Consider the following 57,671-nt stretch of genomic DNA (forward strand, 5'->3'; position numbering starts at 1 on the left):
TCGATTGTCAAGGATTTTATATGATCGAACTGACTTTTTTTCGCCCTCGTTCGGTTTCCCGAACAAGCAACTATATTAGTATACCAAACCTTTTCTTTCTTGTCAATTCTTAGCTACATCTTTTTTGTGTTTTTTTGCAATCTTTTATTTTTTGGTAGGTTGTGGTGTTAGTTTTGGGGATAAAAAAAGAATAACATTGTTATTCTTCAGGTTTAGTTTCTGTGGGTTCATCAAACTCTACACGCAGTTTGACAATTCGTTTGCCATTCGTTTCAAGACTGATTAGGGTAAAATGATCATCAAAATTGTCAATTCTAAGACTTTGCTTTTCGCCACGATTAGGGATACTTCCAGTAGTAGAGACGAAATATCCTGCAATTGTATCTACATCTGCGTTTTCAAGGTGAGTGCTAAATTCTTCGTTAAAGTCGTTGATTGTCATTTTTCCTTGAACAATATACATCCGTTCATTGAGTTGATAGACTTCTTTTTCTGCAATATCTGATTCATCTTCGATCTCTCCAACGATTTCCTCCAACATATCTTCGAGCGTCACGATACCAACAACTCCTCCATATTCATCAAGAAGAATCGCCATTTGATTATGTGTCCTTCGCAGTTCGAGGATCAAATCATCTACTTTTATTGTTTCAGGAACAAAAAGTGCTTCTTGGAGCATTTCTTTGATATTGATGTCATCAAAGCCATTTGAAAAACCATATTTTAATAATTTTTTTGTATGAAGTACACCTAAAACATGATCTTTATCATCTTCATATACGGGCACTCTGGAATACGCTTCGTTTAATATTTTTTCTATGTTTTCTTTAGAATCATCGTTAATATCAATCATGAACGCATCTGTCCGCGGCACCATAATCTCGCGCGCTAACAAGCCATCAAGGCTGAAAATCCCAGCTAACATGCCACGTTCTTCAGCATCGAGCGCTGTTTCGTCAGTACTGACAAGATACTCAAAATCATCTCGCGTCATGTTTTCGTCACTGGCATCAAATTTTACGGGCAAGATTTTAACCAAGCCATTAATCGAAATGGTTAATAGCCAGATGAACGGGCGAAGGATGATTCCAACGGCTTGTAGCGGGCGGACAAATTTGAGCGCTACTTGTTCTTTAAGGGTTTGTGCAATGCGTTTTGGGAGAAGTTCACCAAAAACGATCGTAAAGAATGTCAAAATTAGTAAAATGGCAAATTTAGCGATGCTGTATGCTGCGGGTGTTGTCCCGATCATGGGCTGAAGTGCCGCGGTCAAACTGTCGGCTAAGCTTGCTCCTGCAAAGATATTTAAGAAAGTAATTCCAACTTGAATGGTTGAGAGAAACCGCGTCGGGTCATCAATCACTTTCAGTAAGTTCAGATACTGCGCATCTCCTTCACTTGCGCGCTGTTCAACACGGGAGTGATTCAATGAGACGAGTGCCATTTCACTTGCTGAAAAAAAGGCATTGAGGGCGGTAAGAAAAATTAATAATACAATCTGCAAGAGGATTTCAAAACTCTCGGGATCCGGGTTTGGCATTTTTGCTCCTAGTTTTTTACTTTTTTGAAGGTCGATATTTTTTTGGAAAGACGTTCAATAGTGTCTATTATAACATATTTCCGTCAATTATTTTACTTTTTTTCTGTTTTTGGTGGTTGCGATAGAGTCCGTTGATGAATTTGACGATTTCTTTCACTAATGAATACGTGGGTACTGCAATAATCATTCCTAAAATTCCATAAAGACTTCCTGAAATAAGCATAAGTACCATTACAGTGACTGGATGGACTTTGATGGCACTCCCAATAATTTTTGGATAGACCACATTTCCATCAATTTGTTGCAAAATCAAAACGTAAGCTGTTGCAATGACCGCAGTCCAAGGGCGATCAAACACAACGGTAAAAATCATCGGCAAAACGCCAATATAAGGTCCTGCATAAGGAATGAGATTTGTGAATCCTGCAAATAAAGCAAACAAGAAGGCATAAGGAATTCCTAAAATCGTATATCCAATGAAGACGACAACAAAAACAAGAAGTGCATCCAATGCAACACCACTGATGTACCGTGAAATGGTGTTGTTCATCGTTTCAAGTAGATCAAAAATATTTAATTTATCTTCAATCAAAACATGAGATTTTAAAAATGGAATAATTTTTTGTCCGTCTTTAATCATATAATAAAGTAAAATAGGAACTAATATCATGACCGTAGCAATGCTTGAAATCACACCTACAATACCACCAATGCTAATGGTGATATTATTAAGTAAACTGTGAAGCACATCGACATAAGAAATATTGATCTTGTTGAGTAAGCCATTGATGTCGATTTGTTTTGCCAGCTGACTAAATCGTGGGCTTTTTGCGAGAGATTCCACCCAATCTCTGACGTGTGGATAAAGATTTCCAGTTGCATTAATCAAATCTGTCAATTGATTAATGATATTTGGAATGATGGTTGCAAAAATCAAATACATGCCACCAAGTAAAACAAGAATGACAAGAAGTGCACTAATACTCCGTTTGACTTTAAATTTCTTTTCTAAATATTCAACCACAGGATTGAAAATGTAATAAAGAAACCCTGCGATGATAAATGGAATAAAAAGGAGGGCAAGAATCACGCGGATCGGCTGAAAAATAAAGCCAATTTTGGTAAGTAAAAAGATGAGGAGCGCAACGGCTAAAATTTCGATGGTCCAAAAAAATAATTTACTGGTTTTAAACATAATTTCCTTTTTCTTTTTGTTCTGGAATGTTTTGTCAGTACTGACAAAAATTAATTTTTGTGTTAATCTTTATTATAATAAATAAAAGCTCATTTCGCAAACGGGTGGGCTGCGTTTTAAATGAATCATCTCAAAAGAGGAAATTATGGGAATAAAAATCACACGTGATACGCTATCAGAGGCTTATTTTGATGCGCTAAAAATTCGAAATGCTGTTTTTGTAAAAGAACAAGGAGTGCCTTATGCGTTGGAAGTTGGAAATGCGATTCAAGAGGCTTTGGCAATTCATTTTATTTTTTATAAGCATCACGAAGCACTAGGTACTGTGCGGCTTTTGCCTGATGATGCGCACAACAGTGCAACGATTCAAAGAATGGCTGTCATTAAATCTGCACGAAATCAGCATATTGCAACGGCACTCATGGAGGAACTCCTTAATTTTGCGGCGCAACAGCACTTTGAAACACTTGTATTGCATGCGCAACTCACTGCACATGAATTTTATGAGCGTTTTGATTTTCGTGATGAAGGTGAAAGCTTTGAAGAGGCTGGAATAGCACACATTACGATGACGCGCACGCTATAAATTTCTGTCAGTACTGACAGAAATCGAAATAACGGATTTCATCGGCTGTCAGTACTGACAAAAAGCAAGCTAAGCTTGCTTTTTTAATCTTTCACTTACTTTTTCTTTCAAAACTGGTAGCACTTCTGGTTCAAACCAAGGATTTTTGGCCAACCAAATATTATTTCTAGGAGAAGGATGAACAAGGGGAAAATAGAGCGGAAGATAGTGCTGAAAATTTTTGACGACAGCTGTTGATTTTTGTGAAGTATCTAAGTGAAGATAATATTTCTGTGCATACTGTCCAATGAGCACAATCAGGTCTAACTGAGGCATTTTCTCAAATAACATTGGATGCCATTTTTGCGCAAATCCCTTTCTTGGAGGTAAGTCGCCTGATTTTCCCTTTCCTGGAAAGTAGAAATCCATGGGGACAATCGCAATTCTGTCAGAGTGATAAAACGTTTCACGATCAATTCCCATCCATGCTCTAAGGCGATCGCCAGAAGAATCATCCCAGTATTGATGCTTTTCTTGCGCGATTCTTCCTGGTGCTTGTCCGATCAAGCAAATTCTTGCGTTTTCATGCACAAAGTACAGCGGATCAATCCCTTGTGCGGTGAAGGTTTTATTTTGTTCATCTGCTTTGATGGCTTGAAAAATCTGCTCAAATGTTGTCATTTAATTTCGCTTTCAAATACTGTCCTGTGTAACTTTCAGGGATTTTTGAGACTGCTTCTGGTGTTCCTTGAGCAAGAATTGTCCCACCGCCAACCCCACCTTCTGGTCCCAAATCAATGAGATAATCAGCGGACTTAATCACGTCGAGATTATGTTCAATCACAACGATTGTATTGCCCTGATCAACCAAACGATCAAGAACCTTTAGTAGCGTCGCAATATCTTCTGAGTGCAATCCCGTCGTAGGTTCATCAAGAATATAAAAAGATTTTCCTGTGCTTCTTTTTTGTAGCTCAGAGGCCAATTTCATTCGCTGAGCTTCGCCGCCAGATAATGTCGTTGCGGGCTGCCCAAGTGTCACATAACCCAATCCAACATCAACAATGGTTTGCAATTTCCGCTCAATTTTTGGAATATGGCGGAAAAACTCAAGCGCATCTGAAACACGCATATCCAAAATTTCTGAAATGGATTTTCCTTTATAATGCACTTCAAGTGTTTCAGAGTTGTAACGTCTTCCATGACAAATTTCGCACGGGACATAGACGTCTGGCAAAAAGTGCATTTCAATTTTGATGATTCCATCGCCAGAACACGCTTCACACCGTCCGCCTTTGACATTAAAACTAAAACGTCCTTTTTTATATCCTCTTATCTTGGCTTCGTTAGTTTCAGCAAAAAGTCCACGAATATCATCAAAAACAGAGGTGTAGGTTGCAGGATTTGAACGCGGTGTCCGTCCAATCGGACTTTGATCAATATCAATCAATCGTTCAATTTCTTTGTAACCACTGATGGATTTGTGTTTTCCTGGCTTGTCTGAATTCCGATTCAACTTTTGTGCTAAGGACTTCTTCAAAATCGCGTTCACCAATGTTGATTTTCCTGATCCAGAAACCCCTGTCACAGCAGTCATAATTCCAAGCGGAAACTCGACATCCAAATTTTTCAAATTATTTTCAGAAGCACCAGTGATTTTGACCATTCGTTTTTGATCAATGGGACGTCGGTTTTTTGGTACAGGAATTTTGCGCTTACCAGACAGGTATTGTCCCGTTAAAGACTTTTTGTTTTTCATGACTTGAGTTGGTGTGCCAGATGCAATAATTTCTCCACCCAAATCTCCCGCACCTGGGCCAACATCAATTAACCAATCTGCCGCTTTCATCGTATCTTCATCATGCTCAACGACAATCAATGTATTTCCCAAATCACGCATTTTTTGTAAACTTTCAATCAACCGATCATTGTCTCTTTGATGCAGACCAATCGATGGCTCATCCAAAATGTACAGTACGCCAGATAAATTTGAGCCAATTTGAGTCGCCAATCGAATCCGTTGAGATTCCCCACCAGACAAGGTTCCTGAAGCTCTTGACAAGGTTAAATAATCCAAACCGACATTTTTTAAAAACGTCAATCGATCCTTGATTTCTTTGACAATCGGTTTTGCAATCATTTCACTTTGCTCAGAAAGTGTCAGTGCTGACAAAAATGAAAGCCCATCTCCGATCGCAAGATTAGAAATTTCACCAATATGTTTTCCATTAACTTTAACCGAAAGTGCTTGATCATTCAGCCGGTAACCATGACAAGTGGTACACGTCAGCTCTGTCATATAAGCTCGAAGTGCCTCGCGTGTATAATCACTGCTGGTTTCATGAAAACGTCGCTCAATATTATTTATCACACCTTGAAACGCCATGTTTTTATCCGAAACATTTCCAAAATCACCAACATAGTAAAAATGAAATTGACGATCGCCTGAACCATAAAGAATGATTTGTTTTTCGTCATCAGAAAGTTCCTCCCAAGGAGTATCCATATCAATCCCAAAGTCGTCACACATGCACTTAAGCATCGTAGGATAATAATTACTAGAAATCGGATTCCAAGCGGAAATCGCCCCTTGTGACAATGTTTTCGTTTCGTCAGGAACGACCAAATCCACATCAACTTCTTGCTTCAGTCCTAAACCATCACAATCTGGACAGGATCCAAATGGTGCATTAAACGAAAATAATCGTGGTTCTAACTCTGGAACTGTAAATCCACATACTGGACACGCATAAAATTCACTAAATAAAAGCGGTTTTCCATCCATTTTGTCAATCACAACATAGCCTTCTGACTGATGCAGCGCAGCTTCTACAGAATCAAATAAACGTGATCGTATTCCCTCTTTGACAACAATACGGTCAATGACAATCTCAATCGTGTGTTTTTTATTCTTATCCAGCACAGGCGCTTCTGTCACATCAAAAACTTCGCCATCCACCCGAACACGAACATATCCTTCTTTTTGGATTCGCTCAAAAACCTTCTGATGCTGCCCTTTTTTAGCACGAACAATCGGAGCCAACACTTGTAATTTCGTCCGTTCTGGTAATTCCAAAACTTGATTCACGATTTCTTCTGGAGATTGAGCTGAAATTTTACCGTGACCGTTGATACAAAAAGGTTCGCCAACACGTGCAAAAAGTAACCTCAAATAATCATTAATTTCTGTCACTGTCCCGACCGTTGAACGCGGATTTTTACTGGTCGTTTTTTGATCAATCGAAATTGCAGGAGAAAGTCCATCAATACTATCAACATCCGGTTTGTCCATATTCCCCAAAAATTGACGCGCATAAGCAGAAAGGGACTCGACATAGCGGCGTTGCCCCTCAGCATATAACGTCTCAAACGCAAGCGACGACTTTCCAGAACCAGAAACCCCTGTAACAACAACTAATTTGTCACGTGGAATCGTCACGTCAATATTCTTTAAATTGTGCTCCCGCGCACCGTGAATGATTATCTTATCTTGTGGCATTTTTGTCTTTCCTTTTTGTCAGTACTGACAATATCGTTTTTTTCTTTATTTTCAAACTTATATATGCTCTATTATATACTTTTTATCGATTTTTTCAATTTTTTATTGTTATTATTTAATATATTTCTAAAAAAAGAAAGTTGCTCATTTTTTTCTCCTAAAATGAGATTCGATTTCATCTTCGAGCGCAAGTAAATCTTCTTTGACCTGATCGCCCATCTCATGATTTGAGCGCTCAATCTCTTGGACCGTTTTTCTCGCAAGCGTCCGTGCATCCGTCATAATCGCCCGAAAATCAGCTGTCTCATCTTTCATGCGCTCATCATAAGTGGTATGAATTTCCTTTGAAAAATCATTAATATCCTGAATTAACGTCTCATGATTCTCTCGAATCCTTGCTTTTGCACGTTTAAAATATGACTTTCGTTCATCAATAATGAGATTGAGAATCATCATTTGATACGTCAAATCTGCTGTATAGCGATCACGTGAAAGTGTGTTTTCATTGATGCGGACAACTCTTCGTTGACTGCCCGAATCCGTCGCATCTTCAAAATGAATCTGCTCAAGTCGATCCATATTCAGCTGAATCGTGACACGCATGAGAATCTGCGACATGTGCAAATAATCATAAAACCATTTGATAAAATCCTCTTCTTGTTTATCAAGTCGAGCAATGGCGAGAGTATTTTCGTGACGGGCCTTACCTGCCAAATATTCCGCAAACGCGATGATAGCAGTGACAATAATAGCAATGGATGAAAGAATCGTAAGTGAAGTAATCATGCTTTCTATTATATCAAGGAAGTGCAAAAGTGTCCAAAATCGAGTCTTCTCAAAATTCCAACAGGATTTTTAACCCCTAAAACGGTATAATAAGAACAGAGAAAGTAGAAAGGGACGTTATGTCAAAAGATTATTATACTTACGTGCTACGCTGCGCGGATGGAACACTTTATTGTGGCTTTACTGATAACGTCGAAAAAAGACTGGCGACACATAACGCTGCCAAGGGTGCAAAGTACACCAAAACCAGGCTCCCTGTCACGCTCGTTTCCACTGTTAAATTTTCTGATAAATCCTCTGCGACCAAATGCGAATGGTGGTTCAAGCATAAATTAACGCGTCAAAAAAAACTACAATTGATCCAAGACGACATGATCCGAGAAACCTTTGAAAAATTCCAAGCGCGCAAAACAAAATAAATTCTTGCTTTTATCTGACAAATTCGATATAATGTAAGAGTTGTGGCGGCGTAGTGAAGTGGTAACACATGGCTCTGCAAAAGCTTAATCGTCGGTTCAAATCCGACCGTCGCCTTATTTAATATTTATATAACAATAAACATCGCTCAACAGAGCGGTTTTTATTTTTTTTTAAGATTAAAAAAATGATCCAATTTATCTGTTTTCATTCAAGTTTAAATCAGATAAAAAAACACCCAAATAACATACAAATTTGTTTTTAAGACTCCTTGAGACCTACATTTCACAATCGAGCGCTGCTCCAATCTTTTGTCACATTTTTCAAACAAAAAAGTGAGGAATCCCTCACTTTTTTATAGTTCTTCTCCATTGGATTGGATGACTTTTTGATACCACTCGAAACTCTCTTTCTTCCGGCGTTCTAGCGTCCCCTTCCCCTCATTATCCTTATCCACATAAATCATGCCATAGCGCTTTTTCATTTCTCCAGTTCCCGCAGACACGAGATCAATAAATCCCCACGGCGTATAGCCCATGAGATTGACACCGTCATATTCAACTGCGTCCTCCATTGCTTGGATATGAGCACGTAAGTACTCAATCCGATACGGATCATGAATACTGCCGTCTGCTTTTACCTCATCAATTGCACCAAAGCCATTTTCCACAATGAAAAGTGGGAGATAATCATAGCGTTCACTGAACCAATTCAACGCCCAGCGTAATCCCAAAGGATCAATTTGCCAGCCCCATTCACTTGCCTTTACAAAATCATTTTTGACGAGATCACGATCCTCCACATAGTCAAAAGTCGGAGCACCCAGCTCATCAGCCGCGTACTCTGGCAAAATTGTTCCATGACCCGGCATAATAGAAACCGTCCCGTCAGAGCTGACAGAAGCTTTTTGATCCTGAATCGCAAAGCTCATATAATAAGAAAAGCCAACATAATCCACTTTTCCTTCTGTCAGAGCTGACAGATCCTCTTGCGTGATATCCAAATTGAATTTTTTCCTATCAAAATACGTCGTCAAATACGCGGGATAATGTCCTCTCACGTGCACATCAGAGAACCAGTAGCGCCGCTGCATCGCAACCGTGCTTGCCATCATATCCTCAGGCTTACACGTCGCAGGATAAATCGAACACATCGCAATCATCGCACCAATCTGAAAATCAGGATTGATAGCATGACCGATTTTGACCGTCAAAGCACTCGCAACAAGCTCATAATGCGCCGCTTGATACATCAATTTCTCGCGCTCAAAAGCTGTCGCACCCTCAGGAAATTTCAGCCCAGAGTTTGTAAAAGGAGCAAAATCACGCAGATAATTCGCCTGATTATTGATTTCGTTAAAAGTCATCCAGTATTTGACCTTATCCTTATAGCGCGTCATGACCGTCTCAGCAAATCTGACAAAAAAATCAATCAGCTTACGATTGCCAAAGCCGCCGTATTCTGTCACCAAATGATAAGGCAGCTCAAAATGAGACAAGGTAATCACTGGCTCAATGCCGTATTTCAAGCATTCGTCAAATAAATCATCATAAAATTGAAGTCCCTCTTCATTCGGTTCTAACTCATCCCCCTTCGGAAAAATCCGCGTCCAAGCAATGGAAGTTCGAAAGCACTTTAATCCAAGCTCCGCAAATAATTTCACATCTGACTTATAGCGATGATAAAAATCAATCGCCTCATGGTTAGGATAATTTAAACCTGCAATGACCCCATCCGTAATTTGACGTTCCACGCCATTGGCACCTGCCGTCATCACATCAGCAACAGATGGCCCCTTTTTACCCGCGTTCCATCCACCTTCTAATTGATGCGCAGCGACTGCGCCACCCCACAAAAAATCTTTTCTTAATGTCATCTTAATTATCCTCTTCTAATGGATTAAAATCGTGATTAATCACGTTTTCTAACGTAAATTGTCCGTCTGCATAATGAAATTGTAAAATACAGCAGTTTTTGAGTCCCCGAGAAAGCTGGTTTCCTGTCGCTCGTGTAAAGCAAGTCAGCGCTCCACCATGAGAAACAGCGAGCACCTTACTTCTTTCAGAGCAGACCGCCATCAGCTCTGACAGCGTCTCAAACAAACGCTCCTCAACCTCCGACTGACTTTCACCGCCCGCATACTTGAAAAAATCACCATAAGGAGGCTTAGGATTCAAAAACTCAGGTTGCGCTTCAAAACGGCCAAAATTCCATTCTTTAAGCCCCTTGAGCCGTTGATAAGAAAGCCCTGGCACGACACGTTCGAGCGTATCACTCGCACGCTCTTGCGTTGAGGAATAGGCCGCATCAAAGCGGATCCCCTGCTTTAGAAAATACTCCCCTGCAATCCGCGCTTGTGCTTGCCCACGCTTAGTCAATGGCGAGTCGCTCCACCCTTGAATCAGATGGAGTTGATTAAATAGTGTCTCGCCATGCCGCATGAGATAAAGTGTTTTACTCATTTCTTTCTCTTTTCCCAAGTTGTTGCTGATGAGCGATGCTCAGCCACCCAGTTTTTCCATGGATTGTTTTGTGCTGCTATCTCTGTCTCCCAAGACAAAACTTCCTCTATCTGACTCAGCTCATCAATAGAAAAGTCTAGCTTATCAAGCGCTGCAACATTCTCTACAATCTGCGCTGGTCTTGATGCCCCGATCAGAGCAATCGTAACAGGTGAAACCCGCCTTGATGGGTCATCACGCAACACCCAAGAAAGCACCAGTTGAGGCAGACTCTGCCCACGTTTTTGAGCAATATCATTCAGAGCAGCTATTTGCTTTAATTTCACCGCGGTCAAAACACTCGCATCCATAGATGCCCCAGGTTTTTTAATCCGTGAATCCTCTGGAATCCCCTTCAAATATTTTGTCGAAAGCAGACCTTGAGCAAGTGGTGCAAAGACAATCGAGCCAATCCCGTTATCTGTCAACACTTCTTGCAGACCGTTTTCAATCCAACGATCAAACATCGAATAATTCGGCTGATGAATGAGGAGCTTAAAGCCTAGCTCTTTTGCAATGCCGACAGCCTTTTGTGTTTGCGCAGGATTATAGCTAGAAATTCCCACATAGAGTGCACGGCCACTGTCAAGTGCCGTTTTCAGCGCCCCCATCGTCTCCTCCATTGGCGTCGCAGGATCTGGCCTATGCGAATAGAAAATATCCACATACTTTATACCAAGCCTAGAAAGTGACTGATCAAGACTTGACAACAAATATTTTCTGCTGCCCCATGAACCATAAGGACCATCCCACATTTTATAACCTGCTTTTGTTGAGATAATCAGCTCATCACGCAGATTATTAGAAAAATCTTCCGATAAAATCCGTCCAAAATTAGACTCCGCGCTACCCGGTTTTGGACCATAATTATTCGCCAAATCAAAATGCGTAATGCCTAAATCAATGGCCGTATGAATCATCGCACGCGCATTTTCAAAATCATCGACCGAGCCAAAATTGTGCCAAAGTCCTAGCGAAATCGCAGGCAGCAACAAGCCTGACTTTCCGACTCTGTGATAAATCATTTTATCATAACGTTGTGCATTAGGTGTATAAGTCATTTTTTCTCCCTATTCAGTTGATTACCTTCAACTGTTTTTCAAATTTCTTCTCAGAATAAACCTCCAAATCACCCAAAGGTGCTTTGACCAGATATTCCCCAAGCTGACCAAATCCTGGAATCCGCGCTTGGTTGACCACGAGATAAATATCATAAGCATAAGCATTCGCAAAACTTGTTGGTGTCGCATAAAATAAAATCCATGAAAACGCCTGTTCTGTAGCGCTTGCAGACTCACTTTGTAGTCCATTTTCTCTCAATTTTCGCTTTTCAAGCGCCGTCATGACGAGTTTTCCTGACCAGGCCAGTTGCTTTTTTTCAAATGCATCAATCACCCAAGCTTCCTCATCTGTCGGCTTATCTGTCCCGATTTTCCAAACATCAACAACACAATCTCCCAATTTTGCTTTCATTTCATTCTTCCTTTCTAATCTAAAAAAATGACGATAAAATCCCAATGCCACCAATCACAAAGAAGATACCGAAGATCTTCAATCCTTGACCAAACCAAAGTCCACGAAATCCATCCAAATAGACGGATGGAATGCGTTTTTTTCGTGTAATTTTCCCATCTCTTAGCATCAAAATTCCAATAGCAAGCATCACTAACCCTAAAAACATACCTAGCAATTGACTTAAAATTTCATTCATCCGTTTTAACAATCCTATATTCTTTTGCAAATTTTTTAGGTGAAACGACCTTCAAATCACTCGGTCCGTTTTGGACCAAATAATCTCCGACGCGTGCTTGCCCACCAAACATCAAACTAAAGCGAAGTTGCTCAGGATGTCTGGGATGCCACATCATTGTTCCATTATCAAAATAATGCTGTACCCACTCTTCATACGCTTCATCCTCTGTGTGCGTGACACACCACGCATCGACCGTCTGTTGCCCTATGATTGCTTTCATCATGCTCTCCTTCCCAAAAAGACAAGCCCTTGGACTTGTCTTTATTTTAAGCTTTTTCAGCTTTTTCAGCTTGAATTTCAGCCTCTTGTTCTGCTTCTTCTTTTAGCAAGATATTATCGTATGCTTTTGAAAATGGCCAGTAAACGACAATCGCAATGACAAAGATCACGGCTTGCCAAAGTGCAGCTTGCCAACCTCCCGCAAGGAAGCCAGAAATAATACCTGGTGTCGTCCATGGAACAATCGCCCCTGTAAATGGAGGAATGATATGCAACATGATCACTAAATAAGTCAAAACACCTGAAATTAAAGGCATAAAGATAAATGGAACAGCAAGAATTGGATTCAAAACAACAGGCAATCCAAACAGGACAGGCTCATTGATATTGAAAATCATAGGTCCCACTTCCATCTTTCCTAACGTTTGCATCTGTACAGATTTCGCACCGACGAGGAGGAAGATGACAAGACCAATCGTCAATCCAGAACCCGTAACAGTCAGATATTGATCCATGAAAGCTTGCGTAACAATGTGTGTTGTGTGTCCGTCAACCGTTTGTCCAAGACGAAATGCCATATGATGAACGGTATCATAATGATAGACATATTGATTGTCTGCTGCATTTGCTTGAAGCAATGGTCCCATGATTCCTCCAATAATAGCGGCACCATGAACTCCAAACCACCAGATAAATACTGGCAAGAAAGCAATAACAAATACGCCAACAGGACCATCCGTCACGTGTTGCAATGGTGTTTGAATCACTTTATAAACCCACTCTACAAATGTGGTCTGCAGTCCTTTGACAAAGAAAGCATTGACCAAACCTGCAAGCGTGATAATCACTGCTGCTGGAATCAAGGCAGTAAAGGACGCTGATACATTTGATGGGACTTGTTCAGGCATTTTAATCGTAATATTACGACGTAGAAATCCAGTGTAAAGAAACCCAACCAAAAGGCCAACAATAATCGAAAGAACCATTCCTTGACCGCCAAGCCACGTCCGATTGATAACACCAGTAACTTGATAAGCCGTTGAAGTCTTCGTTGGATCTGTGATTGAGACAACTGACTTAATCGTATCAGGTTGAAGCAAGATGTGACAGATAATCCCTGTCAGCCCTGCTGAAACACCTTCAAAACCTGCATCTCTAACATAAGAATATGAAATTCCAAATACTGCAAGAAGGGCCATAATGCCAAAAGACGCGTTGTTGATTTGTCCCATGAGCGGGCCCCATCCTGAATTATTAATCGCAGTAGCGAGTGCTGGGATAGGAAGGTTGGCCAAAATCAAGAAAACCGAGCCGATGATAATAAATGGAATAGGATAAATCATCCCATTCTTGATTGCACTAATGGCACGTGTATTCAAGAATTTCATCATCGGAGGCATAACTTTGTTTTGAATAAAATCATTCATTTTAATAAATGCTCCTTATATAATATTTAATACAATATTCGTCACAACACTCCATTTGATTTCTTATTCATCGTGATGTCTGCGCAAAGATAAGGAACTTTAGTGATCGGTTAAAGTGTGTTCTCAAGTGTGTGGCATAATCTATTACAAGACTATTTTATATTAAATAGCTCTCATTTTCAAGCGCTTACACATATTTTGGATTACAATTTTTGATTTTGGTACAGTTCCATTTTAGGTACGAAATGTACCAAAATATCAAAATATTCAAATAATTATTTTTAAAAAAAGATATTTTTCTATCGTTCATTCTTTCATTTTCCGATAAACCAGCTCTGAGAGTTGCTCAATTAAAAAAACAGCAGGCAGTTGACTCGAAAGGTCAAAATGAAGATCCACACGTCTTTCTTCTACAATATAAGGCAAAACAATATCGCTTAAATCAGCAATCGTAGATTTTGATCTTCCCGTTATTGAAGCAATCGTAATGTCTTTATTGGTTCGCAATTGAGTTAAAACCTCGATAATTTCATTTGTTTCACCAGAGATAGAAAGTGCAATGACAAACGTATCTACTGTATTTCTTAATTTTGAAGCAATCGGATAGGTCACATCACTAAACGAAAAACTATTAATTCCAATGCCTGCAAAGCGTCTTGAAGCATAATCACAAATTAAACCACTTGCTCCAATTCCTGTAAAAATCAAATGATCAGATTCTACAATTTGTCTAGCCATGTCTTCCAAAATATCTGAGAGATTATCTGGATAATCTTTTAAAGAAAATTGATAAAAATTCGTTTCATTATATGCGTTGATTTCATTTTTCTTGAGATAGGTTTTAAATTCATTAAAAGAATTATATCCCATTTTATGAATCAATCGCATCACAGATGATGATCCCGCATGAGCTTGTGTTGCAATTTCTCTCACATGCATGTACGGGATTTTATCTGTATTATTTTTTAAATAATTATAGATGACGCGTTCTGTGTACGTTAGATTTTGAAAATCAATATTGCCAAAAAATCCCATGATTCACTCCTTTCATTCTTTTTTTAATTATAGCAAAAAAAGTTTCCGATGAAAGAAAAGAGCTGCAAAGCAACTCACTCTTTTTAAAATTATTTATTTTCAAGTGCTTGCAGTCGTTTTTCTTGACCCACCACTTCTCCAGCGAGATCTTTAAACGTGATTGCATTCATGAGGTGATCTTGAGCATGGACCATATAGAGGTTCCAGCCTATTTTTTCACCTTGTGCCAAGCGTGTTAAAAGGTCTGTTTGAACATCATGAGCATTGCGCAACTCGTCGCTCGCTTGTGCTAAAGATTGTTCAGCAGCTTCAAAATCACCTGATTTTGCTTGTTGAATCGCTTGAAAAGCAAGTCCTTTAGCATTTCCACCACTCATGATAATTCCCATGACAACTTCCATGTACTCATCACTTGTCGGATTTTCGTATTTATCACTCATTTCTTTCTCCTTTGATTTGTTTCATTTTCTGAAACAAATTTTTTATTTTTTGACATAACAAAGGAGCTTCACGCTCCTTATTATGATTCATTCAATTATTCACCCATCAATGCTTGTGCAGCAACGAGGACTTTATCTCCACGCATCATGCCATAATCTTGCATTTTGATCACGTCCATGGGAACTCCAGCGGCAGCAGCTTTTTTAGAAACTTCACCTTTCATGAAAGCCACTTGTGGGCCTAACAACAGAACATCGGGTTTAGCTGAACCTACTCCAGCAAGCATATTGTCAATATCAGCTGTTGATTTTGCAAAGATTTCATAATCTTTTCCTTTTTCAGCAGCAGCTTTTTGCATTTTTGAAACTAATAATGATGTTGACATTCCAGCAGCACATGCAAGTGCGATAACTTTTTGAGCCATATAGCAAATCCTCTTTCATTTTATCGGAAAATAATTCATATCCTCTTTTTTATAACTCTATTATATCGCTTTCACTATGTAAATGCAAGCGTCATCATCGTTATTTTTACGGTCTCTTTTCTTCCCTATAAGCGTGTACGAGCCTTTTATTATAAGCTTTTTTCTCTTCTTTCATTTTTCAAAAGAAACTTGTTTCTAAGATAAAAAACAAAAATCATGTGGTTTTTCACACATGATTGTATTCATTTTTATTTTTTATTCAAATTATAAAAAGTTTCCAACTTCCATGGTTTTATTATGCCGCGTCAAAAAATCTCTCACGCGTGGATTTTTTGGTGTGTAAAAAACATCTTGTGGTGTTCCTTCTTCAATAATTTTTCCTTTTTCAAGAAAGAGAACTTTACTTGCAACATTATAGACAAAATCCATTTCATGACTGACGATGACCATCGTTTGACCTTGCTTTGCAAGATTTAAAATGGTTTCTTGAACTTCAAAAACAAGCTCAGGATCAAGTGCACTTGTAGGTTCATCAAGCAATAGAAGTTTTGGATTCATCGCAACTGCACGCGCGATGCCAACCCGTTGTTTTTGCCCTCCGGATAAGAATTTTGGATAATAATCCATTCGTTCGGCAAGTCCAACTCCTTTAAGTGTCTCCTCAGCAATTTTTTTTGCTTCTTCTTTATTCATTTTCTTGACTTGAGTTAAGCCTTCCATGACATTTTCAAGCGCTGTTTTTCGTTCAAAAAGATTAAATTGTTGAAAAACCATCGCTGTTTTTCTTCGAAGCTCTAGAATTTCTTTTTTCGTTATTTTTGAGAGATCAACTTTGAAATCATCAATTTCAATAATGCCAGAATCTGCTTCTTCAAGATAATCAATTGATCGTAAAAAAGTCGATTTACCTGCTCCAGATGCCCCAATGAGCGCAACGACATCTCCCTCATTGATTTCAAGATTCAAACCATCTAAAACTTTTACGCCAGAAAATTCCTTGGTTAGATTTGATATTTTGATCATTATAATCCTCCTCTATCCAATGGATTACTGTTTCTTGAGATTCTGATGGTCGTTCGTATTTTCCGATTGCCTTCTGACATATCAATTTCGAGACTCTTTTCAATCCAACGGATCAAAAGTTCAAGAATAATACACATTGGCCAATAAAGTAAAGCAAGTGCACAGTAGGTTTCAAACTGTCTAAAATTTGACCCTCCGATGATTTGAGCTTGAGCGGTCATTTCAACAACGCCTGCTACAAAGGCTAAAGACGTTGTTTTCAAAAGGCCAATCAAGGCATTTCCAAGTGGAGCTGTGGCTACTGTCAACGCTTCTTTAAAGGTCACGCGCATGAAAACTTGAACATTCGTCATTCCAAGTGCTTTTGCTGCTTCAATTTGCCCACGATCTACGGATTGGATCGAACTTCGAATGGTTTCAGATCCGTATGCTGCTTCATTAAGAGAAAATGTAATGATGACAAATAGCATTGCAGGAATACTATTCACATTATAATTTGTCCCATAATTCATATTAATGGCTTTTAAAATCAAAGGAATTCCTGTATAAGTCAAAAAGAGTTGAACGATAATCGGTGTTCCTCGAATAAAACTAACAAAAAGTGCACGCAATTGATCTAAAATAGGAATTTTGTTCAATTTAATTAAAGCTAAAACGAGTCCTAAAATCAAGCCAATCAGCATCGCAATAAAAGTGATAATAATAGAATTTGGAATTTGTTTTGCAATCGGGCCAAAAGCAGATAGAAAAGCTTTCCAACTAAAGATTTTTGTAAAGAAAATATTCCAAAACTCACTAAAACTGTATTGTCCCTGAATCACTAAAAAGGGAATACTTGGCAAAAGGAGGATTATAATGAGCAAAATCACACCCAAAAGAATTTTTTTATTTCGTGTCATTTCTTATTTTCCATCCCTTTCAATCGAATTCAAAAAATGTATGCGTTCGTTCATCTCACCCTCCACCTTAATCGTACTCAATCTTTCTTATCTTTTCAATTAAAAAGACTTGCATCTGGGACAAAATTCCCGCCAAGATATTTTTTAGAAAGTTGCTTTAATGTTCCGTCTGCTTGAAGTTTTTTGAGCTGTGCATCCACATCTTTTTTGAGCTGTTGTCCTGTTTTATCCTGTCCAAAGATAAAATATTCGTAACCATCATGGGCTGGATCTCCAGTCGTATCATTAATGCTTTGAACTTTTAGATCATCAAATCCTTGTTCTTTAATGGCTTGTGTCAGGGAAATTTTATCATAAAGCATAAAATCAATTTTTCCAGATTCAATTTGGTTTAATCGTGTATTGATAGACGTTTGATCTGAAGCAAAGTTAATCATGATTTTTTGATTAGGATGAGCTTGATTCCAACTTTCAATTTCTTTAGAATAATTTGATGCTGGATTTCCAATCGTTGATTTTCCAGCCAATGAGGCTAAATCTGTATAATGTCCTTTTTTCACAGCGACTGCATCGTTAGATTTTGAGATTGGACTTGAAAAATTAAAAGATTGTGCACGTTCTTTGGTCCATCCAAAATCATTTGCTCCCATTTGATAACGTCCACTTGTGATGCCTGGTGTGATGCCTGAGAAATCAACCGTTTGGAATTTTACATTGTATTGCGGAAGCTTTGCAAATACAGCTTTGGCGACCTCAATGTCATAACCCGTCAAATTACCTTGTCCATCTGCATATTCAAAGGGTTTGGTTGATCCGTCTGATGCAACAACAATGGTGGTTTTATTTTTTTGATGCGATGACGTGTGATTCGCATTTTTTGAACCGCATGCTGCAAGTGTTGTCAATGCGACAATACTGAGTGCAACAAGTGATATTTTTTTTATTTTCATTCCAATACTCCCTATTTTTTAAATTACTCATTATTTTATCATGTTCCTTTTGACTTCGTCATAACTTTTTTTTATCATGGTTCTGAAATGATTTTATGGCGAAAATTTACGTTAGAAAAGGGCCGGATTTTGATCTTCAAAAAAAACATTCCTTTTGAGAATGATCTTTTTTATGAATCTTGAACTACAAAATCAATGGCTTTATGAGATAAAATTTCTAAAATCGCAAGGACTGGAAGTTGGGTGGTCAAATTGCCAAGAGGATATTGTTTGGACCACTCCATCACGAGATTATAAGAAATTTGGAGATCGGCCAATTTGGCAACGGTGGTGTCCTCGTTATTTGTGATCGAAATGATTTTTGCCCCTTCTGCTTTAAATTCAAGTTCCTTATTGACGACTTGGTCCGTTTCTCCTGAGACGGATAAAATGACTGCGACCACCTCTCCAAGTCCTTTGACCTGAATGGCTTGAAAAGGATCAGAAATCACAAAACTCCGAATGCCTGTATTCACAAAATATTTTGTTGCGTAATCGCTCAGTGATCCTGACGTTCCAAGACCTAAAAAAACAGTATAATCTGCTTTAGCAATCATTTTTGCTGCTTGATTGAGTTTGTTTTGGTACTGCTGTGTGTTCATTCGGCGCAAAAACATGTCAAACTCTAACATATTGTCATAGTGTTGTTCTTCAGGCGTTTTTTCTCGAAATTGACCTTTAATGTAAAATTTCAAATCTGCCCATCCTTCAAACCCAAGTTTCGTACACAAACGAACAATTGTTGAGGTGGAGACGTGGACTTGACTGGCTAAATCTCGAATCGTCATTTCCTGTATTTTTTCAGGTGATTTAATGATGAAATCAAAAACAAGGGATTCAAGAGTGTTGAGTTTGCTTACTTCTTCTGGTTGAAACATCATTTTCCTTTCAATAAGTGTTGCCATAAACCGCTTTGTTTAGCGTCCAAATATGAGGGCGCGTCCCATGCCAATCGTTTCGCGAACATAAAAATAGCTCAGTGTGATAAGACTTCTTTGTGGCGTTTTTGCGGCGTATCCTGTCAGTTTTAATCCTTGTGCTTTAGCAAGAGTAAGACTTCGGGCTAAATGAAAATCACTCGTGATTAATAGTGTTTTTTTACTGCAAAAAATTTTTGAATTTCTAAGATTAGTGTAAGTGTTTATAGCGTGGTCTTCTTTGATTATTCTGTCAGTACTGACAGAATGTTTTTCTAAGTATTTTTCCATGCCGTAAGCTTCAGAAACGGGTTCATTTTTTCCTTTTCCACCAGAAAGAACAATTTTTGCATGAGGATTGAATTGAGCTACTTTGAGTGCTGCATCCAATCTGCTTTTGGTAACTGGTGTAGGAAGTGGATTTTTTGAACTGCCTGTAATCTCTGAGCCTAGAACTAATATCGTCTGATATCCGCTCAACCGTGTCGGACGATCATTGACTTTTGAACATACAAGACCCAAACAAAACAAAAAATAGAGAAAGATGCAGCCCGTTAAAAATACAAGCGCTTTTAAACCCCTGTGATTAAAACGTCTGTTTTTTACTTTCACGTTTTTTGCGGTTGTTTTTATTTCGTGCAGCACGACGTTTTTGTTTATTTTCTTCTTCAACGGCCCATTTGATTGCACGTTTATAGCCTGGTTTTACGTGTTTGCGTTTTTTAGCTTTGGCCAGTGCTCCTCTAGTTGTTGTTGATAATTCATCTTGTTTTTTGGTTCGATTTTCACGACGATCGCGATCGTAAGAAGCTACGATTTCACCATTTTTGATGGCTTTAGGCTCAAAGGTGACATTCATTTTCTCAATTTCTCGAATGGCAGCATCATCTGATGGTGCATACAGTGTAATTGCTGTCCCAATCAAACCATTTCGTCCAGAACGTCCAACACGATGAACAAAGAATGTCAAATCTTTAGGAATTTCGTCATTGATAATATGAGAAACTCCTTCAATATCAATTCCTCTGGCAGCAATATCAGTGGCCACAACATATTGATAATCCAGATTTTTGATGCTATTCATGATTCGTTTACGCTCACGTGGAGGAATGTCCCCATGAATTTTGGCAATTTTTAATCCATTACTTGATAAAAACTGGTGAATTTCATCAACCCGATCTTTTGTATTCGCAAAAATCATACACATGTATGGATTGATGATTTTTGTGATTTTTAAAAGCAACTCGTTTCTTGAAACACCTTTTGTTGAAAGTAACCAATTTTCAATCGTGTCAGCAATGACAGCATGATTTGCAATTTTTTCCATCAGTGGATGATGCAAATATTTTTTCAAAAATGGTTGTAATTTCTGTGGAATTGTCGCAGAGAAAACAAGCATTTGAACGTGTTTGCCAAAGCTTGATGCAATCCGATCGACATCTGTCAAAAATCCCATATCCAGTGTCATATCTGCTTCATCCACTACAAAAGTGTGTGCGGTATGCACCAATAGTGCGTTTGATCCGATTAAATCATGGATTCGACCTGGTGTTCCGATGACCAAATGTGGCTGATTTTGCTCTAATTTCTTGATTTGACGTGCTTTATCTGTCCCTCCAACATAATTTGAAATGCGCAAAGCAGGATTGAATTTTGTGAATTCTTGTGCGGCATGATAAATTTGTGTGGCAAGTTCGCGCGACGGGGCAGTAATAACCGCTTGAACCTCTGCTTTTTCCGGATCAATTGATTGCAAGATGGGTAGAAGAAAGGTGTGCGTTTTTCCTGATCCTGTTTTTGATTCTCCTATCAAATCACGTCCTGAAAGAACAATCGGAATTAATTTTTCCTGAACTTCTGTTGGCTGTGTAAAGCCAATCGCTTCTAACGTGTCGTTGATATAAGATTTAAATTTAAAGTCTGTGAATTTCATGATTTTCTTTCTGTTTTTTAACTTTTTTCATTTTCTTTGACGCAGCTTTTCCACAAAAGGCGGACTCATCCAGGATAAAAAAGAGGAGGACCACTGGGTAAACGAAATAAAAAAGAAGGAATTTTTTGGTTCTGTGCAAACAGGTTCAAAAATTTCAGCGTTCTTGACACTTTTTATTTGCGCGCACTCTATTATATCAAGATGTAAGTGCAAATCGCTTAAAAAGGGACAAGAAAGAAGGAATTTTTTGGTTCTGTGCAAACAGGTTCAAAAATTTCAGCTTTCTTGACACTTTTTATTTGCGCGCACTCTATTATATCAAAAAAAAGCGAGATTATGACATCTGCTTCTTTCTCAGCAATGGAATTTGTCCCATGATGAAAATAATGATTCCCAAAGCAATAAAAATCAAACTGTAAAAATCAGCCCTACTCAGCGATTCTCCCAGTAATGTCACAGAAATGGCAAGGGAGATGGTGGGATTAAGATATTGAATAAAGCCGATTAAACTGAGTGGTGCACGTTTGAGACTTTCTGCAAACAATAGTAATGGGATTGCTGTCACTGGGCCTGACATGACCAAATAAAAAATGGTTTTTAGATCATAATTCCAAAACGCATGTTTTGCAAAAAATAAGATAAAAATGAGAATAAATGGCAATAAAACCAAACTTTCAAATACCATTGCTGTATCGCTTGAAAGACGATAAAATTTCTTAAATAGTCCATAAATTGGAAAACAGACTGACATAACTAACGTTAAAAGTGGAAAATGTCCACTGTTTACAACCATCACAATCACTCCGATAAACGCAAGTCCCATCGAAATGATCATATAACGATCAAGAGATTCTTTTAAGAAAACAAGCGCCAAAAAAATTGAAACAAGAGGCATGATATATCCTGCGATACTTGCTTGAGTCGCTTGTCTCACACTGACCGCATAAATGAAAACAACCCAATTGACTCCTAAAAATAAACTCGCGATGAGCGCAAAAATAAACGATTTTTTTTGATGATAAAGTGTTTTTATTTCATGACCTAGTTTTTTGGTTTTTTTTGTCAACATAAAATAGACCATCATGCTCAAAATCGTGAAAATAATGCGATATGAAAATACTTCAATCGCATTCACATGGGATAAAAGATGCCAATAATACACTAGCGCCCCCCACAAAACATAACAGAATACCCCTAATAAAATTCCAAAATTTCGTTGATTTTTCACTTTCTTATCCTTTTGATTCCTAAAACTGTCTTATTTATTTCTGTCAGTACTGACAGAAATTTTTGACGATATAAATTTAGAAAAAGTACGATGAAAAACAGACAAAACGGGAGATCTCAGCTCCCGTTTTATCCGTCAAATCGCTAGATTTGTTTTTCAATTTTTTTATCGTCTGTCAGTACTGACAAAACCTTATTTTTGGAGCGCTTTTGCGTAGAGTTCATTGACTTTATCCCAATTGACAAGATTAAAGAAAGCTTCAATATAGTCAGGACGAACGTTGCGATATTTGAGGTAATAGGCGTGTTCCCAAACATCAAGCCCAAGCACTGGTGTTAATCCATCTGTGATTGGATTGTCTTGATTAGCTGTCGAAACCACTTTTAATTTTCCTTCTGAATCAACCACAAGAAATGCCCAACCTGATCCAAAACGTCCTGTTGCAGCTGCTTTAAATTCTGCTTTAAAGTGTTCAAAATCTCCAAATTCTTTTGCAATCGCATCTCCAATTTCAGCATCGGCATGATTACGAGAACCATCCGTATTTGGACGAAGCCAATTCCAAAATTGAGTGTGATTCAAATGTCCACCGCCATTGTTACGTACAGCGCCTCGAATATCTTCAGGCAATTCATCCAAATGAGCGACCAATTCTTCCACTGATTTTTCAAATAATTCAGGATGTTTTTCAATTGCAGCATTCAAGTTGTTGACATAAGTGGCGTGATGTTTATCATGGTGTAAACGCATCGTTTCTTCATCAAAAAATGGTTCCAAAGCATTGTATGCATAAGGCAATTCGGGTAATGTGTAAGTCATAATCGTCCTCCAATTTTTATAAAATGAACTCGTGTTCACTTATTTTTAATGATATTCTAATTATAAGCAATTATCCTGCTCAAGCCAAATAATCTGCTTGCTATTTTCGCCGTTGTTCCAAAAAATATTGCGCTTCCATTGATAATAAAACTGGCCTTTTTTTCAATGCAGCTTTGTTTTTTACCCCTTGCAATGCGTAATACCTTCTTAACTCTTTTTTCCAATTTTCAAGTTTCATTTGAAGCGGATCACTGCCATTTTCCATCAATTGATGGAGCACAAATCCTGCAGCACTGACCAAATCTGCCCCTAATAACTGAGCCTTGACAATGTCTGAAACTGCGGTTATTCCTCCTGTGGCAATTAGCGTTTTTTGAGTTTGAGCATGCTGTGCTTCCAAAAGACTCTCTACGGTCGTGAAACCATAGTCTTCTAATTCAAATTCTCCCCCACGTTGATGCTCAATCCAAGCAAAATTCGTTCCACCTTTCCCGCCAACATTAATTGCAGATACTGCAGTTTGTGAGAGTTGATGAAACATTTCCTTAGAAAAACCAAATCCAACTTCTTTGACAATGAGAGGAACATTAATTTTATTCGCTATTTCATTAATATTTTCTAACCAATAAAAATCACGATCCCCTTCTCCATTTTTCATTGTCAACTCTTGGGCAACATTGATATGCAATTCAAGCGCATTTGCTTCAAGCATGTCAACTGCACGTTTTGCAGCTTCTAAATTATGATGTGCTCCCAAATTCGCAAACATAAATCCATCGGGATTAATCTTTCTTAATTTCTGAAATCCCGCAGTAAGTTCTGGATATTTAATCGCAATAGACTGTGATCCCACAGCCATCGGCAAATTTTGAGCTGCTGCAATTTCTGCGAGTTGAGCATTTATTTTATCTCCAAAAGTCGATCCTCCCGTCATTGCTTCAATGTAAAAAGGCTGTTCAAACCTTGTATTTAAAGCACGAACGGATAAATCAATCTCATCAAGCGCAAGTTCAGGTAATCCTTGTGGAACCATCCTCACATCTGAAAAGCGCAGTCCTGAAAAGTGTTCATTCCGCTGATTTTTCCAATATTTTATTCCCAATGATAAATGTTCATCTTTTCTATGCTGATGAATTTCTTTTTCTCTCATCGTTCTTCATCCAAAATTCTAATTTTTTCTAAAATAATATCATTTTGTTCTAATTTTTCTTTGATTTCATTGATTTCTTTCTCATTTTTTGCAAAAACAATCATATTTTCACCAAAACCAGCGCCCGAAATTTTTCCTACTAAATTGGATTTTTCATTGATTAGTGTCAAAGCAAATGCTAATTTTTCAGTCACATATCCTTGTGGTAAATGTGTGATTAACAACTGTTGATTTTCCAAAATTAACTGTTTAAATACTGAAAAACGGCGATTAGGAGGGCAGTTTTTTAACTTCAACGCAGCAATTTTCTCAACAAGCTGATCACTTTTTTCAAAAAAAGATTCTGGAAGTGACAGTGTTAATTTTTCAGCAGTCTTCACACTTTTTCCAGTGCGTACGATATAAGTGGACCAGTTGTTTTTTTTCCATTCTTGCGTCTCAATTTTCCAGTTTTTAAAGTGTTCATCTGGCGCTTGATAAAAAATGACGCCATGTGTGGTAATGGATGCGACGTCGCCCATTGAGCCACTTTTTTGAACCTCGCGATGTGCTTTTGCTGCCGCTTCAAATTGAAGATCTTCTCGAATTTTGCCATCCAAAAACTGATTGACAGCCTGTGTGACACCGACCACAACGCTCGCAGAAGATCCGTATCCCTTTTTATTTTCCCCAAACCCAAGATCACTCTCAATTGAGATCAAAAGTTGTGGCAGTGGATGTTTTAACTCTGAAAACTGATCATTTTTTTCTGATTGGATCAACTCAATACAATTTTTTAGCGCTTGTGTCGCAAAATTCCATGAATGATTTGGCACTTCAAAGTGATTCACGTCAAACTCAAAATCTTCTAATCCCACATTCGTGTGAAATTTTGATAATCCACTTCTTTCTTTTACTGAGACAAAAAAGGGCGTTTCTATCGCTGCAACCAGCGCTTTTCCGTTTGGTCTTGTGACACCATACTCGCCAGCAATAAAAAGCTTTCCTGGGACTTGAATCGTGACTTCCTTAAACATATTTCAGCCCCTCGCCAGCATGAGCGACTTCAAAGCGGATTTGAGGAAAATTTTGGTGCAATTTTTCAAGCAATTGACGTTCTGTTGCCCGATCCGTGATGATTTTCACATTTGGACCCGCATCTATCGTCACAAAAGCAAGGAATCCCTCTTTATAGCACTGTTTCGTAAACTCGATAATTTCAAACGTTTGTCTTGTAAAATAATCAAACGGCTCACGCGCAAGTCGATTTTGTTCATGCATTCCTAGTGCATTATCTTGTGCAATACGTCCAATTTTTTCAATGTCTCTTTTAATAATCCCATTTTTCATTTCTTCAAGCTGGACAGCTGATTTATTAACCCAATCTGCATAGGTTGGTGCCGTTTGCGCCAATTGCATGCCTTTAGTGGAAGACATTTTTTTTCGTTCTGAAGAAAGTTCTGCGACAATCATCGTCAATTGAATGTCCTCATCATAAAAACACGCTGCAAATGAGCTTTGATCGTCCCAGCCTTTATTCCACACTGCAAAATTTCCAAAAATTGAGCGAGAAGCTGAACCCGACCCTTTTCTTGCCATGATTGACATTTCTTTTTCATCTGGCTTTAATTCTAAAAGTCCAAACATCGCTCCTGTCAGTGCTGAAAAACTTGACGCACTAGAGGCCAATCCTGCAGCTGTGGGCACATGATTTTCAGAGGTCACTAAAATTTTTGGAAAATCACCATATTTTTCACGAAAGAGATCTAAAAAACCACTCACACGAGTACTGTCAGTACTGACAGAATTTAAAATTAACTCATCTTGCGCTTGATCTGTAAATTGAACACGTGTCGTCGTATAAAATTTATCCAACGTTAGCGATAAACTACTTGTTGTCGGAATATTGAGCGCTACATTCGCTTTCCCCCAATATTTGATCAATGCAATATTTGTATGTGCTCTTGCAGTTACTTGTTTTGTCATAATCTTATTATATCAAATTTTTTGAAAGGAAAGAAAAATGGACTTCACTCCTCTCTACAAAATATTTACATCCTATTTACGGAGTATTTACGTCAGATCACTCAAAACTAAGGTATCCTAAAGGTAGAAAGTAAATTTACTTTCTGCATCAAAAAAAAGGAGACCTCATTTGAATTCTACCACAAAAAAGAAAACTTTTTACATTGCTCTTATCTCTTGTATTTTTCTTTTATTTATCGCAACATTTTGGGATTTACAAATTTCTGAAACCCTGATCAATTACAACAGTTGGTTTGGCACTATTTTTCAAACTTTCGGTGAAATTCCAGTTTACTTTATCTTTGTCCTTTCTGGTCAAATTGCTCTGGCATACGCTTTTCGTAAGCGAAATGATTGGCTCTTTGCTCTGCCTCTTTTCATCGGCGGATTTAGCCTATCCTTGTGGCAAACTAAAGCCTATACCAATGAAATTCTTAGTTATCTCTTAACCATTTCATCAAATCTTGAACACCATAAAGCGATTGGTTTAGCGAATAGTGATGCGAATGTAGGCAATCCCTCATTACTCCTTACAATAATGGTTTGGTTAGGCATTTATATCGTTGTGACAATTTTAGCGCAAACATGGCTCAGTCGTAAAGATGAAAAATCACTTCATCACCTGCTGTACGTTGCAGTTTTTGCTACTTTAGCCGTCTGGTTTTCCCTTCAAGCGAATCTTGCTTTAAAAGATTTTTGGGGACGCTTCAGACCTTATGAGCTTAGTGCTTCGCATAAAGAATTTACCTCATGGTTGCATCCTAATGGCATCAATGGTCATAAATCATTTCCGTCAGGACACACGATGGCAGGGACATTGATGATTGTATTTTCTTGGTTTGCTTCATCCCAATTAATTCGCAAAAAGCTTTGGATTTTTGGTGTTGCTTATGGTGTATTATTAGGCATCAGTCGAATCATTATTGGCGCTCATTTCACATCAGACGTTGTCTTTTCATTCTTTCTTACCGCATTCATCATTTATATCGTCAACGAACTCTATCTTGTACTAAAAGATAAGACCAGACCTATTGCCGATTTATCCAATCCTTAATCCTTTTATCCTCAATTAAAAGAACGTGCGATGGCACGTTCTTTTGGCTTTTTAATGTTGAACTCGCGTCAATTTCATAGTGTGATGATCGAGCATATAAGTTTCTCCATTAATTGTAATTATATCTTCATTATTTTTATTCATTTCTTATAAACCTCTCTTTTCTTTTTGACAAATAAATCAAATCTCTCATTTCAGGGGATTCAGAGATTTCATTATTTATTTTCTGATATTTTAGACTATTATAACACTTATCAATTTTATTGCAAGAATTTGATTTTTATATCAATCTGCTTGCGATTGAATTGATTTTTAAGCCATTAACGAAAAAGAAGAAGGAATTTTGATTTAAATCAAAGGCTAAGAAGCTCAGAAACTTGATTGACGAGATAATCTGGATGTTGTGCTTTTAGTGCTTCTTTCTCGTGCGCTCCCCAAGTGACAGCACAGGTCTTAACTCCTGCAGCTTTCCCCATCTGAATATCAAATATTGCATCACCAATCATGATGGAATCTGTCGTAGAAAGCTGATTTCGACTCAATAACTCTAAAATCCCATCGGGAGCAGGTTTGTAGTTTTTAACTTGATCAGAGCCAATAATCCGCTCAAAATAATCAAAAATCCCAAGCGTAATCAAATTTCTCCTCAACGGGAGCGCATGCTTACTTGAAACCACAAAAAGTCGCTTCTTTTCTTGATTCAATTGTTTTAATACTGCTTTTATACCATCAAATAAACGCAGATTTTCATCTTCAAACGTTTGATAGAATTGTCTAAAATGAGTGAGTAGAGTTTCGAATTCTTCTGTGCTAAAATGGTGTGGCGCAGCCATTTCTTTAAACGAAACCTCAATTGGTACACCCATATAGTATCTTATCATGTCTTTTTCTGGAATTTCTAAGCCTAAAGTATGAAATGCGGCTTGCGTTGATAAAATCGCAGTATCACGAGAGTCCGCAAGTGTCCCATCAAAATCAAAAAAATAATTTTCCATCTTTCCCCCTCAATCAGCACGATTTATTTTTTCCTTCTTGATGAATTTATACTTTCAAAAAGAGTAAAAATGAAACTCAATCCGCCAACACTGAGTATTATACTCTAAAAACATTGCGTTATAATTACAAATAAATTAATTTTGTGACAATTTTTGAGAATAAAAAAATTCTTGCGTTCACAAGAATCATGATTTCTTTAAAATGAATAGATCCAAGTATTCTTGGCTCCCTTTTTAAGCAATTTTTGACTGATTTTAATGGCATCCTTTTCATTTTTTGCAAGGGCCACCATGACACCGCCTAAACCAGATCCGGTTAATTTTGCACCAAGTGCGCCATTAGCTAAAGCAGTTTTAACCATTGCATTAAGTCTTGGGTGAGAAACACCTAAATGCGTCAAAATATCATGTGCTTCATTCATAACATTCCCCAATTCAGGAAGTTGATTGGACATAAGAAACTCTTTTGAAGACGCCGCAAGCAGACCTAATTTTGAGATCTGATGCATGGTTTTTTCCTTTTCTTCGCAAATCCGCTCACGAACGATAGAAATCGCTTGACTCGTAAAACCGTGAACTCCTGTATCTCCAATCACCAAAAATCCTGAAAAATTTAGCTCAATTTGTTCCATCGGCTCATTTTTTATAAACCACAGTGGGAGCTCTGAATTAACTGTCGCAACATCAATTCCTGATGCGCGTCCATGCGTGATGTTTTCAGAAAAATTTGCGAAATAAAGTAATTCTTTATCTGTCAGTTCACGCTCAAAAAAATCAAAAAACGCTCTTGTAATTGCTGTTGCGAGCGCCGCTGACGCACCTAATCCTCGTCCTTGCGGAATATTTGAATCAATCTCAAGAGAAAATGTTAAATCTGGAGTTTCAAATTTTTGGAGTAATCTAATGATGAGTTGTCTCACTCCCTCAAACTCGTCTCCCATCAGTTCTAATCTTCGGCGAGATTCACTATTTTCGATGTATTGTCCAGCACTTATGGCTGAAATAGTTACGGTTGTTTTCAAAATTGTGACAGGAAGTGCAATCGCTGGCTGTCCATAAACAACAGCGTGCTCTCCAATTAAAATTAATTTTGAATGGGCAATCCCCGTGCCCACCTTACTTGTAGTCATTCAGAAAAATCTCCTGTAAAGTACTCAAACGTACTGAACAATTTTATAAAATTTATGGGATAAAAGCAAGCATTATTCTTAAAAAAGAACGATTCAGTGATTTGAAAAAACGCTTTCCACTTGAATTCTACTGCTTTTTCTCGACTTTTTATAATTCGTGATACTCGGCGTATAATGTTTGCCTTGAGAGTTGTCGCTCTTTTGCAATTTGTTTGATGGCTGCATTTGGTTTTAAACCTGATTCGATGAGCTGTTTGACGGCGTCAAGTGGTGTTAATTCATAAATGGTCTCATTTTCGTCATTTTGACTTTTTCCTGAAACGACAATCAAGCACTCCCCTTTGATGGCTTGGACTTTAATGGAGTCCAAAACCTCTTTAATGCTGCCTCGGCGATATTCTTCATAAATTTTTGTTAATTCACGAACTAAAGCAATTTGACGATTGCCATAAATTTCTAATATATTTTTTAAGGTATCAGCGACACGAAACGGACTTTCGTAAAAAATTTGCGTTTCAGGATAGTCCCGTTTCTGATTTAGAAATTGCTTTTGCTCACTCGTTTTTCTTGGTAAAAAGCCATAAAAAATATGAGGTTGAGGTGCTAATCCTGAAGCAATCAGAGCTGTGATTCCAGCAGAGCTTCCAGGTAATGCGACAACATCAATCCCCACCTTTATTGCTTCAACAACCAAATCATGTCCCGGATCTGAAATTGAAGGCATTCCAGCATCTGACACTTGTGCAATGGATTGTCCTGAAGCTAAAAATGTTAATAGTTTTGGTATTTTTTCATAAGAATTATACTCATGAAAAGACGTTTGTGGCGTTGTTATTTCAAAATAATTCAGTAGTTTTTGGGTATTTCTTGTATCTTCAGAAGCAATTAAATCGACCGTTTTTAAAAGTTCTAAAGCACGCAACGTCATATCCTGCATATTTCCAATTGGTGTTGGAATGAGATATAATTTTCCAGATAATTTTTCGTCTTTAAATGAGCGTTGAATAATAGTCATCGGTAAAGTAACTCCAAACAGTCTAAGCAAGATTCGCCTTCATCCAGTCGTTCAGCATAGTGCAAGTGGCACACATGAAAACCTTCGTTAAAAATGTTAATCAAAGTTGGATTAGGTTCATCTGAACTTGTTTTTTCTTTTATTTCATGTTTTTCAAGTTCCGCCAAATGCTCGCGAACTTTTTCTAATTCCATTCTTAATGTTGCATTTTCTTTTTGAGCGTCCTCTAGGTTTTGGCGAATGGAAGTCACTTGATTGAGTGTGGCATTGAGTGCTTCTTCTAGTGTATTGAGCTGCTCCAACATTTCTTTTTTATCAGCCATGACTTCCTTTCCATTGCGTGATGTCGTAGTCTTTGATGGTTTCTTCAAACCTTACTTTGATTTGATTTTTCAGAATGTTCATTCCAATCACGCGTCCCTTGCCGTCTTGTGTGGTTATTGTTTCACCAAAATCTGGGAAGTTTTTCTGTGCCTCTTTATAAAAATCATCTTCGTAAGTTAAGCAACACATCAATCGCCCACACATGCCATTTAATTTACTTTGTTTGAGTGATAGTGCTTGATTTTTTGCCATTTTGATGGAGACGTTAGGAAAATCATAAATGAATTCAGAGCAACATAAAGGGCGTCCACAGGGACCAATTCCGCCATACACTTTTGCTGCATCGCGTGGACCAATCTGTCGAAGCTCGATTCTTGAGTGAAAATTCGTTGCGAGTGCTTTTAAGAGTTCTCTAAAATCGACACGTTTATCTGCTGTAAAGGCGATAAAAATTTGACTTTTTTCAAAATTAAAGGCCACATCAATGATTTTCATTTCCAATTGTGCTTGTTGGACCAGTTCGCGGACTCTGACTTTTGCCGATTGATTTTCTAATTCTAGTGCTGAAATTTTTTCTAAATCTTGCACCGTTGCTTTTCTGACCACTTCACTCTCGGTTAAAACCGCAGCATTATCTGGACTCACACGTAATGCTGTGCCATAGTTTAATCCTTTATCTGTCGTAAAAAGAATGGTCTCTTTAGGGACGATAGGTATGGTCGTGTGCGCAAAGAGAGTCGTCTCTCCATGAGAAAATTTTATTTCAACAATCATCTAATCTTTCTCGCTTTCTAAAACAATATAGTTTAAACAAGATTCAAAACGGACATTGTGCTGCCACATTGTTGTGGCTTCAAAAGTTTTTTCGATTTTTTTTGTCCATTTTTCTTGATAAAAAAGCTGAATCAACAAATCAAACAGCACTTGTTGGCGTGCTTTATCATCAAAAGTTTCTGTCAGTGCTGACAGATATAAAAAAGCATCGTCAGGGTCACTTTTCATTAATTTTACGAACTGAAAACACTTGTTGAGTCCTTCAGAAAACCAGCTCGTCTGTGCCATTTTTATTGCATCATCAATCGAATCTGTCAGCTGACACAAAAGTTCTGCTTGTGTTGGTAAAATTCCATTTTGCTCCAAAACTGACTTAAAATAAGGCGTTTGTTTGGGGAATTTGATGACTTGCGTTCGTGATAAAATCGTGGGTAAAATTAAATTTTCATTTTGAGTCAGTAAAAAAATATAACTGTCCCGCTCAGGTTCCTCAATGGATTTCAATAGTGCATTAGCAGCGTTAGGATGCATTTTATCCGCCTCCTGAATAATGATGACCTTGCGGTTACTTTCATATCCAGATTCGCTAAATACCTCTGTGAGTGCTTTGATTTGTGCTGTTTTGATCATCATTCCATCAGGAGATATCAGATGCAAATCAGCGTATTCTCCTTTTGCAATCAAGCGACAAGCCCGACATTTCAAGCACGGAAGCACACCTGGTGTTTCACAAAAAATCGCTTGACTAAGCCAAATGGCTAGCTCAAAGTTTCCAAACCCACCTGAAAATAGATAAGCATGGCTGAGTTTTTTGCTGGACAAAATCTTTGAAAATTCTTGGACTAATTGAGGTTGAATTTCAGCGATTTCCATGATACTCCTCTTTTTTTATTTCATTTGGACAAACCAAAAAATCTGTCAGTAATGACAGCCAAACTGTCAGTAATGACATTTTCTAAGGGTTTACTCGCATCGATTGTGACAAAGCGATCAGGTTCTTTTTTGACAATTTCAAGATATCCTTTACGTACTTTTTGGTGCATCTCAGCCTGCTCTAAATCCAGACGATTCATCTCGTTTGAACGATATTTCCGAATCCGCTCAAGTGCGACATCCGTGTCAATGTCAAAATAAAGCGTCAAATCAGGTTTTAGCCCATCTGTTGCGAACTGATTGAGCCAACTTACAGCCGCTACTCCTAAATCACGTCCAAATCCTTGATAAGCGACTGACGAATCAATAAAACGATCTACAATGACCATTTTCCCTGCTTCTAGTGCAGGAATGATTTTGGATTGCAAATGCAAGCGCCGTGCTGCTACAAAAAGAAGCAACTCTGTTTTTGCATCGATTTCTTTATGTTCAGGATTCAAAATAATCTGACGAATTTCTTCTGCAACTCGATTACCACCTGGTTCACGTGTTGATACAATCTCGCGATTCAATTTTTCTAATTTTGGGAGCATGGCTTCTAAAACACTCGTTTTACCAGCACCATCTGGTCCCTCCAGGGAGATAAATATTCCGTTCATAGTTATTATTATATCAAAAAACCTTATTTTTAACACGTTCCATCATTGAAAATGCGCTCATTTTCGTGCATCCTTCCCTTATCGAATGAAATAAAGAATCCATCATCTGTTCTTTTTATTTCTCATGTATCGTAAATTTTCTAAAATATTACATCAAGATTTGAAAAATACTTTTAAAAAGAGTATAATAGTTTTAGTTTAAGTTATTTTGAAAGGAATCCCTATGAAAAAGATTCTTGTTGTTGATGATGAAAAGCCCATCTCAGATATTGTAAAATTCAACCTCAGTAAAGAAGGTTTTGAAGTGGTCACTGCTTTTGACGGAGAAGCGGCCCTTGAATCTTTTAAAAATGAGCATCCTGATTTGATTTTACTGGATTTGATGCTTCCAAAAATCGATGGACTTGATGTTGCTCGGGAAATCAGAAAAACTTCTGAAGTTCCTATTATCATGGTTTCAGCCAAAGATAGCGAATTTGACAAGGTGATTGGTCTTGAGCTTGGAGCTGACGATTATGTCACAAAACCCTTCTCAAATCGTGAACTTTTAGCCCGAATTAAAGCAAATCTCAGACGCGTTACACCTTCTGCAAATGAGGTTCCTGAAGTGGGAAAAAAAGAATTAACAATTGGCAACTTGCGCATTAATCCGACCCACTATGCTGCTTACAAGTATGAAAAACAATTAGATTTGACACATCGTGAGTTTGAGTTATTATATTATTTGGCTCAACACATTGGTGAGGTCATCACACGTGAGAATCTCCTTGAAACGGTTTGGGGATATGACTATTTTGGGGATGTTCGTACAGTTGACGTTACCGTGCGTCGCTTACGTGAAAAAGTAGAAGATACCCCAAGTCGTCCGCAATACGTTTCAACACGTCGTGGTGTCGGATACTATATGAGCAGTCCGCATGAATAAGTTTGTTCATTCATTACTTTTTAGAGGAGTAGTTGCCCATCTACTTCTTTTTGTGTTCTTATTCATTAAAGATCTTGATTTTTTCTGTGCCAATATTTATGATTTTCTCATTTATTACTTCACTTCTTTAATTATCCTCATTCTTGTACTTGGGCAACCTTCAAGAACATTAAGTCGCATTTCAGATCAGCTGGATCATTTGATTGAAAGTGATGTTTCTGAAAATGGGGAGCTTTCAAATCTCTCTGACAAAGTCAAGATTCTAGGAAAGAGCATTTCCATTTCCAGAAATAATTTGGAAAGTCAACGCAATCAACTCGATAGTATTTTAACCTACATGGTTGACGGAGTCATTGCGACGGATCGTCAGGGAAATGTCATCCTCGCAAACACTGCAGCTCAAAATTACCTCAATCAGTCCGCTCAAGATCTTTTGGACCATCCCATCACAAAAGTTTTAAATATTTCTCATGAATATTCCTTTTATGATTTATTAGAAAAAGAACCTGAACTTGTCATTGATACTACAAATCATCTCGGTAAACCCATTTTTTTGCGCGTGAAGTTTGTTTTGTTTCGTCGAGAATCTGGTTTCATCGCAGGAATTGTTGCGGTTTTAAATGATAAAACTGAGCAAGAAAAACTGGAACAAGAACAAAAGCAATTCGTATCAAATGTTTCACATGAATTACGTACTCCACTCACTTCCGTAAAAGCTTATTTAGAAGCCCTTGAAGATGGAGCGATTCATGATCCTGAAGTTGCACATTCATTTATCCATGTGAGTTTAAATGAAACCAATCGGATGATTCGTATGATTTCAGATTTATTGACCCTCTCGCGCATTGATCAAAAAAAATTACCTCTCAATAAAGAGGTGGTCAATTTTGTTGATTTTTTGAGATTTCAAGTGGGCCGTTTGGCGCAACTTGCTGATGCAGATCCTTTGAATAATTTCACAGGAAAATTTCACTTTGTTGTTGATTTTCCTAAAGGTCCGATTTGGTTGGAGATTGATCCTGATAAAATCACTCAGGTCATTGATAATATTATCGGAAATGCACTGAAATATTCTCCAGATGGCGGTGAAATCCGTGTGACACTCGTCGTTAAGCCTTCTAAAGTCCTCTTAACGATTTCTGATCAGGGAATGGGAATTTCAAAAAGCGATCTTGCCAATGTGTTTAAACGCTTTTATCGTGTGGATCAAGCACGAAACTCCCAAACAGGAGGAACTGGACTTGGACTATCTATTGTAAAAAATATAATTACGCTTCATGGAGGCTCCATTGACGCGCAATCTCAAGGAATTGGAAAGGGAACAAGTTTTATTATCTGTTTGCCATATACTGACCAGCTGTCTGATTATAATAATAATCAGGAATGGGATGCAACATTTGATAGTGAATTTGATGAAGTAAATGAGTGAAAATAAGGGCTTTAAATATTCAATTTTAGCATCTGGATCAACAGGAAATTCCTTTTATCTGGAAACACCAGAAAAAAAGATCATTGTTGATGCAGGCTTATCTGGAAAAAAAATCGAGACGTTGATGGGTGAAATTGGACGCGACATACACGATGTGGACACGCTTTTAATCACACATGAACATAGTGATCACATCAAAGGAATGGGCGTTCTTGCACGGAAATACGGAATGGACGTTTACGCAAACGAGCAAACGTGGGAAGAAATTGAGCGCAAAAATATGGTCGGAAAAATTGATCCGCTTCAAAAACATATTTTTGAGATGGGAAAAATGCTCACTTTTGGTGATATTGATATCGAAAGTTTTGGTGTAAGTCATGATGCTGTTGCTCCACAGTTTTATCGATTTATGAAAGACAACAAATCATTTGTCTTATTAACAGATACTGGGTATGTGAGTGATCGGATGCGGGGCATTATTGAAAATGCTGATGGTTATTTGATGGAGAGTAATCACGAGGTCGAGATGCTACGTAATGGCCCTTACCCTTGGAGCACAAAGCAGCGCATTTTGAGTGATCAGGGACATTTATCCAATGAGGACGGTGCAGCAGCTGCGTTGAATGTTTTAGGCAATAAAACCAAACGAATCTTTCTTGGGCATTTGAGTCTGCATAATAACATCAAAGAATTGGCACATTTGACGATGGACGGCTATTTACAGCAACACGACGTCGATACTAAACGTGAGGTTCATGTCATTGACACAAGTCACGAACACGCAAGCAAACTCTATGATATTTAAAAAAACTTATCTTTTGGGATAAGTTTTTTCATTCGTTTTTTTGATGGCCCATTTGATGACAAAAGGAGCAAGAAAGGTCGCTAACATGATCACAATCACAAGCTCAGAATACGTTTTGTCAGTAATGACAGCACTAGTCAAGCCGATTTGTGCAACAATCAAAGCCATTTCTCCTCTTGAAATCATTCCCGCTCCGATGAGCAAACTCTCCTCATGCGTCAAATGAGAAATTTTTCCTGCACCATAAGCTGGAATTATTTTTGTCAGTACTGACAGAATTGTAAAAAAGAAAATCAAGAGCGCTTGATCAATAAAATGATTAAAATGGACCGAAAGCGCAATTGAAATAAAGAAAATCGGGATAAAAACAACGTAAGCAATTGCAGCTGTGTTTTGCTTGATGACACTTCTTACTTCTGTTTGACTGATGGCTACTCCCGCAAAAAAGCTCCCAATCACCGCCGACATTCCCACAGCATTGGCAAAAAGACTTAACCCCAAGCAAATCAAGAGCGCAACGGCCGTATTTTTAGCATAAACAGGAATTTTTTCCACCGTTTTCCAAATTTTTGGGATTAACTTGTGGACAAAAAAGAGGAAAACAAAGAATAATAATTCTAAAATGATCTGAAATAAAAAGTTATCCCCACCATTTTTTACACTCGAAAAAATTGAGAAGAGAAAAACGGCTAAAATATCATCCACAACCGCTGCACCAAGGATAATCGCGCCAGCTCTTGTGGATAAAACTCCGTACTCTTGAAGCACCTCAACGGTAATGGACACCGAAGTTGCTGAAAAAACAATCCCATAAAATAGACTTGTGGAAACTCCTTTTCCAAGAACGAAAGCAGAGCCAAAAAAGCAGAGCAGTGGAAAAATCACGCCCAACACCGCAACAAGCATTGATGCTTTAAAATTTTTCTTTAAAATCGCTAAATCACTCTCTAATCCTGCAAGAAACATCAAGAGAATCACACCAATTTCTGACATGACTGAAATGACTTCACCATTATGAATCCAGCCAGAAACAGCTGGTCCTAAAAGAATCCCAACTAACATTTGTCCAATCACAGCAGGAATTTTTATCCTGCGTGAAAAAATCGTAGCTACGACTGATGCCAAAAGCATCAATGTGATTTGAAAAATATCCGTCATCTTTTAATTATATCAAATCACTTAAAAAATAACCATTCCCATTCATCAGATCAAAAGAACAATCGCACTCATCAACGTAAGTGAAATAAACATCGAAAGACTGCTCGCAAACCCCGCTTGCCCTTCATCAACACCAAATTGAGTGGCTTGTATTGTCGTCAAAAATGAAATCGGAGTGTATAAAATGAGCATCAAAACCAATTTGATTTGGTGTTCAAATGGAAAGATAAAATAAACAAGTCCAACGAGAAAAGTAGCTAAAAGATAACGATAAGCTAAAACACGTCCTAAAACTGCAAGTCCATCCTTCTTAAATGTGATTTGCATGAAAAGTCCGATCATAAATAATGAGAGAAATGAATTCGCTTTTGAAACAAATGAGAATGGCATTAAATAAACTGTCGGAATTTTAATCTTTAAAAGTGCTAAAATAAACATGAACAAATAAACGATAAACGGTGGACTTTTGATCAAGATTCTTAATGGATCACGTAAATCAAAACCGTGTTTTTTCTGATGTGAAGCGGTTTCGACAATGGCTTGCGTTGTTCCTGCAACCATAAAAGAATTTCCAATATCAAACATCGCAATAAATGGAATGACCTGTGGAAAAAGTCCGGATACAAATGGAATCGCAAAATTTCCTAAATTGTATCCTCCAATATTGAACATATAAAAGCCACGCTCAATTGTAGATTTATTTTTTCCTAATAAATAACCCATAAAAATAAGAAATACATTAAAAATTAATCCTAAACTCATGAGTACCAAAACTGTGCTTGTAATTTTAAAGCCATTTATTCCAACAATGATCGTCGCAGGCAATGTTGCAGAAATGATGATTTTTGAAACCCGTTCTCCATCTGTTTGCCGCAATACTCCCATCTTTTTGAGAAAGAATGCCAATAAAATTGTCAATAAAAAACTGACGGCATTTAAAATAATTTCTGTCATTACTGACACTTTCTAATCTTTTGTGAATAAAAATCCATCAGTACTGACAGATTTTATTATATTTTTCTTTTATTCTTATGATTATTTAATTTCAATCACATATTCACAAGAAAATTCCTCATCTGGAGCCAGTTCATTAATCCCAAATTTGGTCGTAATATCACCGTCGGTATTGATATCATCTGCCGCACCGCACCATGGTTCGATACACACAAAAGGAGCTTGTGCAGGAGAAGGACTCCAAAGTCCAAAGAATGGCATCCCTGTCCATGACACACTCACGCCGTGGTCATCCAAACGATTGGTTAAACTGATTTTCATTTGCTCAGACGACGTGTAAACCAAAGCATCTTGATCGAACAAATCCCGTTTTAGAGGCAATTCAGCTAAATCAACCTCACTTTTTTTATCTAATTTTAACGTTCCTGAAGGTGGATCAAGCGGAATAAATGTCCGTTTTTCTTTTGGTGAAATCGTCAATTGATAATCTTCAAATGTGCCTGATTTAATAGGAACATTAAAAGCTGGGTGTGCACCCACACTGAAATTCATAAATTTCTCATCTTCGTTTTTCACCACATAACGAACTTTAATCTGATTCTCATGTATTTCATAAATCACTTTAAAAATGAATTCAAAAGGGTACTGCAATTTTGTTTCTTCTGACGACGTCAACTCAAATACTAAACGCTTATTGTCAGCGCTGACAAGCTTAAATTCATTATCCCGAGCAAAACCGTGCCCCCCCATCTTATAGGTTTGATCTGCATAACGATATGTTCCATTTTTCAATTTTCCCACAATCGGAAAAAGGACAGGAGCGTGGCGTGCCCAAAACTTTGGATCTGCCTGCCATAAGTATTCTGATCCCTCTTTTTTGATGGAATGCATCTCAGCTCCCAATGTGTCCACGGTTACTGACAAAAATTCATTTTCTAATGTTGCCTTCATTTGATTCTCCTTTATTTATCCGTTTACATTTATTATATCACTTTCATCGCTCAGCTTCATCTTTTAGTCAAAAAAAATCTTAGAGCATATCCTCTAAGATTTTTCTCATTTATTTCAAAGGCGTCCATTGCCACTCTGTAAATTCAGGAATATCAACACCTTCATTTCTTGTGACCTCAAAGTGCGTGCGAAGTGTACGATTCATTACCTCAATAAAAGCAACCGCCAATGATTCACTGACCACGTGGTTTCTACGCAAAACTTTGACCGCATCAATCGCTTGATGGAAACGATCAAGCTCAGAATAAACGCGCATGTCATACGTCGTCGTAATATCCCCATCTTCACGATACCCATGCACATGAAGTCCTTGATGATTGCGTTGATAAAAGATGGATTCCACCAAATCTTCGTACCCATGAAAACCAAAAATCACAGGTGTACCAGAAGCTCCAAAAAAGTCCACGAATGCGTCATCAGACAATTCACGTTCTTGATTGAGCGCACCATTTTTCTTTTGCAAACGCCCAAGTTCAACCACGTTCACATACCGGAATTTCACAGCCGGAAAAGCTTGATTAACCAAATGCAGCGCAGCTAAAGTTTCAATCGTAGGCTCAGCTCCTGCTGAAGCAAAGACGATATCCACTGCTTCTCCCTCTTTTGCAGTTGATGCCCAATCAATCGTTGCAATCCCGTCAGTCGCCAATTTTTTTGCTTCTTCTTTTGTAAACCATTGTTGACGTGGTTGCTTAGAAGCAACAATATGATTAATTTTTGAACGCTCTTTAAAAGCACGATCAAAGACCGCAAGCAACGTATTTCCATCAGCTGGCAAATACTGTCTGATGAAATCAGATTTTTTCTCAGCCAAATGCGTCAGCAATCCTGGATCTTGGTGTGTGTAGCCATTGTGATCTTGTTGGAAAACTGTTGACGTTGAAATCACATTTAACGACGGATAATCTTTTCGCCATTTTTCAGCAGATGCTTGACGAATCCATTTGAAATGTTGCGTCAACATTGAATCTACGACACGCAAGAAGGATTCATAGCTTGCAAATACACCTGTACGACCAGTTAATGTATAACCTTCAAGCCAACCTTCTGCTTGGTGTTCTGAAAGTTGGCTATCAATAATTCGACCTTCTGGCGCAACAAACTCATCATTTGGATTTTTAATGACTTGCATCCACTGACGATTCGTCACTTTAAACATTTCCCAGAACCGATTTGACATGGTTTCATCTGGACCAAACAAACGAAAACGCGTCGGATTAAGTTTTACGATTTCAGCAAAATATTTTGACAAAACATTCATGTCCATGTTGTCATTACTGACAGGCATTAAAGTCCCACGATTGTCAGCACTGACAGGATTAGAAAAGTCTTCCCACTCTGGTAAAATCAAGTTTGAACCATCCACACCACCATTAGTCACAGGATTTGCAGCCATGCGCATGTCACCTTTTGGTGCAAAATCACGCAATTCTTCTTTCAAACTTCCGTCAGCATTGAATAAATTTTCAGGATGATAAGAAGTCATCCATTCGACGAACTCAGGTAATGTTTCCATGTTTTTAGAAGACAATGGAAGTGGAACTTGGTGCGCACGAAAACTATGTTCAATCGGCATTCCTTTCCCATCAAATTTTGGTCCTGACCAGTCATTATAACGTGGACCTCCCCAACCTTTTGGCAGACGCGCAATGACAATTGGCCATGCTGGGATTTCACCATTTTGATAACGACCATGCTCACGCGCATCTTTTTGAATCTGATGAATGTCTTCAATGGCTTTATCAAAAACCTCTGCTGCCAATTTATGATAAGCCATGTAATCATGAATATCATCATTTTCAATGAAACGAGGAGAGTATCCAAGTCCTTCAAAGAATTTTCTGATATCCACATCAGAAGTCCGTGCAAACAATGTTGGATTTGAAATCTTAAATCCATTCAAATCAAGAATCGGTAAAATTGCTCCATCATTTTTAGGATTAATAAATTTGATTGAGTGCCATCCTGTCATTAATGGCCCAGTTTCTGCTTCTCCATCTCCAACAACCGCAAAAGCAATTTGTTCAGGTTGATCAAGAATCGCCCCAGTTGCATGAGATAACGTATAGCCTAATTCTCCACCTTCATGGAGTGAACCCGGCGTTTGAGCCGTCATGTGTGAGCCAATTCCCCCAGGAAATGAGAAACGTTTATACAGTCGCGCCATTCCCTCCAAGTCTTGAGTAATCTCTGGATAATCTTGCGTATAAGTCCCATCAAGATAAGCAGGAACCACCATTGCTTGCCCACCATGACCAGGACCACCAAGATAAAACATCTTTTGATTGTATTTATTAATCAAACGATTCGCATGCGCATACAAAAACGTCTGCCCAGAAACCGTTCCCCAATGTCCAATCGGATTAGCTTTCAAATCATCCTTTTGAATCGGCGTTCCCGTCACACTAAAAAGCGGATTGCTCTTTAAAAAAATCATCCCAGCGCCCATATAAGTCGCCGCACGCCACCATTTATCAAGCGTCTCTAAATACGCTTTTGAGTTGTAATCTGTCACAATAACCTCCTATTGCCGAATGTTTTTATTTCTAACTCTATTTTAAATTAATACTACCAATTATTATACCAATAAAAAAACAAAAAATAGAGGAAATATTGCTATTTTTTATATTAATGTGAATGATTCACCCGATGAACCAATTCTGCTTCGATTTGTTCGAGCGTTTTGCCTCTTGTTTCGATGACTTTCTTACTGGTAAACCAGATTGAAAGGAAACAACAAGCGGCATAAAGAAGGAAAATTTTTCCTGTCCCAAAGAATGATAATAATGGTAAGAAAGTCAATGATACCACCCAATTGGCTGCCCAGTTGACCGCAGCACCAAATGAATTTCCTAAACCACGGATTTTGAGTGGGAAAGATTCACCAATCATGACCCACATGACTGGTCCCCATGTTGCTGAGAAGAAAGCAATATATACCGTTAAAGCGATAACTGCTAAGTATTTACCAAAGCCAATATGAGCATTTTCTGCTAAAATCATCCCTACTGACATCAATACAAGAGAAATTCCCATTCCCCAAGCACCAAAATTGAGCATCCAACGACGATTGACTTTATCCATCACTTTCATGGCAATATAAGTCACAATCACATTAAAAATCCCAATTCCGATATGAGCTAAAAGCGCTGCACTCGCCCCAAAACCGACTGCAACAAAGATTGATGGGGCAAAGTATAATACTGTATTACAGCCCATAACTTGTTGGAAAACCGCAAGTCCGATTGCCATAATCAAAACCGGACGTGACATTTTACCAAAAAGTTCTTGCAATCCACCTTGTTTTTCTTCCTTGGCCATCAGTTGAATATCAGAAATCTCTGCTTCAATCGAATCAGAATCATCATTGATCATCGCTAATACTTCACGTGCCCCTTGTTCATTATCATGACGAACAAGAAATCTCGGAGATTCTGGCAAAAATAGCCCACCGATAAACAATAAAGCAGCTGGAACAGTGGCTAAACCAAGCATCCAATGCCAATTCCCAGAAACACCTTTTAAAAGATAATTTGAGATATAAGCAAGCAAAATCCCTGCCATAATCATCAATTGAAACATGGTTGATACGCCACCACGAATTTTTGCTGGTGAAAGTTCTGATAGATAAGTTGGAACCAAGGCCGAAGCTGACCCAACAGCCATCCCCAAAATAATACGTGAAATGATAAGAAATTCTGCACTATTAGAAAGTCCTGAACCCAAAGCACCAATGAAAAATATAACTGCTGACAAAAGTAAAAGTCGTTTCCGACCAAAATGGTCACTCATTGGCCCAATGACTACGGCACCGATTACCGCACCAATCAAAACGGCCGCTGTAATCCATCCCTCCATCCAAGCCCAAGAACTGACCTGCCAGCTCTCTTTTTCGATGAAAAGTAAAGCACCTGAGATGACCCCAGTATCATAGCCAAATAATAACCCACCTAAAGCACCAAAAAAATAGATGAAAGTGGGAGAAAGTTTTCTCATAATAGTAACTCCTTAATTTTTATTTGCAAGTCTTCTTGCATTTATTACTACCTAAAAATGATACCGCTTTCCATTTTGCTTTTCTTGCAATACGTTATATTTTCAAAAGGAAATGTTGCACTTGACAACATTATCAATTTTTTCTGACACTTCTTCCAACACCGTCTCTAATTTTTAATTAAAGAGTAGAACAAGACTAAAATGAAAAGGACCTTTGCTTTAGTCTACTATTTTGCTATTAAATATTGATCTAATTATAGAAACCATTATGATATAATCTATTGTGGCGCACCTTGCCAATGCAGAAATGCCTTAGGGAAGGGGTGAGATAATGCTTCTGTAGTTATTCGTAACAGTAGTCGCACCCATTGTGGTGGGTGTAATCCTTGAGCTGTTCAAGGACTGGCTGAAAGGTCGACATAGCAAGCGCCATTAATCCCACTTTCGTGCTGTCAGGCTTTCCCACCTGACAGTTCTTTTATACAAAAAAACGAGCCATATTCCCATAAGCTCGTTTTTTCTTTTATGAGAAACCACTCCCACAGTTATTCGTTAATTAGATTATAACATTTCCATAATCTTTGTCAATCTTTTTATTTATCTCCATAAATCTTCTTTTTTGAGTCGCAATGCTGATTCCTGTTTTCCGCTCAATCATTTTATAGGTCATCCCCTGTTGCTTTAATTCATAAGCAAATTGAATTTGTTCTTCCGAGAATTTTTGAGGCCGTCCTTCTTTAAAATTCTTATCATTGAGTTTGGCATAGCGTTTTCCCTCATTTGTCCGTGAGACAATCATGTCCCTTTCAAACTGCGCAAAAGCAGAAAACATCGTAAAAATCAGTTGGCCCGTTGGGGTATTATCAATGATTCCCATATTCAAGATATGGACGTTGATTCCGCACTCAAAAAGTTGTTGAATAATTTCAAGCGCTTCTCGAGTATTTCTTGCAAAACGATCTGATTTTGTGACGATCAGACAATCATCCCTTTGAAGTAAATGAATTAACTTCTTAAATTCGGGGCGATCTGTGGTTGTTCCCGTAAATTTTTCTTGATAAATTGCTTCTGCTCCTGCAGATTTAAGCAATTCGATTTGCGTTTCTAATTTTTGATCATTCGTACTCACGCGTGCATACCCAAGCTTCATTTTTACCTCCACTTATGAGCCCCAGTTGAGAGCTCACTTTATTCCTTTAATATCGGTATACAATAAACCAGCTCAAAACAGTTAAGTTATGAGCTGGTTTTAGCCTATTTGAATTTGTCTACCTTTAAATTTCCATCTTCATAAATAAACCACCATTTTTGAACAATTTTTTCGTTATTAAAACTATATTTTTTGATCGGGGGAACCAGTGAATCTATATACTGAGCACTAGTAGGCAAAAGTAAATTGTATCCTTCAGAGCTTCTATTATTGTAACGTATATAATTTAGTGTTATAGAAACAATCAGTGTAAATCCGTTATCCTTTTTTTTAAATTTTCTTAATCCATCGACTTTAATTACATCAATTTGCTCCTTTTTTTGATAAGATTTATTTTTAGCAATGTGCTTAGATTGATTAATCTTCAATGTATCACTATAAATATCATCATTGTCTATATTTTCATCATTCCAAGTGGTTAAAACTTTTATCACGATATCTTCAATATTATCATTATTTAAAGAATAAGGTGTGTTTTTTTCGTAACTATATCTTATTTTTGGTAAAAAGTTGAGAAGGATACATATAAATGGAACCAACGAAAAAGCGATAGCAATGAATACTTTTTCACTTAAGTCTTGCAACATTAACTGTCTCCTTAATTACAAAAATATGTAAGTTATTTTTTTGTATAATATAATAAATCAACATTAACCATATAATTATTCTTACTATTTTTATAAATTTGGCATTTATTTTTTTGCCAATAATTATTTTTGGGCGATTCATAATGAAATCATATAATACGATACGATACTAGCAACCACAATCAAAAATGAAAATATTGAATTGTACCAAACACCATTGAGTCCGATATTTGATAGATACATCCTATTTGATCAGTATTTTAGTAGTTATTTTTGAAAAGAATCTCTTTTTTAACAAAAACTCATTTGTGATATTTGGGGGGAGAAACGATTGATAGGAATTATGAATCCAAAGAATGTGCCTTCCCTTCCCTTTTCAAAACTCTTTTCACAGCTTCTCTTTTACGCATTTCCATATCAAATCTCTCTAGGTTCTCTAAATTTATGAAACTAAACTCCAGTCTGCGAACCCAATTAGTCATTACAAATAAGTAGGGATCAACTAAAGAAAACTGATTATTTACTAGAAAATGATTAGATCCGAGATAGTCATTAATATATTTTAATCGTGGAAAAACACGCTTGTACACTAGATTCTTAGATTCTTCTGTGTTGGGTAGCCAATTTCCAACTCTAAATGGAGAGATAAAATTTTTATGTAATTCTGTTGCAATATAGTTTAACCATACTTTTTGCTCCCAGAAAAGTTGGGTACCGTAAGTTTCTATGAAACTTTTGTCTGTTACAAGATGAGCAATATACTCTAGTATGACTGCACATTCTGTCATCACTCCATAGTTTGTTTTCAATGCAGGGACATAAGCTTTAGGATTAATGAGCCCATACTCTTGATCCTTATATTTTTTAGTATCTAAATTGACCTTTTCTAAACTATAATCTAATCCGCTTTCTTCCAAAAGAATATGAACCGCTAAAGAACTCGCTCCTGAAGCATAAAATAATTTCATGATTTAATCTCCTCACTATGACAATTATTATATCTATATTCTATCACTTTCTTAGATAGATAGGGTTTGAATAGGGTTTGAATAGGGTTTGAATAGGGTTTGAATAGGGTTTGAACAATTAAACCGTTTGAAAAATCAAATGATTAAAACCACTGGATACTACTATCATTAAATCTTGTTTATGAGGAAATTAATAATTCTTTTATTTTAAAATTTCCTCAATAATTGAAAAAACTAGAGTTATTATTGCAACTAACCCACACATCTCCTTGCTTTAGCAAGGTTACAAATAAACAGTTATATACCAAAATAGAATATAAAACTGTTAAATATCACAATAATTTTACTGAACAAGTTTAAAGTCAAACCATATTGTTTCAGGAATTTTTATCTATTCAAATTTTCCAAAATTTTCTTTTAAAAACTTCTCACCCTCTTCAGATATTAATAAGGCACGAGTTTCTATATCATGAACTAAATAACCGTGTCCAATTAAAAAGAATAAAAAATGTTTTCCTAAATTCCCCGCTAAATGAAATTTACGTTCTGTCCAGTCCATGCAGGGCCTGATAAATGTTCCTTTTTCCATTTGGATTTGAGCAATATCTAAACCTAGTTGTTGGAAAAATTGTACTCCCAACTGAGTTAAAATAAAATCTTGAGCCTCTTTTTTTAGAATTCCACTCTCTAAGAAAAAATCAAAGAAAAAAGTCCCAATATTTCCAGCAAGATGCTGATAACAAGTACGTGCTTTTTTCAAACGCTTATAGGTCTGATTTTGATGTAAAGAAGTTGTCGCTCGTTTTTCACTTACATTCATGAGTTGTTCCATTAATTGACCTATTTCTTCGTTAATGAGTCTATGATAGACATACCTTCCTTGTCGATAGGATTCGGTCCACTTGACTAATAAAAATTTGGATAAATGGTATGATGCAGTTTGATCAGAAATTTTTGCTGCTTTAGCTAATTCGTGCACCGTATGAAAACGATTGTCCATCAGTGACGTCAGTATTTCAATACGTGATCTGTCAGCAAGAAGTTGACTTGTTAAATAAATATCGGGGATTTCGCCCATTTTTTCTCCATTTCGATGATGATAGAACTTTCTTTATATTATAATATAAATGGAGGAAAAAAGATGTATAAAACTATTAATAAAGAATCGTTGTACTACGGTTCACAAGTTATTCTTATGGTAACAAAAAATCCTGAAACAAAGCAAACTAATATTACACCAATAAGTTCATCTTGGACGTTAAATAAATCAATTGTCCTTGGTTTAGGACTTAATCAACAAGGTTACATTAATCTTAAAGCAGGTAGTAATTTGACACTTAATCTAGCCGATGCTAGTATATGGAAAAATATCGAAAAAATTGCGAAAACAACAGGAAATAACCAGATGCCTTCTTGGAAGAAAAGAAAAAAATATCAATTTTGTTCAAATAAATTCGTACTTGGTAAATTCACCCCTATCCAAACTCAAGGAGAATCAATACCTAGAATAGCAGAGTGTCCCATTCAAATTGAAGCAAATGTAATCGATATTTTTGAACGCTCAGACTATGCAATTATAGAATGTGAATCGAAGCAAATTTTTGTCAAAGATAGTTTGTTGGGGGAAAATGAGAAAATAAAAGTAGATCAGTGGAGACCTCTTATTTACAAATTCAGGACCTACACTACTACTCAAAACAGTTTTGGTGAAAACTTTAGATTTGAAGAGGACTACTGATCTTATAACAATAAACAGCACAGCAAGTTTCTAAAAAATAATATGAAAAGAACAGAACCGTTTAATACAGATAAAAAATGATACTATTTCTTCAGAATGGTGCGGGAAGACTATTTCCCCAAAAATCAAATCTTCCTAGTAGTGTGCAAGGACACTTTTTTAAGATTATAAAAGTCATTTTCTTTGATTTCTCTGCTTTTATCATTCGATAAAAGTCCCTCATGCAACAAATTCTCTTCGAAAACTATATAAAAAGTGAACCAGAGTTCACTTTTTACTTTGTTTCGGTTCATTCCAAGGGTTAGCAACATATAATTTTCAAAACAATTTATAGATATTTAAATTCCATAAAATTTATCATAAAACTTAAAGTATCGATTTCTATTTTTTATGCTTTCCGTCTCTTAGAAATCAGGTCATAAGCTACCGCAACAATAACTACCAATCCTTTAATTATTGACACTATATCTGAACTAACTCCAAGTATAGACAGTCCCATGTTAAGGACGCCCATTATCAATGCTCCTACCAAAGCACCTGGAATTTTACCAACTCCTCCTGCGACAGCTGCTCCACCAATAAAGCAGGCTGCAATTGCGTCAAGTTCATATCCAGTACCAGCTTGAGCAGATGCAGAAGCGAAGCGAGATAAGTCAACAATCCCTGCGATACTTGCAAGAAGTCCCATATTGAGGAACATTTTCATATCTACTGCTTTAGAATTAATTCCAGAGAGAATAGCAGCTTTACGATTTCCGCCGACTGCATATATTTCACGTCCAAGAACCATTTTATTTAAAATAAACATATAGATTGAAACAACTACTCCAATAACAACGAGAATAATTGGAATTCCGCCAGAATGTTCATTTCCTGATGATGCAAAAAGATAAGTAGCAAATCCAATAATCAGAATTCCAATAATTAGCTTGATATTCATCCATGCAGAAGGCTCTACTTGCAAGCCTTCTTTAAGCATATGATTGCGTTTGCGAATTTGAATCAAAACGAACAAGATAATGGAAATTACACCTACTACAATGGAAAGACCATCAAATGGTCCCCAAAATCCAAAAATATTAGGTAAAAAATTTGAGGATATCGCTACAAAGGGACTATTAGGATCTACAGGAATGGATTGTCCAGCAACATGGGTTGCCAAACCTCTAAAAATTAGCATACCACCGAGAGTGGTTACGAATGCAGGAACTCCAACATAAGCGACCCAAAATCCTTGCCAAAGGCCTACAAGAAGACCTACAGCAAGCATCATAATGATCGTAATAAACCAATTTAAATGCATATGGGCCATTACATAAGCCCCTAATCCTCCAATAAAGGCAACAACAGAACCAACTGATAAATCAATATGCGTTCCTATAATGATAATTAACATCCCAACAGCTAAGATCATTACATACGCATTCTGCTGAAAAAGAGCTACAAAATTATTTGGCTTAAGTAATGTCCCTCCCGTAAGAAATTGAAAGAGGAGTATAATAGCTACTAGCGCAAGATATATACCATATTGTCGCGCATTTGCTACAAAGTAATCTTTGATTGAAATTGTACCAGTATCTGATTTTTGAGAATCCTGGTTTTTAGTTTGTGACATAATAATCCTTTCTTTTATTCACTTCAAATTTTTTTAGCTTATGCAAATATATCTTCTTGCTTCATTGGAATTGTTGAAGTCATATACCTCATCAATTCTTCTTGGTTCGTTTTTTTAGCATCCAAACACGCTGTGATTGTTCCTAAGTTCATCGTGTAGATGCGATCACAAATACCTAATAATTCAGGAAGTTCTGACGAAATTACGATAACTCCTGCTCCGACATCTGCCAATTTATCAATAATCTCATAAATGTCGTATTTTGCACCAACATCAATACCACGAGTAGGTTCATCTAAAATAAGTACACGAGGACTTGTTGAAACCCATTTCGATAATACTACTTTTTGCTGATTCCCACCTGATAAATTACCAACTGGCATTTCAATATTTGGAGCCTTTGTTCTAAAATCCTTTCTGAATTTTTCTGCTGTCTTTCTTTCTACATCTTGATCTATAACACCATATTTTGAAAGTGTCCCTAGATTTGCAAGAGATGTGTTTTCTCTAATACTAGAAATGAGATTTAAACCATACGTTTTTCTATCTTCGGTTGCATAAGCAACCCCTACATCTACTGCACTACGGACATTAGGAAATTTAACTTCTTTTCCATCCAGCCAAATTTTTCCAGAAGCATTCGTCCCATATTGCCGTCCAAAAATTGACATTGCAGTTTCAGTTCTTCCCGAACCAACTAATCCAGCAAAACCAATAATTTCACCAGCTTTTACATTAAAACTAACTTCTTTTGCAACAAGTCGTTTAGAATCCAATGGATGAAACATTTTCCATTTTTCAACTCTAAATAGTTCTTTCCCTAATTTAGGACTGTGATCTGGGTATCGGGAATCTAAAGGTCTTCCAACCATGTCACGAATCAAGAGTGCTTCGTCCAGTGGGTGCTCCGTATCAATTTCAATATGAGAAATAGTCGTTCCATCCCGAATAACTTGAACCGAATCAGCAGATGCAGCAATTTCATTTAACTTATGAGAAATGATGATTGCTGTAATTCCTTTTGTTTTACGTAAATTGTCAATGATTCCTAGCAAATGAAATGAGTCTTCATCATTTAAGGCAGCCGTTGGTTCATCCAAAATAAGTAATTTCAAATCCTTAGTCAAAGCTTTTGCTATTTCAACAAGTTGTTGCTTTCCAACGCCAATATTTGAAATTAAAGTATCTGGATTTTCGTTTAATCCTACTTGAGATAAAACATCTTTAGCTAATTTTCTTTGTGCTTCATCATCAACAGAAAATCCTTTCATAATTGGATTTCCCAAAAATATATTATCGGTAATGCTCATATAAGGGACAAGTGCTAATTCTTGATGTATAATTACAATTCCCTTTTCTTCAGAATCACGAATTGTTTTGAATTGGCAAACTTCACCATTATATAAAATATCTCCTTCATAAGTGCCATAAGGGTAAACACCAGAAAGAACATTCATCATCGTCGATTTACCAGCACCATTTTCACCACAAATCGAAAAAATTTCACCACGTTTGACATCCATTGTAACGTCTTTTAATGCAACTACTGGTCCAAATTTTTTGACAATGTGTCTCATCTCCAAAATAATATCTGGATCTTTTTTATCTATCATCAATCACACCTTACTTCTTTAATAATAAAATAGGAAATAAGATATCTACCATAACTTATTCCTATTCATTTGTTAATTCAATCCAGCTTTAGCCGCTGTAATATACCCAGAATCTACGAGTGTTGCTTTTACATTGTCCTTGGTTACAGCTTCTGGAGTCAATTGAATAGTAGGTACATCCGTTTTTCCATTATTTGATTTTGAATCAGTTTTAACGGTTTTATTTTTTGTAGAATTATAAACAATTGAAGTCACAGTATCAGAAAGTTTTACGTCTGATTTATATACAGACATATATTGTTCACCCTTTACAATTAATGGAACATTTTGAGTCTCACAATCTTGGCCTGTAATAACAACCTTAGTAGGATCTACCCCTGCTGCTTTAAGTGCAGAAATAACACCAAATGCTTGGGCATCATTAGGAGCAAGTACTGCATCTAGCTTCTTTCCACCATTGTAAAATGAATTTAACCGTGTTTGCATTTCAGTTTGAGCGGCTTGCTGAGTCCATTCGATTGCTACTTGTTGGAAATTATCCCCCACACCTTTTGATGATAAAGAAACCAGAGCCCCTGATTTAAAGTACGGATCTAATACACTCATTGCTCCTTTAAAGAATTGAGGTGCATTATTATCTGTAGGTGAGCCACCAAGTAATTCAATATTAAATGGTCCTTTTGCTCCTTTATCAAGTCCTAATTTTTTGATGATACTCTCTCCTTGGAGTTTCCCAACGCCTTGAAGATTATATGTTGCATAATAATCAACGTCAGGAGTATTCATGATTAAGCGATCATATGCAATTACCTTTGCTCCATTCTTTTTTGCTGCAGCAACCGCAGGTCCTAGGGTTGTTCCATCTTGTGCAGCAATTACGATATACTTCTCTCCTTTGTTAGCCATATTTTGAACTTGTTGTGATTGGGTAGAAGTGGATGAAGCAGCATATTGGACATCTACTTTATAGCCCTTAGATTTTAAGTCTTTACTTAAATCAGCTGCAGCTGATGTCCATCGCTGAAGTGCCTTATCTGGCATAGATATCCCAACGGTTATATCTTTAGGATTGTTCGAAGCGCTTGAAGAACCTGATCGACCATTTGAAGTACACCCAGCTAGTGCAATTGTACCAAGTGCGATTACTGCTCCAACAAGCAATTTTTTTGTATTTTTCAAAATAAACCCTCCTTAGGTTTTGTTTTATTATCAAAACTATTAACATATGACAGAATAAGTATAGCGCTTTCAGTAACCGCTTTCTAACCTTTATTATGAATTTTTAGAGTAAATGTTGCGATTTAATTATTCTTGCAGGATTTCCTGCAATCACACAATGAGAAGGGAAATTTTTTGTAACAACACTACCAGCACCAATAACGACATCATCACCAATCGTCACACCAGGAAGTAAAATAACAGAACCACCCAGCCAACAATCATCCCCTATAGTTATAGGTGAATCATATTGCCACCCCTCCCGACGGAGGTGTAAATCACTCGAATGATGATTTGGTGTGAAAAACTGACAATTAGGACCGATAAAACAATGTGAACCAATTTGAACTTTACCCGCACTAATAATTTGTAAATTTAAATTTACAAAGCTACCTTCTCCAATATAAAATCGTTCAGGATATTCTATGGCACTAATCGGAAAATAAATTTCAGTTGACTTAGATAGATGTGGCAAAAATTTTTGTAATTTCTCTTTTGCCTTTTGCGGATTTTTTTTTGATAAATCATTTATTTGTTGAATTTTCCTACTACTTTTTTTTACAATTTCTTGCAGTGCTTTTTCATTTCCATACTGATACCAATCTCCCTGTTCTATTTTTTCAGCAATGGTAATTTGTTTTAATCGTTCTATTTCTTTACTATTTAATTTTTTTGTCATTTTTTTCCTTTCAAAAAAACCACTCTCGTGGCTTTATGGCATTATTATTTAGTCAAATCTTGATTCGCTAGCTTTCCACGTGTAAGATCCGTCTGGCAAAAGTTTATCGCCCAATTCTTTGTAATCAAAATCATAGAAGTCAGCTTTTCTGTCATATCCAGAATAATCTACGACAGCAAGTCCAACAAACGCTCCAGTGAAGAATCCGCCATAAGTTTGGAGGACATAATCATCTGAAAGAACAGCCGCATCTAAAACAACAGGAATTTCTGTAAAATTCTTACCATCAAAACTAAATTCATAAGAATAGGATTCCTTACGCACTTTCGTGCGGAACCAGACATATTCAGTCCCGTCAGGAATTTTAATGGCTTTATCTTTCAAGTATGACGTGTAATTGCCACGATTATTTTCACCCACTTCAATGACAGCTCCATTAATTTCATTCCATGTGATAAAGACAAAGCTCCAATGACGGTCATTATAATAGTTGGTCAAACCAGCCATTTGTTGATAAGAAAATGGGTCAAATTTTACTTTAACTGCTGCATCGAAATAGAAGGCTTGCCAACGACGAGCAATCAAAGATAAATCATGTGTATTAGCAAGAGATCCTTGTCCAATCAAAGTCAATTTCCCATCACCAGTTGTCCCCATTTTTTCAGTAAATGGCACGCGCAAAGTATTCCAGTTCATATCTAAAGTCGAACTTGTAAAATCATCTTTTTGACTGTGGTCAGCAGGTGCATTAGTTTTAATCGCGTCTTTTGGTCCTTCAACAAAGGTTGTTCCTCCATGACCACCCACAATACGAGGCCAGCCAGCTTCGTCCCATTCTACTTTTTGGATAGAAGTTTCACGACCTAAAGAACTCCATCCACGTGGGTCAGTACTTGATTCATTTTCATGATTCCAAGGGCGTGCGCACAGTGAAGCATAGTACCATTCGCCTTTAGGCGTCGATACTAGCCCACCATGGCCTTGTTTTTGAATGTAATAATCAGGCGTGTCGAAGTTTGTGATAAATGGATCGCCAGGCTCAGTTTCAAAGGATAATGTATCCAATGTTTTAGAGCGAGCCACGACTTCTTGGTGGGTAAAGACGGTCCCACCTTGTGCGGCAAAAAGATAATAATAATCATTAATTTGATAAATATGTGGTCCTTCAACCAATTTGACATTTGTGCCCTTATAAATTGTTTTAGCTGTTTTAGGTTGTAACTTCATTGTTGTCACATCAAACTCAGTCAATGTGATACCATCAAATGGATGTTTGTATTCACGATGATCCCATGTTTGTTGAACTAAGTATTTTCGTCCGTCTTTATCATGGAAAAGCGACGCGTCAAAGCCAACACCATTGAGCTTAATTGGGTCTGTCCATGGTCCGTTAATGTCTGTGGCTGTTGTCAGATAGTTGGTCATATCTTTAAAAGCACCTTCTGTGACTTTAACATCTGTATAAACGAGCCAAAATTTACCGTCAGCATAAGATAAATCGGGTGCCCAGATTCCACCTGATGAAGGATTACCTTTCATGTCAAGTAAGGTTGTAGTGGACAATGGGCTTGGCAAGAGATTCCAGTGTTCTAAGTCTTTTGATTCATGCAAACGTACACCCGGGAACCACTCAAAAGTTGAGTTTGCGATGTAATAAGTATCTCCCACACGAATAATGCTTGGGTCCGCATTAAAGCCCGGAAGAATTGGATTTTGAATAAGTGACATTACTTTATCTCCTTTTTATATAAATTACTCTACTTCCTTAAGTTGAGCGCGTTTTTCATCTAGTTGTTGATTAATCTCAGTCACATCTTTATCAGAAATTGGATAGAGTTGCATGATAATCATTGAAACCACGGCAAGAACAGCTGGAATCCAGATAGCCGTAATATTGATGCCTGCTAGGGCATTCGCATGTTGATGTGCTGCTGTTTCGTTGAATCCGTAAGCTGCCAAGAACCAAAGTGGAATTGCTCCACCTAATGTGAAACCAATTTTGAAGAAAAGTCCCATGATGGCATTGATAATCGCTGCATTACGTTTGCCAGATTTGAGCTCTCCATAAGCAACAACTTCGGGTACCAAAGCCCACATAAAACCTGTTGCTGATGTTAAACCCCATTGTTTGACAAAGGTCGCGATATAAGCCAACCAAAGTGCATCATGCATTCCATTAAGTGACCAAACCCAAGTTAAAATTTCACCGACGACAAACATCCCAAGAAAGAGATGGAAGAAACCTTTTTTACCAAAGATTTTCTTCAAACGAGGCCAAAAGATTGGGAAAACAATCCCAGGAATTGACGCAATAAGTCCAATAGCGCCCATCCATTCTGAATGTCCGACGACAAATTGATTAAAGAAACCATTAACAGTATTCATGAAGAACATAAATGTGAAAGCTAACATGAAGAAAATTCCTAAAATCACAAGGGGACGGTTATTCTTTAATTCAAGAAAAAGATCAGTTGTTTTAACTTCTGCCGATTGTTCTGCTGTTGCAACCACACGTTCCTTGGTCAATTTATAACATAGGAATAAAGCTATTGCACCAATAATCATATAAACAGAATAAACACCAAACCAAGCATGACCAGCTGATGGGTCTGTATAATTTCCCATGTGAAGTTTGAGTCCAAATAATCCAGTATCTTTTAGACTTCTATCTTTTGGTGCTGCCATTTGTACAAACATTGGGAAAAGGGTGTAAACTAACAGATTTGCTCCATTTGCAAGCATCATCCGAGTACTTGTCAGTTTATCGACAGATTCTGGATCACGTGTTAATGAGGCATTTAAGGAACCATAAGGAATATTAACCACTGAATAAACTAAATCCATGACAAAATAAACAATAAAAGCAAAGGGCACAGATCCTCTAACTCCGGGAATAGGTGCAAAAAGTAAAGCAGCAAGAATGACCAATGGAATTCCTGCTCTCAAAAGCCATGGACGATATTTTCCAGATTTTGACGTTCTTTTATCAACAAAGGTTCCAACCATTGGATCCCAAAACACATTGATAATTCGAACAAAAAGAAAAATAAATCCGGCTGTTGCTGTACCAATTGCATTTACTGTTGTCATGTAAAGAGCTAAAAAACCACCAACGGTTCCAAAAACTAAATTTTGAGCGAAATCGCCCATTCCGTAGCCAATACGTTCACCAAGTGTAAGCTGATGATATTCATCATGCTTAATTTTTAAATTATTTTCGCTCAATTTATGAGCCTCCTTTATAATTTATCAAATAAAGAGAAATGATATTTTGATCTATATTTCTTCTTAATTCCTTTTTTTAGTTCAATACTTCCCCATTCTGAATGGTGCACAAGATCAGGAAGTTCTTGAAATTCAATCGCAATTCCACGATTAGGACTCATCATTTTGCCATTAACCAACGACTTTTCAGGATTCGTAGCAGTGTAGATTACAACAGCTTGTCTATCCGTCTCACATTTCAACTTACGTCCTGATTTTGGATCAAGGAGGGTTAGTGACTTTTTACTTTCGTCATTTGGAAAGACAAAACAATCATCAAAACCTTGGGGAATTTCAGAGATAATATCCTTTATAATAACGCTTTCTTTCAAATTGTAAATTGTATCGTCCACATTTATGAGACGACCCGTAGGGATATTTTCTTTGTTTGTTTCTACTAACTGGTCTGCTGTAGTATAAAGAACATGATTTAATGTGTCTGAATGATCGGCAGTCAAGTTAAAATAAGGATGAAATGCAGGATTAAAAACAGTATCTTGATTAGATTGTCCTGCCATTTCAACAATAAGTGTGCTTCCACTCAACTGATAAGTTACTTCCACTTCAATTTCCCCAGGAAATTCAGAAAAGGTATCTTTTAAGCGGAGTGTGATTGCAGGCCCTTTCTCATTTACAGAAGTATTATAATCCCAGATTTGATATTCCCAACCATTTGGTCCCGAATGAAGAGTATTTCTCCCTTCATTCGCAACCAAAGTGACTTCGCCAAATGAAGCGTTTGCAATTCGACCAGCGACTGGTCCACAAATAACACCATAATATCCGTTATCATTTTCATAGGAATCGGAATTGTCTTTTGATAATAGGATATTTTCAAATGTTCCGTTTTTGTCCGGTGCATAGAGTTGATGGAGTCTTGCACCAAAATTATGAACGACAATGGTGAGTTGTC

The 57,671-nt window shown here is 37.3% G+C and carries 56 protein-coding genes, 1 tRNA gene and 1 pseudogene (1 of these 58 running past the window's edge); 9 read left to right on the forward strand and 49 right to left on the reverse strand.

Annotation, left to right across the window (positions count from 1 at the left end; translation table 11 throughout):
• Positions 1-199: 199 nt before the first annotated feature.
• On the reverse strand, positions 200-1,540 hold the full coding sequence (locus GHI93_RS01060; RefSeq protein ID WP_153494801.1) for a hemolysin family protein: 1,341 nt from the start codon (positions 1,538-1,540) through the stop codon (positions 200-202).
• Positions 1,541-1,607: 67 nt separating this feature from the next.
• Positions 1,608-2,735, reverse strand: a complete 1,128-nt coding sequence (locus tag GHI93_RS01065) for an AI-2E family transporter (RefSeq protein WP_153494803.1) — start codon at positions 2,733-2,735, stop codon at positions 1,608-1,610.
• 145 nt (positions 2,736-2,880) lie between these two features.
• Here GHI93_RS01065 and GHI93_RS01070 point away from each other — a divergent pair, with 145 nt between their 5' ends.
• Complete coding sequence (locus tag GHI93_RS01070; RefSeq protein ID WP_153494804.1) at positions 2,881-3,321, forward strand: GNAT family N-acetyltransferase; 441 nt, start codon at positions 2,881-2,883, stop codon at positions 3,319-3,321.
• A gap of 69 nt (positions 3,322-3,390) precedes the next feature.
• Here GHI93_RS01070 and GHI93_RS01075 read toward each other — a convergent pair whose 3' ends face one another.
• The 3 genes from GHI93_RS01075 to GHI93_RS01085 all read right to left on the reverse strand — a co-directional run bounded on the left by GHI93_RS01075 (position 3,391) and on the right by GHI93_RS01085 (position 7,585).
• Positions 3,391-3,981 (reverse strand): uracil-DNA glycosylase family protein, encoded by a 591-nt coding sequence (locus GHI93_RS01075; RefSeq protein WP_153494806.1) that lies wholly within the window; start codon positions 3,979-3,981, stop codon positions 3,391-3,393.
• Complete coding sequence (gene uvrA / locus GHI93_RS01080; protein ID WP_153494808.1) at positions 3,968-6,799, reverse strand: excinuclease ABC subunit UvrA; 2,832 nt, start codon at positions 6,797-6,799, stop codon at positions 3,968-3,970. Before uvrA ends, GHI93_RS01075 begins: the two co-directional genes overlap by 14 nt.
• Positions 6,800-6,943: 144 nt before the next feature.
• On the reverse strand, positions 6,944-7,585 hold the full coding sequence (locus GHI93_RS01085; protein WP_153494809.1) for a hypothetical protein: 642 nt from the start codon (positions 7,583-7,585) through the stop codon (positions 6,944-6,946).
• 119 nt (positions 7,586-7,704) lie between these two features.
• Between GHI93_RS01085 and GHI93_RS01090 the strand changes: the two genes are divergently transcribed.
• Both GHI93_RS01090 and GHI93_RS01095 read left to right on the forward strand, forming a co-directional pair.
• The gene (locus tag GHI93_RS01090; RefSeq protein WP_153494811.1) at positions 7,705-8,004 is read left to right on the forward strand and encodes a GIY-YIG nuclease family protein; all 300 of its coding nucleotides are present in this window, start codon (positions 7,705-7,707) and stop codon (positions 8,002-8,004) included.
• A gap of 44 nt (positions 8,005-8,048) precedes the next feature.
• Positions 8,049-8,119, forward strand: a tRNA-Cys gene (locus GHI93_RS01095).
• Between the two features lie 238 nt (positions 8,120-8,357).
• Here the strand turns inward: GHI93_RS01095 and GHI93_RS01100 are convergent.
• The 21 genes from GHI93_RS01100 to mvaD all read right to left on the reverse strand — a co-directional run bounded on the left by GHI93_RS01100 (position 8,358) and on the right by mvaD (position 26,725).
• On the reverse strand, positions 8,358-9,878 hold the full coding sequence (locus tag GHI93_RS01100; protein WP_153494813.1) for a 6-phospho-beta-glucosidase: 1,521 nt from the start codon (positions 9,876-9,878) through the stop codon (positions 8,358-8,360).
• A gap of 1 nt (position 9,879) precedes the next feature.
• Positions 9,880-10,464 (reverse strand): histidine phosphatase family protein, encoded by a 585-nt coding sequence (locus GHI93_RS01105; protein WP_153494814.1) that lies wholly within the window; start codon positions 10,462-10,464, stop codon positions 9,880-9,882.
• Complete coding sequence (mgrA, locus tag GHI93_RS01110; RefSeq protein ID WP_153494816.1) at positions 10,461-11,564, reverse strand: L-glyceraldehyde 3-phosphate reductase; 1,104 nt, start codon at positions 11,562-11,564, stop codon at positions 10,461-10,463. Before mgrA ends, GHI93_RS01105 begins: the two co-directional genes overlap by 4 nt.
• 13 nt (positions 11,565-11,577) lie before the next feature.
• Positions 11,578-11,976 carry a hypothetical protein gene (locus GHI93_RS01115; RefSeq protein WP_153494818.1) on the reverse strand — a complete coding sequence of 133 codons (399 nt, stop codon included), beginning with the start codon at positions 11,974-11,976 and terminating at the stop codon, positions 11,578-11,580.
• A 19-nt stretch (positions 11,977-11,995) separates the two neighbouring features.
• A complete protein-coding gene (locus GHI93_RS01120) occupies positions 11,996-12,214 on the reverse strand; it encodes a hypothetical protein (RefSeq protein WP_153494819.1) in 219 nt (72 codons plus the stop codon).
• Entirely contained in the window at positions 12,207-12,476 is a 270-nt protein-coding gene (locus GHI93_RS01125; RefSeq protein ID WP_153494821.1) for a hypothetical protein, read from the reverse strand. The genes GHI93_RS01120 and GHI93_RS01125 overlap by 8 nt, the downstream gene beginning before the upstream one ends.
• A gap of 46 nt (positions 12,477-12,522) precedes the next feature.
• Positions 12,523-13,902 carry a PTS sugar transporter subunit IIC gene (locus GHI93_RS01130; protein WP_153494823.1) on the reverse strand — a complete coding sequence of 460 codons (1,380 nt, stop codon included), beginning with the start codon at positions 13,900-13,902 and terminating at the stop codon, positions 12,523-12,525.
• A gap of 306 nt (positions 13,903-14,208) precedes the next feature.
• Positions 14,209-14,937: a MurR/RpiR family transcriptional regulator gene (locus GHI93_RS01135; protein ID WP_153494825.1), complete on the reverse strand. Its 729-nt coding sequence runs from the start codon at positions 14,935-14,937 to the stop codon at positions 14,209-14,211.
• Between the two features lie 89 nt (positions 14,938-15,026).
• Positions 15,027-15,377, reverse strand: a complete 351-nt coding sequence (locus tag GHI93_RS01140) for a PTS lactose/cellobiose transporter subunit IIA (protein WP_153494827.1) — start codon at positions 15,375-15,377, stop codon at positions 15,027-15,029.
• A 95-nt stretch (positions 15,378-15,472) separates the two neighbouring features.
• The gene (locus tag GHI93_RS01145) at positions 15,473-15,802 is read right to left on the reverse strand and encodes a PTS sugar transporter subunit IIB (RefSeq protein WP_153494828.1); all 330 of its coding nucleotides are present in this window, start codon (positions 15,800-15,802) and stop codon (positions 15,473-15,475) included.
• 264 nt (positions 15,803-16,066) lie between these two features.
• Entirely contained in the window at positions 16,067-16,825 is a 759-nt protein-coding gene (locus GHI93_RS01150; RefSeq protein WP_153494830.1) for an amino acid ABC transporter ATP-binding protein, read from the reverse strand.
• Positions 16,825-17,724: an amino acid ABC transporter permease gene (locus tag GHI93_RS01155; RefSeq protein WP_153494831.1), complete on the reverse strand. Its 900-nt coding sequence runs from the start codon at positions 17,722-17,724 to the stop codon at positions 16,825-16,827. Before GHI93_RS01155 ends, GHI93_RS01150 begins: the two co-directional genes overlap by 1 nt.
• Before the next feature lie 95 nt (positions 17,725-17,819).
• Positions 17,820-18,674: a transporter substrate-binding domain-containing protein gene (locus GHI93_RS01160; RefSeq protein WP_153494833.1), complete on the reverse strand. Its 855-nt coding sequence runs from the start codon at positions 18,672-18,674 to the stop codon at positions 17,820-17,822.
• A 170-nt stretch (positions 18,675-18,844) separates the two neighbouring features.
• Positions 18,845-19,594: an SIS domain-containing protein gene (locus tag GHI93_RS01165; protein WP_153495144.1), complete on the reverse strand. Its 750-nt coding sequence runs from the start codon at positions 19,592-19,594 to the stop codon at positions 18,845-18,847.
• Between the two features lie 36 nt (positions 19,595-19,630).
• Positions 19,631-20,110 carry a YdcF family protein gene (locus GHI93_RS01170; protein ID WP_170272356.1) on the reverse strand — a complete coding sequence of 160 codons (480 nt, stop codon included), beginning with the start codon at positions 20,108-20,110 and terminating at the stop codon, positions 19,631-19,633.
• Between the two features lie 106 nt (positions 20,111-20,216).
• Positions 20,217-21,563, reverse strand: a complete 1,347-nt coding sequence (locus GHI93_RS01175; protein WP_153494836.1) for a DEAD/DEAH box helicase — start codon at positions 21,561-21,563, stop codon at positions 20,217-20,219.
• A 334-nt stretch (positions 21,564-21,897) separates the two neighbouring features.
• A complete protein-coding gene (gene rarD, locus GHI93_RS01180) occupies positions 21,898-22,791 on the reverse strand; it encodes an EamA family transporter RarD (protein WP_343030290.1) in 894 nt (297 codons plus the stop codon).
• A gap of 192 nt (positions 22,792-22,983) precedes the next feature.
• Positions 22,984-23,610, reverse strand: coding sequence for a superoxide dismutase (locus GHI93_RS01185; protein WP_153494838.1), 627 nt, complete (start codon positions 23,608-23,610; stop codon positions 22,984-22,986).
• 100 nt (positions 23,611-23,710) lie between these two features.
• Positions 23,711-24,760, reverse strand: coding sequence for a type 2 isopentenyl-diphosphate Delta-isomerase (gene fni, locus GHI93_RS01190; protein WP_153494840.1), 1,050 nt, complete (start codon positions 24,758-24,760; stop codon positions 23,711-23,713).
• A complete protein-coding gene (locus GHI93_RS01195) occupies positions 24,757-25,776 on the reverse strand; it encodes a mevalonate kinase family protein (RefSeq protein ID WP_153494842.1) in 1,020 nt (339 codons plus the stop codon). Before GHI93_RS01195 ends, fni begins: the two co-directional genes overlap by 4 nt.
• On the reverse strand, positions 25,769-26,725 hold the full coding sequence (gene mvaD, locus GHI93_RS01200) for a diphosphomevalonate decarboxylase (RefSeq protein ID WP_153494844.1): 957 nt from the start codon (positions 26,723-26,725) through the stop codon (positions 25,769-25,771). The genes GHI93_RS01195 and mvaD overlap by 8 nt, the downstream gene beginning before the upstream one ends.
• Before the next feature lie 169 nt (positions 26,726-26,894).
• On the opposite strand from mvaD, the gene GHI93_RS01205 reads away from it, so the two are divergent.
• Positions 26,895-27,818 (forward strand): phosphatase PAP2 family protein, encoded by a 924-nt coding sequence (locus GHI93_RS01205; protein ID WP_153494846.1) that lies wholly within the window; start codon positions 26,895-26,897, stop codon positions 27,816-27,818.
• Between the two features lie 353 nt (positions 27,819-28,171).
• On the opposite strand, the gene GHI93_RS01210 is transcribed toward GHI93_RS01205, so the two are convergent.
• The 7 genes from GHI93_RS01210 to tmk form a co-directional block, all read right to left on the reverse strand.
• Positions 28,172-28,813: an HAD family hydrolase gene (locus GHI93_RS01210; protein ID WP_153494848.1), complete on the reverse strand. Its 642-nt coding sequence runs from the start codon at positions 28,811-28,813 to the stop codon at positions 28,172-28,174.
• Positions 28,814-29,010: 197 nt separating this feature from the next.
• Complete coding sequence (gene mvk, locus GHI93_RS01215) at positions 29,011-29,943, reverse strand: mevalonate kinase (protein WP_153494850.1); 933 nt, start codon at positions 29,941-29,943, stop codon at positions 29,011-29,013.
• A gap of 148 nt (positions 29,944-30,091) precedes the next feature.
• The gene (rsmI, locus tag GHI93_RS01220; RefSeq protein ID WP_153494852.1) at positions 30,092-30,958 is read right to left on the reverse strand and encodes a 16S rRNA (cytidine(1402)-2'-O)-methyltransferase; all 867 of its coding nucleotides are present in this window, start codon (positions 30,956-30,958) and stop codon (positions 30,092-30,094) included.
• Entirely contained in the window at positions 30,955-31,281 is a 327-nt protein-coding gene (locus tag GHI93_RS01225) for a DNA replication initiation control protein YabA (RefSeq protein WP_153494853.1), read from the reverse strand. The genes rsmI and GHI93_RS01225 overlap by 4 nt, the downstream gene beginning before the upstream one ends.
• The gene (ricT, locus tag GHI93_RS01230; protein ID WP_153494855.1) at positions 31,274-32,056 is read right to left on the reverse strand and encodes a PSP1 domain-containing protein; all 783 of its coding nucleotides are present in this window, start codon (positions 32,054-32,056) and stop codon (positions 31,274-31,276) included. The genes GHI93_RS01225 and ricT overlap by 8 nt, the downstream gene beginning before the upstream one ends.
• Positions 32,057-32,929 carry a DNA polymerase III subunit delta' gene (locus tag GHI93_RS01235; RefSeq protein ID WP_153494857.1) on the reverse strand — a complete coding sequence of 291 codons (873 nt, stop codon included), beginning with the start codon at positions 32,927-32,929 and terminating at the stop codon, positions 32,057-32,059.
• Positions 32,930-32,949: 20 nt separating this feature from the next.
• Positions 32,950-33,588 carry a dTMP kinase gene (gene tmk, locus GHI93_RS01240; protein ID WP_153494859.1) on the reverse strand — a complete coding sequence of 213 codons (639 nt, stop codon included), beginning with the start codon at positions 33,586-33,588 and terminating at the stop codon, positions 32,950-32,952.
• A gap of 223 nt (positions 33,589-33,811) precedes the next feature.
• Between tmk and yycF the strand changes: the two genes are divergently transcribed.
• The 3 genes from yycF to GHI93_RS01255 are packed head-to-tail and all read left to right on the forward strand — an operon-like array spanning position 33,812 to position 36,747.
• Positions 33,812-34,513, forward strand: a complete 702-nt coding sequence (gene yycF, locus GHI93_RS01245) for a response regulator YycF (RefSeq protein WP_153494861.1) — start codon at positions 33,812-33,814, stop codon at positions 34,511-34,513.
• The gene (locus GHI93_RS01250; RefSeq protein ID WP_153494863.1) at positions 34,506-35,942 is read left to right on the forward strand and encodes an ATP-binding protein; all 1,437 of its coding nucleotides are present in this window, start codon (positions 34,506-34,508) and stop codon (positions 35,940-35,942) included. The genes yycF and GHI93_RS01250 overlap by 8 nt, the downstream gene beginning before the upstream one ends.
• Positions 35,935-36,747 (forward strand): MBL fold metallo-hydrolase, encoded by an 813-nt coding sequence (locus tag GHI93_RS01255; protein WP_153494864.1) that lies wholly within the window; start codon positions 35,935-35,937, stop codon positions 36,745-36,747. The genes GHI93_RS01250 and GHI93_RS01255 overlap by 8 nt, the downstream gene beginning before the upstream one ends.
• A gap of 6 nt (positions 36,748-36,753) precedes the next feature.
• Here the strand turns inward: GHI93_RS01255 and GHI93_RS01260 are convergent, their stop codons facing one another.
• The 5 genes from GHI93_RS01260 to GHI93_RS01280 form a co-directional block, all read right to left on the reverse strand.
• On the reverse strand, positions 36,754-37,905 hold the full coding sequence (locus GHI93_RS01260; protein ID WP_153494866.1) for a cation:proton antiporter: 1,152 nt from the start codon (positions 37,903-37,905) through the stop codon (positions 36,754-36,756).
• Between the two features lie 45 nt (positions 37,906-37,950).
• The gene (locus GHI93_RS01265; protein WP_153494868.1) at positions 37,951-38,859 is read right to left on the reverse strand and encodes an AEC family transporter; all 909 of its coding nucleotides are present in this window, start codon (positions 38,857-38,859) and stop codon (positions 37,951-37,953) included.
• Positions 38,860-38,940: 81 nt separating this feature from the next.
• Positions 38,941-39,810, reverse strand: a complete 870-nt coding sequence (locus GHI93_RS01270) for an aldose 1-epimerase family protein (RefSeq protein ID WP_153494870.1) — start codon at positions 39,808-39,810, stop codon at positions 38,941-38,943.
• 109 nt (positions 39,811-39,919) lie between these two features.
• A complete protein-coding gene (locus GHI93_RS01275) occupies positions 39,920-42,385 on the reverse strand; it encodes a phosphoketolase family protein (protein WP_343030291.1) in 2,466 nt (821 codons plus the stop codon).
• Positions 42,386-42,498: 113 nt separating this feature from the next.
• Entirely contained in the window at positions 42,499-43,866 is a 1,368-nt protein-coding gene (locus GHI93_RS01280) for a sugar porter family MFS transporter (RefSeq protein WP_153494872.1), read from the reverse strand.
• A gap of 355 nt (positions 43,867-44,221) precedes the next feature.
• Here GHI93_RS01280 and GHI93_RS13025 point away from each other — a divergent pair.
• A pseudogene (locus GHI93_RS13025) lies at positions 44,222-44,302 on the forward strand (type I toxin-antitoxin system Fst family toxin); the annotation flags it as partial.
• Positions 44,303-44,422: 120 nt separating this feature from the next.
• Here GHI93_RS13025 and GHI93_RS01290 read toward each other — a convergent pair.
• From GHI93_RS01290 to GHI93_RS01305, 4 genes are all read right to left on the reverse strand, one after another.
• Positions 44,423-45,016 (reverse strand): recombinase family protein, encoded by a 594-nt coding sequence (locus GHI93_RS01290; protein WP_153494873.1) that lies wholly within the window; start codon positions 45,014-45,016, stop codon positions 44,423-44,425.
• A gap of 104 nt (positions 45,017-45,120) precedes the next feature.
• Positions 45,121-45,663 (reverse strand): hypothetical protein, encoded by a 543-nt coding sequence (locus tag GHI93_RS01295; protein ID WP_153494875.1) that lies wholly within the window; start codon positions 45,661-45,663, stop codon positions 45,121-45,123.
• Positions 45,664-46,004: 341 nt separating this feature from the next.
• Positions 46,005-46,631: a glutathione S-transferase N-terminal domain-containing protein gene (locus tag GHI93_RS01300; protein ID WP_153494876.1), complete on the reverse strand. Its 627-nt coding sequence runs from the start codon at positions 46,629-46,631 to the stop codon at positions 46,005-46,007.
• A gap of 391 nt (positions 46,632-47,022) precedes the next feature.
• Positions 47,023-47,709 carry an ArsR/SmtB family transcription factor gene (locus GHI93_RS01305; protein ID WP_153494878.1) on the reverse strand — a complete coding sequence of 229 codons (687 nt, stop codon included), beginning with the start codon at positions 47,707-47,709 and terminating at the stop codon, positions 47,023-47,025.
• Between the two features lie 63 nt (positions 47,710-47,772).
• On the opposite strand from GHI93_RS01305, the gene GHI93_RS01310 reads away from it, so the two are divergent.
• Positions 47,773-48,369, forward strand: coding sequence for a flavin reductase (locus GHI93_RS01310; RefSeq protein ID WP_153494879.1), 597 nt, complete (start codon positions 47,773-47,775; stop codon positions 48,367-48,369).
• Positions 48,370-48,757: 388 nt separating this feature from the next.
• Here GHI93_RS01310 and mmsB read toward each other — a convergent pair whose 3' ends face one another.
• The 7 genes from mmsB to GHI93_RS01345 form a co-directional block, all read right to left on the reverse strand.
• Positions 48,758-49,984 (reverse strand): multiple monosaccharide ABC transporter permease, encoded by a 1,227-nt coding sequence (mmsB, locus tag GHI93_RS01315; protein ID WP_153494881.1) that lies wholly within the window; start codon positions 49,982-49,984, stop codon positions 48,758-48,760.
• A 38-nt stretch (positions 49,985-50,022) separates the two neighbouring features.
• Positions 50,023-51,597 carry a sugar ABC transporter ATP-binding protein gene (locus tag GHI93_RS01320; RefSeq protein ID WP_153494883.1) on the reverse strand — a complete coding sequence of 525 codons (1,575 nt, stop codon included), beginning with the start codon at positions 51,595-51,597 and terminating at the stop codon, positions 50,023-50,025.
• A 72-nt stretch (positions 51,598-51,669) separates the two neighbouring features.
• Positions 51,670-52,776, reverse strand: coding sequence for a sugar ABC transporter substrate-binding protein (locus GHI93_RS01325; RefSeq protein ID WP_153494885.1), 1,107 nt, complete (start codon positions 52,774-52,776; stop codon positions 51,670-51,672).
• Positions 52,777-52,879: 103 nt separating this feature from the next.
• Positions 52,880-53,494: a sugar O-acetyltransferase gene (locus tag GHI93_RS01330; protein ID WP_153494886.1), complete on the reverse strand. Its 615-nt coding sequence runs from the start codon at positions 53,492-53,494 to the stop codon at positions 52,880-52,882.
• A 48-nt stretch (positions 53,495-53,542) separates the two neighbouring features.
• Positions 53,543-55,222 (reverse strand): glycoside hydrolase family 43 protein, encoded by a 1,680-nt coding sequence (locus tag GHI93_RS01335; RefSeq protein ID WP_153494888.1) that lies wholly within the window; start codon positions 55,220-55,222, stop codon positions 53,543-53,545.
• A gap of 24 nt (positions 55,223-55,246) precedes the next feature.
• On the reverse strand, positions 55,247-56,719 hold the full coding sequence (locus GHI93_RS01340) for an MFS transporter (protein WP_153494890.1): 1,473 nt from the start codon (positions 56,717-56,719) through the stop codon (positions 55,247-55,249).
• A gap of 14 nt (positions 56,720-56,733) precedes the next feature.
• A protein-coding gene (locus GHI93_RS01345; RefSeq protein ID WP_153494892.1) for an aldose epimerase family protein crosses the window boundary here: on the reverse strand, positions 56,734-57,671 show its 3' portion. 76 nt of this gene lie beyond the right edge of the window; only the last 938 of its 1,014 coding nucleotides appear in the window; the start codon falls outside the window, past its right edge; it ends in the stop codon at positions 56,734-56,736.

This window comes from Lactococcus hircilactis, from assembly GCF_009601015.1.
GTDB classification, from domain to species: domain Bacteria; phylum Bacillota; class Bacilli; order Lactobacillales; family Streptococcaceae; genus Lactococcus; species Lactococcus hircilactis.

What these genes read in the sequence shown, in the direction of transcription:
- GHI93_RS01210 (WP_153494848.1), bottom strand. Translation starts at nt 28,813, where the DNA reads ATGGAAAATTATTTTTTTGATTTTGATGGGACACTTGCGGACTCTCGT.
- GHI93_RS01090 (WP_153494811.1), top strand. Translation starts at nt 7,705, where the DNA reads ATGTCAAAAGATTATTATACTTACGTGCTACGCTGCGCGGATGGAACA.
- GHI93_RS01130 (WP_153494823.1), bottom strand. Translation starts at nt 13,902, where the DNA reads ATGAATGATTTTATTCAAAACAAAGTTATGCCTCCGATGATGAAATTC.
- GHI93_RS01070 (WP_153494804.1), top strand. Translation starts at nt 2,881, where the DNA reads ATGGGAATAAAAATCACACGTGATACGCTATCAGAGGCTTATTTTGAT.
- GHI93_RS01115 (WP_153494818.1), bottom strand. Translation starts at nt 11,976, where the DNA reads ATGAAAGCAAAATTGGGAGATTGTGTTGTTGATGTTTGGAAAATCGGG.
- GHI93_RS01195 (WP_153494842.1), bottom strand. Translation starts at nt 25,776, where the DNA reads ATGTTTAAGGAAGTCACGATTCAAGTCCCAGGAAAGCTTTTTATTGCT.
- GHI93_RS01065 (WP_153494803.1), bottom strand. Translation starts at nt 2,735, where the DNA reads ATGTTTAAAACCAGTAAATTATTTTTTTGGACCATCGAAATTTTAGCC.
- GHI93_RS01150 (WP_153494830.1), bottom strand. Translation starts at nt 16,825, where the DNA reads ATGATCAAAATATCAAATCTAACCAAGGAATTTTCTGGCGTAAAAGTT.
- fni (WP_153494840.1), bottom strand. Translation starts at nt 24,760, where the DNA reads ATGAGAGAAAAAGAAATTCATCAGCATAGAAAAGATGAACATTTATCA.
- GHI93_RS01280 (WP_153494872.1), bottom strand. Translation starts at nt 43,866, where the DNA reads ATGAGAAAACTTTCTCCCACTTTCATCTATTTTTTTGGTGCTTTAGGT.
- GHI93_RS01290 (WP_153494873.1), bottom strand. Translation starts at nt 45,016, where the DNA reads ATGAAGCTTGGGTATGCACGCGTGAGTACGAATGATCAAAAATTAGAA.
- GHI93_RS01265 (WP_153494868.1), bottom strand. Translation starts at nt 38,859, where the DNA reads ATGACAGAAATTATTTTAAATGCCGTCAGTTTTTTATTGACAATTTTA.
- GHI93_RS01120 (WP_153494819.1), bottom strand. Translation starts at nt 12,214, where the DNA reads ATGAATGAAATTTTAAGTCAATTGCTAGGTATGTTTTTAGGGTTAGTG.
- GHI93_RS01260 (WP_153494866.1), bottom strand. Translation starts at nt 37,905, where the DNA reads ATGACGGATATTTTTCAAATCACATTGATGCTTTTGGCATCAGTCGTA.
- GHI93_RS01225 (WP_153494853.1), bottom strand. Translation starts at nt 31,281, where the DNA reads ATGGCTGATAAAAAAGAAATGTTGGAGCAGCTCAATACACTAGAAGAA.
- GHI93_RS01185 (WP_153494838.1), bottom strand. Translation starts at nt 23,610, where the DNA reads ATGACTTACACATTACCCGAATTGCCTTATGCATACAATGCTTTGGAA.
- GHI93_RS01160 (WP_153494833.1), bottom strand. Translation starts at nt 18,674, where the DNA reads ATGAAAATAAAAAAAATATCACTTGTTGCACTCAGTATTGTCGCATTG.
- rsmI (WP_153494852.1), bottom strand. Translation starts at nt 30,958, where the DNA reads ATGACTATTATTCAACGCTCATTTAAAGACGAAAAATTATCTGGAAAA.
- mmsB (WP_153494881.1), bottom strand. Translation starts at nt 49,984, where the DNA reads ATGTCACAAACTAAAAACCAGGATTCTCAAAAATCAGATACTGGTACA.
- tmk (WP_153494859.1), bottom strand. Translation starts at nt 33,588, where the DNA reads ATGAACGGAATATTTATCTCCCTGGAGGGACCAGATGGTGCTGGTAAA.
- GHI93_RS01175 (WP_153494836.1), bottom strand. Translation starts at nt 21,563, where the DNA reads ATGAAATTCACAGACTTTAAATTTAAATCTTATATCAACGACACGTTA.
- GHI93_RS01335 (WP_153494888.1), bottom strand. Translation starts at nt 55,222, where the DNA reads ATGTCACTTATTCAAAATCCAATTCTTCCGGGCTTTAATGCGGACCCA.
- mgrA (WP_153494816.1), bottom strand. Translation starts at nt 11,564, where the DNA reads ATGACTTATACACCTAATGCACAACGTTATGATAAAATGATTTATCAC.
- GHI93_RS01140 (WP_153494827.1), bottom strand. Translation starts at nt 15,377, where the DNA reads ATGAGTGATAAATACGAAAATCCGACAAGTGATGAGTACATGGAAGTT.
- GHI93_RS01250 (WP_153494863.1), top strand. Translation starts at nt 34,506, where the DNA reads ATGAATAAGTTTGTTCATTCATTACTTTTTAGAGGAGTAGTTGCCCAT.
- GHI93_RS01270 (WP_153494870.1), bottom strand. Translation starts at nt 39,810, where the DNA reads ATGAAGGCAACATTAGAAAATGAATTTTTGTCAGTAACCGTGGACACA.
- GHI93_RS01145 (WP_153494828.1), bottom strand. Translation starts at nt 15,802, where the DNA reads ATGGCTCAAAAAGTTATCGCACTTGCATGTGCTGCTGGAATGTCAACA.
- GHI93_RS01060 (WP_153494801.1), bottom strand. Translation starts at nt 1,540, where the DNA reads ATGCCAAACCCGGATCCCGAGAGTTTTGAAATCCTCTTGCAGATTGTA.
- GHI93_RS01305 (WP_153494878.1), bottom strand. Translation starts at nt 47,709, where the DNA reads ATGGGCGAAATCCCCGATATTTATTTAACAAGTCAACTTCTTGCTGAC.
- ricT (WP_153494855.1), bottom strand. Translation starts at nt 32,056, where the DNA reads ATGATTGTTGAAATAAAATTTTCTCATGGAGAGACGACTCTCTTTGCG.
- GHI93_RS01320 (WP_153494883.1), bottom strand. Translation starts at nt 51,597, where the DNA reads ATGATAGATAAAAAAGATCCAGATATTATTTTGGAGATGAGACACATT.
- GHI93_RS01235 (WP_153494857.1), bottom strand. Translation starts at nt 32,929, where the DNA reads ATGGAAATCGCTGAAATTCAACCTCAATTAGTCCAAGAATTTTCAAAG.
- mvaD (WP_153494844.1), bottom strand. Translation starts at nt 26,725, where the DNA reads ATGACAAAACAAGTAACTGCAAGAGCACATACAAATATTGCATTGATC.
- GHI93_RS01085 (WP_153494809.1), bottom strand. Translation starts at nt 7,585, where the DNA reads ATGATTACTTCACTTACGATTCTTTCATCCATTGCTATTATTGTCACT.
- GHI93_RS01125 (WP_153494821.1), bottom strand. Translation starts at nt 12,476, where the DNA reads ATGAAAGCAATCATAGGGCAACAGACGGTCGATGCGTGGTGTGTCACG.
- uvrA (WP_153494808.1), bottom strand. Translation starts at nt 6,799, where the DNA reads ATGCCACAAGATAAGATAATCATTCACGGTGCGCGGGAGCACAATTTA.
- GHI93_RS01165 (WP_153495144.1), bottom strand. Translation starts at nt 19,594, where the DNA reads ATGATGTTTCAACCAGAAGAAGTAAGCAAACTCAACACTCTTGAATCC.
- GHI93_RS01300 (WP_153494876.1), bottom strand. Translation starts at nt 46,631, where the DNA reads ATGAAATTATTTTATGCTTCAGGAGCGAGTTCTTTAGCGGTTCATATT.
- GHI93_RS01075 (WP_153494806.1), bottom strand. Translation starts at nt 3,981, where the DNA reads ATGACAACATTTGAGCAGATTTTTCAAGCCATCAAAGCAGATGAACAA.
- GHI93_RS01105 (WP_153494814.1), bottom strand. Translation starts at nt 10,464, where the DNA reads ATGAGTAAAACACTTTATCTCATGCGGCATGGCGAGACACTATTTAAT.
- GHI93_RS01295 (WP_153494875.1), bottom strand. Translation starts at nt 45,663, where the DNA reads ATGTTGCAAGACTTAAGTGAAAAAGTATTCATTGCTATCGCTTTTTCG.
- GHI93_RS01310 (WP_153494879.1), top strand. Translation starts at nt 47,773, where the DNA reads ATGTATAAAACTATTAATAAAGAATCGTTGTACTACGGTTCACAAGTT.
- mvk (WP_153494850.1), bottom strand. Translation starts at nt 29,943, where the DNA reads ATGACTACAAGTAAGGTGGGCACGGGGATTGCCCATTCAAAATTAATT.
- GHI93_RS01135 (WP_153494825.1), bottom strand. Translation starts at nt 14,937, where the DNA reads ATGGGATTTTTTGGCAATATTGATTTTCAAAATCTAACGTACACAGAA.
- GHI93_RS01155 (WP_153494831.1), bottom strand. Translation starts at nt 17,724, where the DNA reads ATGACACGAAATAAAAAAATTCTTTTGGGTGTGATTTTGCTCATTATA.
- GHI93_RS01100 (WP_153494813.1), bottom strand. Translation starts at nt 9,878, where the DNA reads ATGACATTAAGAAAAGATTTTTTGTGGGGTGGCGCAGTCGCTGCGCAT.
- yycF (WP_153494861.1), top strand. Translation starts at nt 33,812, where the DNA reads ATGAAAAAGATTCTTGTTGTTGATGATGAAAAGCCCATCTCAGATATT.
- GHI93_RS01255 (WP_153494864.1), top strand. Translation starts at nt 35,935, where the DNA reads ATGAGTGAAAATAAGGGCTTTAAATATTCAATTTTAGCATCTGGATCA.
- GHI93_RS01330 (WP_153494886.1), bottom strand. Translation starts at nt 53,494, where the DNA reads ATGACAAAAAAATTAAATAGTAAAGAAATAGAACGATTAAAACAAATT.